Below are 57,671 nucleotides of genomic sequence, written 5' to 3'. Positions count from 1 at the left end.
GCAGCTTGGTATTATGGCTGAAAACATTGGTATGACCGTAGAATATTACGATATTGAAGATAAGCTATCTTTAGGTAATGCCACGCAAATTCATAACCTAACACAGCTTTTACAGCGCGCTGATATTATTAGTTTACACGTACCAGAAACACCGCAAACTAAAAACCTGATTGGCACTGCTGAGCTTGCCGTAATGAAGCAAGGTTCTATTTTAATCAACGCTTCACGCGGTACTGTGGTAGATATTGATGCACTAGCAGAAGCGCTTAGCGAGAAAAAACTAAGCGGCGCTGCTATTGATGTATTCCCTGTTGAGCCAAAATCTAACGAAGAAGAATTTGTATCGCCACTGCGCGAATTCGACAACGTTATATTAACGCCGCACATTGGTGGTTCAACCCAAGAAGCGCAAGAAAACATTGGTATTGAAGTAGCCGGTAAATTAGCTAAATACTCAGATAATGGCTCAACTATTACGGCTGTTAACTTCCCTGAGGTTTCGCTGCCAGAGCTTGCTAACCGTAGCCGCTTATTGCATGTACACCACAACCGCCCAGGTGTACTTACGCAAATTAACCAAGCATTTGCCCAGCACGGTATTAACATTGCCGCTCAGTACTTACAAACTGATGAATCAATTGGTTATGTAGTTATTGACGTAGATACCGATCAATCAGAAGTTGCGCTTAAAGAGCTAAGTGCAGTAGAAGGTACAATTAGAGCGCGTATTCTTCACTAATTAGCTATCAGCTAAAATAAAAAAGCCGTACTTGATTAATCAAGTACGGCTTTTTTGCATTAAACTGGCAGCTGATAGCTATTCGCTATTATTCGCCTTTAACTTCTAAATTAACGAATTTAACTAGCTCTTCTGGCTGGCCTGCTAACATCATTATTTGCTGGTTTACTTCCATCATGGTTTTACCTTCAGGCAATTTTGCCGATATGCTTAAAGAGTTTAAGCCTTTGGCAAAATCAGTCAGCGCCTGTGCTATTTCTTCAGTTACGGGAGCTTGCTGCAATTGTTGCTGTAGCGTCATTTGCATTTGCTCAAGCGTCATACCTTGTTTTTCAAGCTCACTCACAAACAGCTCTTTTAATTTACCTTGGTTATTAAGTACTAAATTAATATTACGAGGCTCAAGCTTGCTCATAGCTTGCATCACTAAGGTTTGCTGTTGTAACTCTTGCTCGTAAGTAAGTGGCGTGTCCCCTGCTTCTTGCTGCGCTTTGCTTATAGCAAGGGACGCGTCCATTAATGCTTTAGCATTGGCAAGGCCTACATCCATATTAAAACTAGCAATATCTTTTGCATCGAGCTTTAAAACTACGTCGCTGTCGCCAGATTGCTCATCGTAATCAAGCGATGAGCTTAAGTCGTAACTTGCTGAAGCAAGCATTTCGTTTGTATCAGCAGGTAGTTTTGCTACAAAGTCTTTATCGAACTGGAAGCTTTTTACTGTAAACGATGTATGTGGCGATATTTTATCGGTTTCGTAACCGGTTACTTCAATACTTTGAATATGCGCTACGTTTTCACCTTCAGGGCTTATTACTTCCATGTTAGTAATTTCAACACTTTTAGAAATAACACTTGCCGATAAACCCGCATATTTAAATGTTGCACCGGTTTGATCGCTCACTAAAGCTAGCTGCTTATCTACTTCAGTACGTACTTCTTGAGTTGCTACATAGTTTGCGTAGCTAATACCACCAACACCTGCTGCAACAATGGCTATGGCTATTACGAGTTTTTTCATGTTATTTCCTTATTCTGTTCTTTGTATAAGTTATATTAGCTCAAGAGTAACATTGCATGGCAATCCCTGTAAGCGTTAATTAATTAAACTAAGTAGCTCATGCACTGTTTTTACAGGCGTAATTTTAGCGCCTAAGCCTTCCATAGATTTATGGTAATTACGAAATGGAATAAATATTTCGGTAAAACCATGCTGCGCCGCCTCTTTGACTCGCGGCACACCACTGTCGATTGGGCGTACGTCGCCGTTTAAGCTAAGTTCACCCATAATGCAGGTTGTACGCGGTACTACAAATTCGTTTAAGCTACTTAAAAGCGCAGTCACTAACGCTAAATCAATACAGGTTTCGGTTTCATCAATTCGTAAGCCGCCCACAATATTAAAAAACGTATCGTGGAATATTTTGGTTTTGGTGTGTTTACGTAAAATACCAGTAAGCATTTTTATTCGGTTCATGTTTAAACCTACACATACTCGCTGTGGGAATTCAGCTTCGGTTTCGGTAGTTAAACATTGTATTTCGAGCAATAAGTTACGGTTACCTTTTCGAATACACGTAATGGTAGAGCCTGGTGATTCAGTACTTGAACCCGATAAAAAAATCTCGCTTGGGTTATCTACACTCAACATGCCTCGCTCGCACATTTTAAAAATACCTACGGTATCAATATCACCAAAACGGTTTTTATTAGCTCTAAGCGTACGTACCTGTCCATCATTCGTGTCAATATGCAATAAAGCATCCACTATATGTACTAATGTTTGCGGCCCTGCAATTTCGTTGTTTTTATTTACATGGGCAATAATAAACATGGTGACATCGTTTTGCTTACAATACTGGGTAAGCGCTTGCGCAGCACTTTTTACTTGCGAAGGCGAACCGGGGCTACCATTCGCTGTATCGGTTACAACCGCTTGAATAGAGTCGATAACAGCAAACTTAATTTTATTTTTATCAAGCTCTTCAATAATGGTTTCTACGCTGGTTTCGGAAAGTAAATAGAGTTCCTCGGCGTTGTAATTAAGCTTTAGTCTGTTTACACGGTTTCTAAACTGCGACAGCGACTCCTCAGCTGTACAATAAAGCGATGGCATACGCTGCGACATTCTGGCTACTAAGTCAGATAATAGCGTTGTTTTACCCGCCCCAGGGTCGCCCGAAATAATATTAACCGAGCCTGTGGTTACCCCGCCGCTTAGTACACGGTCAAGTTCACCTATTTCGGTTAGTTGCTTTTCGGCTTCTGTGGTGGCTACATCGTCAATTTTTTTAGAGCCGCCGCCAATACCACCTGCATAGCCACCTACCGTTGCTCGCGCAGCCGCTTTTTTACTTTGTCCTGCTGAGGGTTTAAATTCTGCCAACGTGTTCCATGCACCACAGCGACACTGACCTTGCCAACGTTGATAGTTCATACCACATTCTGTACAAACAAATTCTACTTTTGCCGCTTTAGCCATTTATAACCTTACCTACTATTGTTTAATTTGAGCGTTTACTATTAAGAATAGATATTACCATTGAAGCAATGTGCTTACAGTGTAACATTCGTTACACGTAGTTTGTTTCTACTTTAAATACAAACACATACTACTTTTTATTTTGCCCTAATTTAGGGCATACTTATTGCTTTTATATGCTTTGAAGTAACTTGCCAACAATTTGGCATTTGACACATAATAACAAGAGTTAAACTGTACTTATACGAAAAACCGTACCTATATCAACACTGTGGTGCGATGTTACGTTTATTGAATTTTCAAATAAATGGACTTTACAGTATACCTACTTTTCAATTAGACGGTGACGATTTATAAATGGCTGAAGACATACTGCTCAAACACGAAAGTCTCGTAAATGAGTTAAAAACCTATTTAGGTAACGCGAAGTTCGACCAAATTTTCAAATCTAAAACGGCCGGTTTAACAAAGCCTGAGCAATTTTTGATGAAAATGGAAATGTCGCGCCTATCTCAGCCAGTAGCCCGCTTTGTAGACCTACGGGGCTTAGTTACCGGGCAAGTGCGCCCATATGAGCATAATGGCAAACAACATTTTATGGATGATACTGCCATAGAGGTTTTTGAAGCAGCCCTTAAGCAACACGGCGGCTATACGTTAGCAGTATACGAAGCAGTAATGAATACCGAAAACAACCATCGCGTACTGCAAAAGCAAGCGCAAGAGCAAAGTGATGCGCAAGCCGAAAACGATACCCTAACTACCAGCGTAATAAAATTTGCCTCATACGAAAGTCGCTCTGAAGAGCGGATGAACTACTCAATTAAAGTTAAAATTGAGTACAATGATCATAAAAATATTGCCGCTAGCACGTCAGACATTTCTTTAAGTGGCTGTAAAATTAAACTTTCTACTCGGCAAGTTATTAAAAAAGGGCAACTCATTGCCATGCGCCTGGTTGGGCTTGAACAAGATTTTGAGTTAGGCCTTAAAAACGGCATTCAATATGAAGTCGTGGCAGTTGAAAACATATCTCGTGAATATAACCACATTCGTTTAAAGCGCACTTATATAGAAAAAAATGAAAAGTTTGATGAGTTTTTAGATAGCTTTATAAACGGCAATAAACGCCGCTATAAAGTGAATTTAGATAACACCCTTGATGCAGTTGTTTCTAAAGGTTATGAGCAATATTATATCCCCCGTGTTACCTCTTTATACGTATTTTTAAGTAAAAAAGGCGACCATATAGTCCCAAGTTTGAGCCTGACAACTGAAAATAACATTTTTATTCAGCGCTATTTTACTGATGAAAGAAAAGTGCCCTGCTTATATAGCGTTTTGAATAACCAACGCATTAGTCAAATGCTTAGCCAAGTAACCGCCGTAAAAGAAGAGTATCTATATACGTTTACACATGTGTCTGCGGGAAAAATCTATTACTACTCAGCCACGCGTACAGAGCTTAATAACAACCCTAAATTAAAAAATCTATTTTTAGGATTCGGCAGTCAAAAAGATAGTTGGCAATGTTTTAAGCTACAAGTTATGCCAAGCCACCCTGATGATTCGTTTATTCCGTTATCGCTACCAAACTCGGCGGGTAAAAACATAGAAAAGCTAAATAAACCGCCGTCGCCACGTGTGTCAGGCCTTATAAAAGATGTGAAATACATTGCGGTTTTAACTGCCATTGGCAATAGCGAAGAACAAGCAAATTATAAAAAATTACCGTTTGATAAGGCGATAGTGAACCAACTTAAGCATTTTGGCCATGCTAAGCATAACAAACCACCTTATTTAGATATTGTTGCGTTAGAGTATGTAAATTTGCGCTCTCATAAACGCTACTTATATAAAACCCCCGCATTACTTACGTTTGAGGGTAAGCAATATCAGGCTCATTCTCGAGATTTTTCGGTGATGGGTTTGCAATTAGAGTCATCCGTACCGGTTAGCTTTAAAAAGGGTGATATTGTTTTACTATCTTTCCCCGATTTACAAAAAATAACTAAAAAACATAACTTAAGTGAGCTTAAATACGAAGTAATGGCAATTAGTAAGTCATTAACAACCATTAATTTAAAAGCGAACAGAGTGGCTGACTTACCACATGCAGGTGTTAACTTTTTTACCCAATTAATTGAAAGTAATAAAGATAAACTAAAAGTATCTGAAGAAGCCCCGAAAATAGAAGGCCTTTCTACTGCACTGAGAAATATGGTGACCAAAAGTGTGTGCCAACTCCCGCTTTATTTACATAAAGAAGCAAGCCACTTTATTCCAGGTGCCATAGGTTTTGGTTTATATGCCAGCCCTATCCACGTTATTTTACAAAATTTTGGCTTATTAAATAACAAAACTGATCTGAGCCATATTTTAACGCAACAACAAATTATTGATGTGATCACCCCAAGCATCAAAGACCGTAGCCGACAAGACCCGCCTTTACCGTTTACTCTTGTGATTAATTTTGACCCTAAGCAGGAGACTATTGAAAAGGCTGTCACAAGCCAATGCGTACTAGGTGAAAACTATTCAAGCTTTAGCGAGCAAATTAGTGCAGGCGTTAAATCTGAACTGGTATTTGTAATGCGCTTATATTTATCGCGTACTGGGCGCCCAGATACAGACTATCTATCAAATGAGCTAAAGTATGTAAGCCAATATGCAATGCACAAAGCAAAGGATATAGAAGAAGCGCTATGGGCAGTATCTGGCGTGGGTGATATTGTAGATATAACCGACGAAGCCCTTAGCCATTTACAATTAGATCAAAAGCAAGTAGCCCAAATGGGCCGAAGAAAACTGTTGTGGTTAAACCGCTTGCGCTAAGCGGTTTAACTTATGCTGTGGTTATTTATTTAAAGGAATTGCCAGCATGTACAGTAACTGTAATAACGACCCCTTACATATAGCTGCTTGAGCTTGCTCCACCACTTTTGGTTTACCATGTACGGCAACGCCTAACCCTGCTTTTTCCATCATTAACAAATCGTTTGCACCATCGCCAATGGCTACCGTTTGCGTATTTGCTAAGCCCAACTTTTGTTGCAGTGTTTCTAAAACAACCGCTTTTTGCTGCGCATCAACTATAGTACCAGAGACCTTACCTGTGAGCTTGTCGTTTGCAAACTCAAGCACATTAGCATGTACTTCATCTAAATTAATAAGCTGTTGCACACGCTCTGCAAAGGGTACAAACCCGCCTGATGCGATAGCAAGATACCAATTATGCTGCTTTAATATTTGGCATAAGGCTTTAATACCTGGCATTAATGGTAAAGTATTTTTTAACTCATCTATTAAGCTTTGCTCTATGCCAGCTAGCTTTGCTACACGTTGATTTAAACTTTCGCTAAAATCTAACTTTCCAGCCATTGCAAGCGCGGTCACAGAAGCCACATCGTCATATACATCTGCTAAACGCGCAATTTCATCAATGCATTCTATGGTGATGGCGGTGGAGTCCATATCCATAATCAATAAGCCTGGTTCATATAAGTTTGGCGGTGTGGCAACTTGCACTATCTGACAATCAAGCGAATTTGCAAACTCCCCTAGCACAAGCGGATTAATTTTTTGCTCTGCCTCTGGGCTATAAAAACACAAAGCCGGGGCTAACCCTAAGTCGGGTTGATAGTGACATACAGCCGTTACATTGAATTCGTGCTTTTTTAAAAATTCGATAATGCTAGTTACGTGCTTTAGTTCAAAATCGCCGGCAAACGCAATACTAAATAACCCAACGGTTTTATCTGGTTGTGTTTGAGCAGTAGTAAACTGCCCATCATTATAATTAAACCATTTGTTTAGCGTTAAAGTGTGTAATGCTTGCTCAGCAGCTGGCTGTGCCATGTTCGTTTGCGACATGGGGTCTCCGTGTTGGTTATTTGTTTTTTTAATTTTGCGTATCTTTTAGAGGATTCATAACGCTAAATTCGCCATTGAGGTAGATTTAAGGTTATAGTTACTGTAGTTGTAACATCAAATCAAAATGCTGTCAGTAGCATATACGGTGACTATGAAAAATAACCATATAAAAAGCCCTTTATCTGCATCACAAAGAAAGCGAATTATTCGTTTATTATTGGCTGCGGGCTGTTTTGTATTACTGAGTTTTGTAGGTGTTAACAGCAGCTTTGAAAGCCACCAACTGCTTTATAATAGTGCCGATAACACTGCCAAAAGCTTAGCCCGATTTATGGCACTGAATGCTAAAGAGCCATTACTTGCTAAAAATAAGCCACAGCTTACTGCGCTATGCAACGATATAAGTAAAGACGAGTTTGTACTTTCAGCCACAATATACGATCAGCAAGGCGTGCTTATAGCAAGCAGCGATCATTGGCAGTCACATCATGTATTTGGCCAATTACCAGAGTCGACCCCTGGAATAAGTAAACTAAAAACCCCGTTTGTCGAGCCTGTTGTAAGCGACATAGATAAGCCTCTTGGCTTTGTCTCTATTACCTATTTAACACGTGCTGCGATATCAGACAGTCACAATCATTTTCATGATTTAGGCAGGCAAGTTTTGTTAATGCTAGTTATTGCGTGTATTTTTACGTGGCAGTTAGGGCGGGGACTAAAACGTTGGCAGGTAAACCGCTATATGCAAAAAACCTCAGAGCAAGAGTCATAAAGCTGCTTCGCAAGCGTCTCTTTATCGCTACTTTGCTTTAAACTACATAATACATTGAACACATTTGGAATGTGTAATGGCGTATTAATTTCACCTTGATGACCGCTAAGTGGCATTGAAGGCGAGTCGGTTTCGAGCACTAAATGTTGTGGCTCAATTTGAGCAATAACATTACGGGTTTTAGCAGCCCGTTCATAGGTAATAACCCCACCTACCCCTAATTTAAAGCCCTGTTTGATATAATACTGGGCTTGCTGAAGTGATCCCGAAAACGCATGTATCACCCCACCACATTTTGGCTTACAACGTTTAAACGATTGCGCAATTAAGTCATGGCTTTGCCTGTGGTGCACAATAAGCGGTAGGTTCAGTTCGTTAGCAATCGTTATTTGCTGCTCAAACAATCTTGTTTGCTTTTCAAGGTCTTCAATACTTCTATCAAGTCCACACTCACCTATTGCTACCAGTTGTTTATTGTTCACCTTTGCAAAGTCGAATAGCTGCACTAAGTGAGCATCTTTATGATCATCTAAAAAATAAGGGTGAAGCCCTGCGGCAATATGTACTTGTGGGTATTTAGCTTTAAATTCGATTAGCTGCTTTGATTGCACCAAGCTTATACCTGGCACAACAAAGCGCTCAACACCTTTAGCAATACACTCTTTTATGAGTGATTCGCGATTTGCATCAAATTCGCTAAAATCAAGATGGCAATGCGAGTCTATAAACTTCACAGCGTAAACCGATTAAGGGTTTAAACGTGTTATTTGCCAGCTATTATCGGCTTGACGCTGATATATAAAACGGTCGTGCAATCGATGCGCGCCACCTTGCCAAAACTCAATTTTAGAAGGCACTACGCAATATCCGCCCCAAAAATCTGGCAGTGGAATTTCGCCGTTAGCAAATTTACTCTTCATATTGGCAAAAGTTTCCATTAGCGCTTTTCGCGAGGACACCGGACGGCTTTGCGCTGATGCCCATGCGGCTAATTGACTTTCTTTAGGGCGCGATAAAAAATATTTTGCCACCGCTGATGTTGGTAATGGTTTTGCCTCGCCGTATACAATCACTTGGCGCTCCATATGGTGCCATGGAAAATGCAGCGATATTTTATTATTACCTTTTAGCTCTTGTGCTTTACGAGAGCCGGTATTAGTAAAAAATACAAACCCGTTATCATCTAAATGCTTTAACAGCACAATACGCTGTGAAGGTTGCCCGGTTTCATCAACCGTTGCTACAACCATCGCCGTTGGGTCTGGAATATTACTGCCCACAGCATGCTCAAGCCACGTTTCAAATTGTTTGAATGGATCATCTTGCAAGTTATCTTCGCTTAGCGCGTCTTGCAGGTATTCACGGCGGATATCTTCGAGTTTCATAAACAAATCCTTCTCTGTTTATTAAAGCGTATGTGGGTAAGTTAGGTCAGGCTGTTAATCGTTATAAGAGCAAAAAATAAAAATGTTTTGTTTAATGTTAGTTTAGTGTTGGGTTTCGTTTCACTCAACCCAACCTACGGTGCTATCAGCTATCAGCTATCAGCTATCAGCTATCAGCTATCAGCTATCAGCTATCAGCTATCAGCTACAAAATTGATTAACTTACAAAAGTTCGTCAAGTAAAGCCTAAAATCATCTGCAAGTGTAGGAGTGCTAGCAAGGCGGTAAAACTATTTATGCCAAGGAGCATACGGTTTGTATGTGACTTAGGCTAAATAGTTTTACCAACGCAGCTAAAGCGAACTACACGAAGCAGAAGGTGATTACATTTGCTCCATGACTTCAATGCCTAACAGATCCAATCCTGTTTTTAGCGTATCTGCCACTAAATTACACAGCACTAAACGGCTGTCACGTACGCTTGGCTCTACGCCTTCTTTTAGTACTGGGCAGGCTTCGTAGAATGTCATGTATAAGCTAGCTAGCCCGTATAAGTAGCTACATAATACGTGCGGAGTAGCCTCAGAGATCATTAAATCAAGGACTTCTTCAAGCTGTAGCAGTTTAAGCGCTAGCGCTTTTTCTTGCGGCTCAGCTATAGCTACATCAGCATTTAACGAGGCAGCATCTACACCTGATTTACGGAAAATACTGCGCACTCGCGTATAAGCATATTGTAAGTAAGGTGCTGTGGCGCCTTCAAAGCTTAACATGGTGTCCCAGTTGAATATGTAATCGCTGGTACGGTGCTTAGAAAGGTCAGCGTACTTAACCGCGCCAATACCGACTTTACGCGCAATTTCGCTGCGCTCATGTTCTGATAAATCAGACTCACGCTCAGCAAGTTTTGTTGCTGCACGGCTAATTGACTCTTCAAGTAAGTCGGCAAGTTTAACAGTGCCACCGGTACGAGTTTTAAATGGTTTACCATCGGCGCCCATCATGGTGCCAAACGGGCAAAACTCATAGCTTGTCTCATCACGTAAAAGGCCTGCTTTTCGTGCTGTAAGCTCTACTTGATTAAAGTGAAGGCTTTGACGCGCATCAACAAATATTAAAATACGTTCAGCGCCTAAAGTGTTTGAGCGGTAATTACATGCGGCTAAATCGGTGGTTGCATATAAAAAGCCACCGCCAGATTTCTGCACGATAAACGCTGATGGCTCACCATCTTTGTTGGCAAGCTCATCTAAAAACACCACTTGTGCGCCTTGCGACTCTACAGCAATATTTTTATCTTTTAAAAGGCTAATAATATCGTTAAGTTCGCTGTTGTATGCACTTTCAGCCATAATATCGTCTTGAGTAAGCGTTACATTTAGACGTTTATATACTTCTTCAGAGTGCTTAACTGAGGTTGCTATAAATAACTTCCATAGCTTTTCACAGTGCGCATCGCCGCCTTGTAGTTTAACCACGTAATCACGGGCTTTATCGGCAAAGCCTTCTTCATCGTCAAAACGTTTTTTAGCGTCGCGGTAAAACGTTTCTAAATCTGCAAGCGCTACCGACTCTAAGTCTACGCCTTGGCTAATTTGATCTTCTAAATGCGCAATTAGCATACCAAACTGAGTGCCCCAATCGCCCATGTGGTTTTGGCGAATAACTTTATCGCCTCTAAACTCAAGGGCACGTACAATCGCATCACCAATAATGGTTGAACGTAAATGGCCTACGTGCATTTCTTTTGCAAGGTTTGGTGATGAGTAATCTACTACCACAGTTTGTGGGTTAGAGTGCTCATTCACAGCAAGTTTTGCATCGCTGTTTGCTGCTTTTACACTGTTTGCTAAAAACTCAGGCTTTAAGTGGATGTTAATAAAACCTGGGCCGGCAATTTCTGTTTTTTCAGCAATATCGCTTACATCTAAATTATCAATAATTTTTTGCGCAAGCTCACGTGGGTTGCTTTTCATTTTTTTAGCGGCACCCATTGCACCATTAATTTGGTAATCACCAAATTGCGGGCGTGTGCTTTGTGTAACTGCTGGATTAGTGTCTTCTGGTAGGCCTGCAGCGGTCATGGCGGCAATGGCTTTTTCTACTAAAATAGTACGAATGTTCATTATATTATTTACCTATGTAAGCCCACCATAGCAGGCTTTCAGTTAACTTTAGTCAGTCAGTTCTAATTTTCGCGCGTGTGGCTAAAGGTTACGTCTGGGTAACGCTCTACCGATAAATTTAGGTTTACGCGACTTGGTGCTATGTAAGTTAAGTTATCGCCACCATCAAGCGCTAAGTTGCTTTCGCACTTACGCTTAAACTCTTCAAACTTTTTAACGTCGTCACAATGTACCCAGCGCGCAGTATTTACGTTAACACCTTCGTAAATAGCATCTACGTTGTATTCTGCTTTTAAACGCGCAACAACAACATCAAACTGCAGCACACCTACTGCGCCTACAATCAAATCGTTATTAATAAGCGGTCTAAATACTTGTACTGCACCTTCTTCAGATAGCTGTACTAAGCCCTTTAGTAGCTGCTTTTGCTTAAGCGGATCTTTTAATCGAATACGGCGGAACAATTCAGGGGCAAAGTTAGGAATGCCACTAAATTTAAGCTTTTCGCCTTGCGTAAAGGTATCACCAATCTGAATAGTGCCGTGGTTATGCAAACCAATAATGTCGCCTGCGAATGCATCTGCTGCGCGCTCACGATCGCCCGCCATAAAGGTTACCGCATCAGAAATACTTATTTGTTTACCAATACGCACATGGTTCATTTTCATGCCTTGGCTGTATTTACCCGATACAATACGCATAAAGGCTATACGGTCACGGTGTTTAGGGTCCATGTTAGCCTGAATTTTAAACACAAAGCCGGTAAAGTTTTCTTCAGTTGCAACAACTTGGCGGTCTTCTGTTTCACGCGGCAATGGTGTTGGTGCCCACTGTGTTAAACCATCAAGTACATGGTCTACACCAAAGTTACCAAGAGCTGTACCAAAGTAAACAGGCGAAAGCTCACCCGCTAAAAACAGCTCAAGGTCAAACTCGTTAGAGGCGCCAATTACCAGTTCTAGTTCTTCACGTAATTGCTCGGCAAGCTCTTCACCAATGGCGGTATCAAGCTCTGGGTTATCAAGGCCTTTTACAGTGCGTACTTCTTGAATCGTATGACCTTGGCCTGTTTTGTATAAAACTGCCTCGTCGTTATGAATGTGATAGACACCTTTAAACTCTTTACCACAACCAATTGGCCACGTAATAGGCGCACAGGCAATGTTTAGCTCTGTTTCTACTTCATCAAGTAGCTCCATTGGGTCACGAATATCACGGTCACACTTATTCATAAAGGTAACGATTGGGGTGGTACGCAAGCGCGTAACTTCCATAAGTTTACGGGTACGTTCTTCTACACCTTTTGCGGCATCAATAACCATTAAACACGAATCTACCGCAGTTAAAGTACGGTAAGTATCTTCTGAGAAGTCTTCGTGTCCAGGAGTATCAAGTAAATTAACTAGCGCATTGTTATATGGAAACTGCATGACAGAGGTAGTAACTGATATACCACGCTCCTTTTCCATTTCCATCCAGTCAGACTTTGCATGCTGATTAGAGCCACGGCCTTTTACAGTACCGGCTTTTTGAATCGCTTGTCCGAACAAAAGTACTTTTTCGGTGATGGTGGTTTTACCAGCATCCGGGTGCGATATAATTGCAAAAGTCCTTCGCTTGCTAATTTCGTTGATAATATTCTGGTCTGCCATTAATAAGTTCTTTTAGTTTGATGCCAAGTTACATGCATAACATTAAGTGTATGCAAGGCAACCCGTTAAGTTGATCGTTATTAACTGGGCTTTGAGCAATTTAGTGTGAATAAATTGACAACAATTAACGCCATATAGCTAATTTTTTAATAGTGGCAATTGTAACAGGAGTCGGTATAAAAGTGTGCTATCTAACTTAAAAATATCTTGGCTTTGTCTAATCACTATTTTAGGGGGCCATCTAACTGTAATTTAATCGGTAGATACAATAAATTTTAACAATGATGTTTTCACTTAAAGCACAATAAATAGGGTAATTTTTTTAAAACTTAGCAGATAAACTTAAAGTGCCAAGAATATAAAAGTCTCCTTAGCAATAACTTATTAACGACCCATGTATTAAAACATTATATTTTTACTCTAAATTAACGCTAATCGACCTTAGCTTCTTGAGAATTAAACCTGTAACGCATATCATTGATAGATTGCACGGAGGATAAGTAGTTTGGTCATGAAAACCAGTAAGTTAAGCATTCGATTATTATGGTATATAACCCCTTTGGTGATATTACCTTTGCTATTTTTAGGTGGCTTTACCCTAACTAATGTAACCAATTCGACCCAAAAACAAGCCGACCTTATAATGAGCCGCTTTGTTGAGCAACAGCAACAAAAGGTTTTTAACTACATAGACTCGTTTCATTCCACAGCAAAACTACTATCGACCTCACCGGTTTTAAGTGACTTTTTATCAAACGACATTCACGCTGATGGCAGCTATACTCGCCGTTTAGGGGCACTAATGGATGTTTTTGCCAGTTATAGCGAAGCCTACCCAGATATAATTAGTATTAATTTAGTGTCGGCCAGTGGTAAAAGTGACGCGTATTACTCTAACAACCTAACAACCGCACCGCAGTCATACCCATTTTTTAAGCAAGTACTGCAGAGTAATTTGCGCCAGCAACAATTTATGGTGCAAAACAGCGACGGCACCACAAATTTATTTTTTGTACAACGCGTTCAAAGTGTAGATTACTATTTAAAGCGGCCACAACAACTTGGCTTTATAGTATTACAAGTCGAACCTTCTATATTAAACACCAGTATTTTAGAAGCGCCTTACAACAATACTTTAAATTTATTGCTTACAAACGATGGGCAAATTTTATTTAGCTCAGACTACAGTTTACGCGGGCAATACATTACCGAGCACGAGCTTGAACAAGTGCATAATTTAGCTGATGTAGGCACTCTTTCGACTATTGAGCTTTCTAGCATAGACAAAATAGAAAGAATGATTTTTGCCGTACAAATGAGTGGCGGTTATTATTTTGTATCAACCATTCCAAAGGGCGTGCTTTATCAATCGGGTAAGGCTATTAGCTTAATTACAGGCTTAATTGTGATTATTTCGGTGATCACTCTGCCTATTCTTATTTTTGTGGTTGTTCGCAACTTACTACTTAACCCCATTGAGCTTTTAGGGGCGGCTAGCCATCGTGTTGGTGATGGTGATTTATCGGTAAATTTACCGGCTCATACCAATGATGAAGTTGGGGTATTGTTTAACGATTTTAACCACATGATCAACCAAATTAGACACTACCAAGAACAGCTTGAAGAATATAAACACCACCTGGAAGATAAAGTAGAAAGCCGCACTAAAGCGCTTGAAGCGATGAACAGCCAACTTGAACTTGCGATAGCTCAAGCTGAGCAAGCCAACCAGCTTAAAAGTCGTTTTTTAGCAAATATGAGCCATGAGATACGCACTCCACTTACTGCCATTATGGGCTTTACCGAGCAGTTACTAATTAACGATAAAGTGGTTAACGATAAGCAGCATTTAAATACTATTTTAAGAAACTCTAAACACTTATTAGAGCTAATAAACAACATACTCGATTTATCTAAAATAGAAGCAGAAAAGCTTGCAGTAGAGCAGGCGCCACTCAATGTAGTCCAACTAGTTCACGATATTGAATCAATTATTGAACCGCTAGCACGAGAAAAGCAGCTCGCGTTTAGCATTCATTACGAGCTGCCATTACCACGCACTATTTATAGTGATATGACGCGTTTAAAACAAATCTTAATAAATATTGCCAGTAACGCCGTTAAATTTACCGAACAAGGTAAAGTGTCTATTTGTGTGCATTACTTACAAAGTAAGCAACAGCTTGAGTTTGTGGTTAAAGACACAGGTATTGGTATGTCTGAGCACCAAATAGAGCGTATATTTAAGCCTTTTGAACAAGCTGATGCCACCACAACGCGACGTTTTGGAGGCACAGGCTTAGGTTTGTGTATATCTAAAAACTTAGCACAGTTATTGGGTGGCGATGTCACTTTAAAAAGCGAAATTGGTATAGGCAGTCGCTTTGCTATTACCGTTGATTGCCATATTAACGAGCCTAAACAATCATTAGAGCTTTTAACTGAGAAAGCACAGCTTATTCCAGAAAAAGACCCTTTCTTGTCGTTTGCTACTTCTAGTTTTGATGCCAATATATTGGTGGCCGAAGATAATCCAGATAACCAGCTTCTTATAAAGCTTTTATTACAAACCTGGGGGCTTGAGCCTGATATGGCTAATAACGGTGCTCAAGCGGTAGAAATGGCACTAGTAAATGACTACCAGCTTATTATTATGGATATGCAAATGCCTGTAATGGGCGGCCTTGAAGCAACTAAAATGCTACGCCATGCCGCCTACGATGGGCCTATAATTGCGCTTACCGCCAATGTAATGAACCATGATATAGACACCTATATAGAAGCGGGTTGCGATAAAGCACTCGCAAAACCAATCGATAAGGACGCGCTTGAAAACGTACTGGTAAGCTACTTAAATCTTGAAAAAGATAATCAAAATAAGTGGGATAGCTTACTAAAAAGTGAAAAGTTTCAGCAAATTAACGATAACTATGTGGCTAACCTGCCAAGTTACCTGCAAAAGGTAAACAGCTTAAAGGCGAGTAACGATGCAGAAGCACTTAGAAGCGTAGCCCATAGCCTAAAAGGCAGTGCGGGATGCTTCAATTTTGATGATATTTACCACAGTGCAGCTTTATTAGAAGAGAACTTACTAAGTAACGATCAAACACAGCGCCCTACTTTGATCATTAATTTAATCAATGCAATAGAGCAAACTATCGCTAAAAGTAAAGAAACAGCTTAAAGCTTACAAAAAGCCTAAGTTAAGCGCCATACCCATTAGTATGGCGTCCTCATAACCATTTTTAGTCACATCATTGCTCGGGTAATAATTTTTACGTACCGACATTTGCGTAAAGCCAGCATGTTCGTAAAGCTTTATTGCACGCGCGTTTGATTCGCGCACTTCTAAAAACAAATTTTCAGCATTTTGCTGCTCGCCATATTCAATAAACTGGCTAAGTAACTGCCTTGCAATGCCTTTACCTTGCTTACTGGGCGCTACACATATATCCATAAGGGTAAAGTCAGGCCCTGCCTTTTCACCAATATAAAAACCTACTAGGGTGTTTTCATCGAACGCCGCTAAATTAAAGTAACGACCGCCCATGCAAGAGCTCATTGTTTTAAGAGACCAAGGATGAGAGTGACAAGCGGTTTCAATAGCCATTAATTGAGCTATGGCATTTTCGTTTACAGGCTTAAAGTTTATCAAGGTGTGTACTCATTAAAGCCCATAGAGCGCGCTTATCAGAAGCACTGAGCTGTGAAGATGGTAGTGTAAGCTTATCGTCGGTTAACTCTATACCAGCGCCTTTAAAAACATGATTAATTGTTAAAGGAGGTACGCTTAACCGTATATCACTTAATAACGGCTCACTCAGCGTTAAAGGTTCAGCGGCTGTGCTTTGCGAAACGTCTGAAGAAGAGTCATTATTTTTTGGGCGATAGTGCCGATTTAGTTCAAGGTTTTCTATACCAAAAATAGCTGCGTAACGTGGATGCATAACAACTCAGTAAATTAAACACGGGAACAATATATGAAGTAATAAAAACGATGTAAAGAAGAAATGGCAGGGGCGGAGAGATTCGAACTCCCAACCGTCGGTTTTGGAGACCGCTGTTCTACCAATTGGAACTACGCCCCTGCAATGTCGACGAATTATAGAGACCTTTTAGAAAAGGTAAAGTAAAAAATTAACTTTTTAGTTCAACTGCCTTTAAATTATACAAAACGCTGAATTAGCAAGCTAAATAGCGTTATAAAAACACTTTGCCAGCCCAGCAGAGCCTAGATGTTATGCTGTAAATACTCTCACCGGTAATAATTTGGTGCCGAGCATCACGTATTTCATCCGCCCTCATTATTTATGGCGCCTCCTCCCGCCCTAATGCAGCATTTAAGTGCATAAACAAATCAATAACATTAGCAGCATTTATGATACAGTTTAGCGCCTAGGGGATCCGCGCCTTACCACCTAATTGCATATTTCATCATGTATCTTACATACGCGGATCATTAACAATGCAAATATGGAGGAGCTTTACTATTAGCCGTTGCTAGTAGTCCACGCCGTGTTATATGAAGTTTAAATCAAAAAAATACAGTATCGATTCAACCGATTACCAAGTAGGGCAAGACAACGTTAGCAAATGGGGCATGGATATTCATACTAATGTATTTTCTGTTTCTATTGGTCTATCTCTACTTTTTATAATTACCCTGCTTGCCCTATCACCTAACGAAGCCAAAGAGGCAATTAACTCAATAAAAAATGCCGCACTAACTAATTTTGACTACGTATTTATGTGGGGTGCCAATATATTACTGCTGTTTGCAGTAGGTATTGCCGCTTCACCATTGGGTAAAATTCGCCTTGGCGGCGATAAAGCAACGACAGACTATTCAACCTTATCGTGGGTATCTATGCTCTTTGCTGCGGGTATGGGTATTGGCCTTATTTTTTGGGGCGTGGCAGAACCGACTGCGTTTTACACCGACTGGTTTGGCACCCCACTCAATGCAGAACCCTTTAGCACACAAGGCCGCGAAATGGCTTTAGGGGCTACAGTATTCCATTGGGGCCTGCACGCTTGGGCAATTTACGGTATGACCGCTTTATGTTTAGCCTATTATGTTTATAACAAAGGCTTACCGCTTTCTATGCGCTCTGTATTTTATCCACTTTTAGGAGACCGAGTTTGGGGCAGATTAGGTGATGTTATCGATGTAATGGCGGTATTAGTAACCCTTTTTGGTCTTGCGACCTCGTTAGGTTTAGGCGGAGCACAAGCTGCCAGTGGTATTAGCCACGTACTGGGCTTTGAAAGCTCCTTATTATTACAACAAGGCATTATTTTATTAATTATGAGCTTGGCTATCCTCTCTATTGTGCGTGGTATGAATGGTGGCGTAAAACTCCTAAGTAATATAAATATGGGCATCGCTTTCGTGTTTTTGGGGTTAGTGTTTATTTTAAACTTTACCACCGTACTTGATTCTGCCTACACGGCCGTACTCGGCTATATTAAAAATATCATTCCACTAAGCTACAGCACAGGCCGAGAAGATACGCAGTGGCTACATGGCTGGACCGTATTTTATTGGGCGTGGTGGGTTGCATACGCACCTTGCTTTGGTATGTTTGTAGCGCGTATTTCAAAAGGGCGTACCATACGTGAGTTTTTAGTGTACGTATTACTTATTCCTACTCTCGTAACTACCGCGTGGATGTCGGTTTTTGGTGGTGTAGCAATTGAGCAAATTATAAATAAAGTTGGGGTACTAGGGGCGAATCAAGGCATTACAGATGTAACGCTTAGTTTGTTTTATATGCTAGATGCTTATTCGTTTGGTACGCTGCTTTCGCTTTTAGCTGTGGCGTTAATAATTATCTTTTTTGTCACCACTCTCGACTCTGGCTCTATTGTAATAGATAGCCTTACATCAGGCGGCAAACTAGAAGTGCCTATAAAGCAAAAATTAGTATGGGCCGTTATTGCCAGTATTATTGCTATGTTAATGCTGTGGATTGGCGGTACCGACTCAATTCAAGCGTTGCAATACATTACTATTATCGCCGCCTTACCTTTTACGTTTATTTTACTGCTTGGCAGCCTGAGTTTAGTAAAAGGCATGCTGACTGAGTTACCCCCTAAAACTTAAAAGCTTAGCCTTAAAGTTAGTGCGTAAAAAAGCCCGTTTATTAAACGGGCTTTTTAATGTGCAATAATCAGCTCAGTAAATTAAGCTTACTTATTTGGTATTATTCCCACTCTATGGTGGCAGGTGGTTTACCAGAAATATCGTAAACAACGCGTGAAATACCATCAATTTCGTTAATGATACGGTTAGAAACCACACCTAAAAACTCATACGGTAAATGTGACCAACGTGCCGTCATAAAGTCAATAGTTTCAACACAACGTAGTGATACCACCCAGTCATATTTACGCGCATCACCCATAACCCCTACCGACTTAACAGGTAAGAATACAGTAAACGCTTGGCTTACTTTATGATAAAGCTCGGCTTTGTGTAGCTCTTCAATGAAAATAGCATCAGCACGGCGTAGTAAATCACAGTACTCTTTTTTAATTTCACCTAGTACACGTACACCTAAACCTGGTCCAGGGAATGGGTGGCGATAAAGCATGTCGTACGGTAAACCAAGTTCTAAGCCTATTTTACGTACTTCATCTTTAAATAATTCACGCAATGGTTCAACTAAGCCCATTTTCATGTCATCAGGTAAGCCGCCCACATTGTGGTGAGATTTAATTACGTGTGCTTTACCTGTAGCAGATGCTGCAGATTCAATGACGTCTGGGTAAATAGTACCCTGACCTAACCATTTTGCATTTTTAAGCTTTTTAGCTTGCTCATCAAATACATTGATAAACGTATGGCCTATGGCTTTGCGTTTTTCTTCTGGGTCTGACTTACCAGCTAGGTCAGCTAAAAATTGATCTTCAGCGTCTACTTTAACAATATTTAAGCCAAACTTATTGCCAAACATATCCATTACTTGCTGACCTTCGTTTAAACGAAGTAAACCATTATCAACAAATACACATGTTAGCTTATCGCCAATGGCACGGTGAATAAGCATAGCCACAACAGATGAATCGACACCGCCTGATAAGCCTAATATCACTTCGTCATCGCCAACGGTTTCTTTGATACGCTCAATGGCATCATCAATAATTTTGGCAGGTGTCCATAGTTTTTCACAGCCACAAATATCAATTGCAAAACGCTCTAATAAACGTTGTCCTTGATGTGTGTGCGTTACTTCTGGGTGAAATTGTACACCGTAAAAACGCTTTTCTTCATTAGACATAGCAGCATGCGGACACGTTGGTGTTTTAGCTGTGGTGCTAAAACTTGCCGGCACTTCCATTACTTTGTCGCCGTGGCTCATCCACACGTCTAAAACGCCGTTGCCGCCATCAGTAATATGATCTTCAATTGCATCAAATAATGCACAGTTACCCACTTTTTCTACCTGTGCATAACCAAACTCTTTTTTATCAGAGCTATGTACACTACCGCCAAGTTGAGCTGCCATGGTTTGCATGCCGTAACAAATGCCCAGTATTGGCACGCCAGCGTTAAACACATATTCAGGTGCACGCGGGCTGTTCTCTAGTGTGGTTGACTCAGGGCCACCAGATAAAATAATACCTTGTGGATTAAACTCGCGAATTTGCTCTTCGGTCACATCCCATGCCCACAGTTCACAATAAACACCAATTTCGCGGATACGACGCGCGATTAATTGAGTGTACTGCGAACCAAAATCTAAAATTAGAATTCGTGAATCGTGAATATCTTTGCTCATGAAGGATCTCGTAAAGTAGATGCTAGATTCCACTAATTTACTTAGTGGCTATAAAAGAGGGCTGGTAATTCCAGCCCCGTAATTTAAACGTGTTGTTTAACCTAAGCGGTAGTTAGGCGCTTCTTTAGTGATTTGCACATCGTGAACGTGCGACTCACCCATACCTGCAGATGTAACACGTACAAACTGAGGTTTTGTATTTAGCTCTTCAATGGTGGCACAACCCGTTAATCCCATTGCGCTACGAAGGCCACCCACTTGCTGATGAATAATCGTTGCAATTGGGCCTTTATAAGCGACGCGACCTTCAATACCTTCAGGTACTAATTTGTCAGCTTGGTTAGATTTTTGGAAGTAACGATCCGACGAACCTTCTTTTTGATCCATCGCACCTAACGAGCCCATACCACGGTACGATTTGTAGTAACGGCCTTGGTAAAGTTCAACTTCGCCTGGCGCTTCTTCAGTACCCGCAAGCATTGAGCCCACCATTACACACGATGCACCCGCAACCAATGCTTTAACAATATCGCCAGAAAAACGAATACCGCCATCAGCAATGACAGGAATGTCACGCCCTTGTAAGCCATCTACCGCATCAGAAATAGCCGTAATTTGTGGCACACCACAGCCTGTAACAATACGCGTAGTACAAATTGAACCTGGGCCAATACCTACTTTAACCGCATCAACACCGGCATCAGCAAGAGCAATAGCGCCTTCGGCAGTGGCAACGTTACCGGCAATAATTTGTAAATCTGGGTACGTTTCGCGAGTTTGAGAAACACGGTCAATAACCCCTTGCGAGTGGCCGTGTGACGTATCGATGAGTAAAACATCAACACCCGCCTCTACTAATGCAGCAATTCGCTCATCAGTACCTGCACCAACACCAACAGCAGCGCCCACACGTAAACGCCCTAGCTCGTCTTTACACGCATTGGGTTTGTCTTGCGCCTTTTGGTAATCTTTTACGGTGATCATGCCTTTTAGTTTAAACGCATCATCAACCACTAAGATTTTTTCAATGCGGTGTTCGTGCATTAAACCCAAAATTTCTTCGCGCGACGCGCCTTCTTTAACTGTTACTAGTTTGTCTTTTTTAGTCATAACGCTAGAAACAGGCTGTTCAAGCTTAGTTTCAAAACGCATGTCACGACCGGTAACAATGCCTAGTAGGTTATTTTCGCTATCAGTCACCGGGAAACCCGAGAACCCTTTTTCTTGCGAAAGAAGCGTCGCATCTGCGATGGTTAAATCGGCAGACACAGTAACAGGAAATGACACAATACCTGCTTCGTAGGTTTTAACTTTACGTACGTTTCTCGCTTGTTCTTCAATAGTCATGTTTTTATGGATAAAACCAAGACCACCTTCCTGCGCGAGGGCAATAGCTAAACGAGCTTCTGTAACAGTATCCATAGATGCTGAAATAAGCGGCAAGTTAAGTTTGATACCACGCGTTAAGCGAGTTGAAATATTTGCCGTGTGTGGCAAAACAGTAGAATGACCAGGTACTAAAAGTACGTCATCAAAGGTAAGAGCTTCTTTAGCGATTCTAAGCATTTTGGCAACTTCTCACATGTGGATCTAAGATAAGGAATTGCGGCCAAATTTTAACAGCGTTGCGCGCATTCGTAAATAATATTTCGCAAATATTTATGATAAACTTATCTCATAACTTACCTCATAATAGTTTTAGGTTGTTTTATATGTTTTCGAAGCCTTCGCAAACGGTATACACCGTGTCGCGCCTTAACAAAGAGATTCGTGCAGTTCTTGAGCAGGGCTTTGCATCGCTTGTTCTAACCGGCGAAATTTCCAACTTTATTACCCCTGCTTCTGGGCACTGGTACTTTTCGTTAAAAGATGAAAAAGCACAAATTAAAGCAGCTATGTGGCGCGGCAACAACCGCAGTCAAAGTTATCGCCCCGAAAACGGCGCTCAAGTAACGGTTAGAGCCCGAGTTTCACTTTACGAACCACGCGGCGATTATCAGCTTATTGTTGAACATATGGAACCTGCAGGTGAGGGCCAGCTTAAGCAAGAATTTGATGCATTAAAAATGCGCTTAGCCGCAGAGGGCTTGTTTAGTTCGGCCTATAAAAAACCACTGCCGCAGAATATAAACCGTGTAGGCGTTATAACCTCAGCAACGGGCGCTGCTATAAAAGATATATTAACCGTACTTAAACGCCGCGCTCCACAATTAGACGTCATTATTTACCCAGCCATGGTGCAAGGCAAAGAAGCCCATGTGCATTTAGTTAACCAAATACAGTTAGCCAATGCACGCAATGAGGTAGACGTACTTATTTTAGGGCGAGGCGGTGGCTCACTAGAAGATTTATGGTGCTTTAACCATGAACTGCTTGCCCGCGCTATTTACCAAAGTGAATTACCTATAGTGAGCGCAGTAGGCCACGAAATAGACACAACTATAAGCGACTACGTCGCTGATGTTCGTGCAGCAACGCCTTCTGCAGCGGCTGAACTTGTTAGCCCTAACACGCAAGAGCTACATAATAAGGTGGTTGAGCTCATTAACCGGTTAAATAATGCCTTTAAACACAATATGGCCGATAAACGCGCACTAGCAACACAGTTAGAGCATCGGCTTAATTTGTGTCATCCGCGCAATCAACTAAACCAAAAAGCGCAGCGATTAGATGAGCTAACTATAGCCTTACAACAAGGCATGCGTAATCGCCTATACCAACAAGAGCGCACGCTTAATAATTTGATCCCGCGTTTAATGCGTCAATCACCTGATAAAAAGTTATCGCAGGCCAGTCATCAGCTTATGCAGATACAAACCCGACTTGAGCAAGCAATGCAGCACAAGTTGCAACACGCGCAAAATAGCTTAGCGCTGCAAGCGAGTAGGCTCGACTCGGTAAGCCCACTTAATGTTTTAGCGCGCGGTTACAGCATCACCAAATCTCAACAAGGCAAAGTGGTTAAATCGGTTGCACACATTAAAAAAGGTGACGTGCTAATCACAGAGCTGGTCGATGGCGCTATAAAATCGACCGCGTTGTAAAGCCCTCTTGATTAAAGCTCTGTGGCCATAAATAAAGTGAGTTCGGTGTCGCTTGACGTTGAGGTTGTTCTTTTAAATTGCAACCAAAACTCTTGCTTCATTAACTTATCGTTTAGCTCTCGCCATTGGGTGTGATCAAACGAATCGTTATCAGTTGGTGCGGCAAGTTCAAATTTACATACTGTGGTTTTACACGCTGCGCTGACAATCTCAGGGATAGCACTTAAATCAGAGGTAAGTAAAAAATCTTGCAGTGCTGTTTCTGTTTGATAGGCCCACTCTTCGTTGCGTGTTTGCTCATCAAATTGCGTTTGCAAAACGGCTTGTGCATCAGAGGGGTCGCGCAATTGTTGCACCGCGTTTTTCATCAAGGTTTTTTGCGCTGCTAATTGCTGCTTAAGCTGAGCAACTTGCTCTTCTAGAGAAAGCTCATCAAGCGGTTGTGGGTCTGGGTTAGGCGGATTATCTTTTTGCACTAAAGCAGCGCTTTGCTCAGGGGCAGCTGGTACAACAGGTTTTGTTGTTGCATCACTACCTTTAGGCGGCTGAACAACAGGGGCTTGCTGCTTTGTATTTGCATGTTGTAACTTTGCGGGGCTTGCGTCACTTGAAACCAAATTAAAGTAGCTCCACGTTAAACCTACACCCGCAATAAATCCTATCCCTAGTGTTAATAAGCTATTTTTGTTCATTTTAATTCCTTTTAAAATTTTTTATTTGTACAGGTTAATATTACAGCATAGCGCTGGTGTGTGATTCGTTTTCAGGTTCTTGAGTGGATAAAAAGTTTTGATTCATACTTTGCGCCGGACAGGGGCAATCCGGTCTGCCAATAATTTTAGCTGGTACGCCTACCGCAGTGGTATGTGGCGGTACCGCGGTAAGTACCACAGAACCTGCGCCAATACGTGCGCCCTCGCCTACTTCAATATTACCCAGCACTTTAGCACCTGCGCCAATAAGCACACCGGCTCTAATTTTAGGATGGCGGTCGCCCTGCTCGTTACCCGTACCGCCAAGCGTGACCGATTGCAGTATTGATACGTTATCTTCAATCACTGCGGTTTCACCAATAACAATACCGGTGGCGTGGTCAAACATTATCCCTTTACCAACCTGACACGCAGGGTGAATATCAACCCCAAACACTTCTGAGGTACGGCTTTGAATAAAACGAGCAAGCTCTTTACGGTTTTGCTGCCACAAACAGTTAGCCAAGCGATGCGCCTGAATAGCATGAAACCCTTTTAAGTTTAAAATAACCGTAAGGTAGGTTTCAGCTGCTGGGTCTCTGTCTTTAACGGCTTTAATGTCTTCGGCAACATAGGTAAGCATGCGGTCGCATTTTACAAACGCTTGGTCGAACAACTCACGTATTGTAAAAGCCGAGACCACAGCATCTGCCAATTTATTAGCAACAATAAAGCTTAACGCTGAACCCAAACACTCATGATTTAAGATGCATGAATACACATGACTTGCTAAAAGTGGTTCGCGAGTTACGACTTCATTTGCTTCACTGCGAAGCTGTTGCCAAATTTCATGACGCATAATACTACACTGCCTTAAATTGATATAAAAAGAGCTTTTTCCCAAGTTTAACGGATTTAAAGCCTAAGGTGTTAACGCCTTAGTTATTTGTTCTGGTTATTAGGTATAACTAAGGGTAAAAAATTATACGAGTGCTAAATCACTCACACATAAAGCATCTTTTCCTTTATCTTTTGCTTTATAAAGTAAATCGTCTGCTTCTTTGATTAAATACGCCGCTGTAAAATCACTACTTGGTGTAATAGTAGTCAACCCTACACTAACAGTGAGGGTTCTGCTGGGCAATGAATGTTTATTTTCAATGTTTAACTGTTTTAGGTTTTCTAAAATATCGTTCAATACTAACAAAGCCTGATCTGAGTTTGTATTGCCATAAACTAATACAAATTCTTCACCACCAAAACGCGCGCATAAATCACTGGGCCGTTTAGTGTGTTCATTAAGTACTTTAGCCACCATTTTTAAACATGTATCGCCTTGTTGATGGCCATAGGTATCATTAAGTAATTTAAAATCATCAATATCAATTATAGCCAGTGAAAACGGCATACTTAAACGCTGACAACGATTCCACTCTTGCTCTAAAAAGGCATCAAAAAAGCCTCGGTTAGCAATATCTGTTAAGCCATCAATAGCGGCAAGTTTTTGTACTTGCTCTTCTGCTAGTTTTCGCTCGGTAATATTTTGATGACTAATAGCGTAATACGCATTATCTATATGGTTAAACGAGACCACACGCATCATAAACCAACGTTTTTCATCTTCGCTATGACACGGATATTCTAAATAGAAGTCGCCATTAGCACCTGAAATAACTGATTTAATACCGTTAAATGCTTTTAAACCGAAGCTGTCTCCTTTTTGCGCCGCTTTCTCACACTCAGTTAAGTAATTTTGTTGCTCCCACATATCACAGCAGGCACAGTCGTTTTGTTCGCCAAAGTTTTGCCAGCTTCGGTTAATATAAACTATGTCGCCGTTAGAATTAATAACCACGACTTGGTCGGGCGTGGTATCGAGTACCAACTTAAAAAACGCTTTATCGTCAATCACGAGCTTTCCATTTTAGCTTTGTTGTTAACTAGTATAATCAATAACAATTTTTTAACACAACATTGTTACTTTGCATCACGCTAATTGCTTAATTTATTAATGTGAAGTAATACACCGTATGACAGTTAAGTGATCTATAAAAATTCATAAAATTTACTTTTACATTAATAATCAAGTACTAATGAAGCATGACAGGGCTGCTGTCATGTGCCAAACTAGCTACTGACATACTACTGACGGCGTAAAAAATAAAAACAAACGCTAAATTAGCATCATCAACTCAACAAGGATAACGATGATGAAAAACGATATATTAAATACAAAACGACTTGGTTATAAATTCTACTTTCAAGATGGCGACAACCAAATTGCCTGTTTTGGTAGTTACTTTACTGGTAAAGAAGAAGTGTACATAAACGATGATTTATTCAGTAAAAAGCGCACTATTAATTGTGCGAGCACACATTCTTTTGATTTTGAGGGCTCACAGTATCAAGTAAAGTTTGACATGCTTAATATACTCACAGGGCGCCTAGAATGCACACTTTATAAAGATGCAAAAATCGTTGCAAAACAAGTTCAATCTAGTCTTTCGGACGACCCTAAAAAGGCGGCATTTTTTCTTGCTGGCTGCACATTAGGCGGAGCGGTGTTTGGCTATACAACGGCAACCATTGTTGAACTATTTGTAGGGAAGCTTTAACGTGCAATTAAATCCTACAACAATTAAATCGCTTAGAAGTAAGTTGAATTGGACACAGCAGCAGCTTGCAGATGCCTGCGACGTAAGCTTGCGGACCATTCAACGAGTAGAAAAACAAGGCGCCGCTTCTAAAGAAACCACTATGGCACTATGCGCGGTACTTGAAGTACGCCAAGGCGAGCTAATTAAACTTGATGAACCTATAAATGACAACGTTAAAAGTACACCAACTAAAAGCTTTTTAGCGGGCGTTGTTATTAGCTCCTTAATAAGCTTTGCTCTAGGCGCAGGTTCAGTGCTTTTAGCGACTAACTAATACCCTACGCTAATTAAATAAAAATGCCCCAGGCTATAAGCACTGGGGCATTTTTTATATATTGAATAAAGCGCTTAAATTACTGAAACACTTTTTCAACGGCCATTACTTCAATATTTTTAGCTGGGATTGCTAATTTGTAATCGGCAATGACTTTATCCTCAGCAACAAGTTCTGCTGGTTTTTCTGTGTTGTAAACCATTGGCGATGTTTGCTCTGACACTAAACGTTTTTTCATGTCTTCGCCGTCACCGGTAATAAACACATACTGCACGTTGTCTGTTTGCAGGTTATCTTTAATCACGCGATTAACATCAGCAAGTGTTAGCTTTTCAAGTTTATTTGTCACGTACTTTACAAACGACTCCGTATTATAAAATTCGCTATCAAGTGCATAGCCTAACTGGCGGTTTTGACTTGCGACAAGCTGCGGTACGTAGTTAATTAAAAAGTTACGTGTTGCTTCAAAGTCTTTTTCGGTTAAACCATTTTTAATGAGCTTATCCAGCTCAAACAATGCAGTACGCGTTGCAAAGTGTGCATCGTTATTAGAGCGCAGCGGGCGTAACCAGATTTGGAATATTTGCTCAGAGCGTCCTAAGTTTGCATCAGGTTTAGTTTGAAACATACCACGCGGGAAGTACTCAATGTAGGCGTAATCACCGTAGTTCATACCCCGTGTTTGACGAATTCGCTCATACAGGTATGAGTTAGAACTACGATGCTCACCAAAGTACGAACGCACAAGCCAAAGGGCGGTCCAATCTTCGCTGCTACGAATAGTATCAATTGGGAAACCAAACGATACCGCGGTAGATTGCGCTGACTTTTCTACAATTGTTGCATGATGTCCTTTAAGTTCTGGTGCATCAGGAATACTTAATCGGCTTTGCTCGCCTTTAGGTAGGGTTGCTAAATCACTCATAATATTTGCTTTAAGTGCTTTTGGCACAGCGCCAATTAAACCCAGTGTTAGTTTAGATTGGGTAAGCTCTGTGTTGTAAAATGCTTTTACATCATCAAGCGTTAGTGCTTCTAAATCCGAAATATCGCCGTAGTTGTAGCTTTCGTATGGGTGGCCTTTATAAAGCGTGCTGTAGAGTACTTCTTTACCAAGCTCTTCGTCGTTAGAGGCTTTTAAGCCCGATTTAATACCGTCGATCATTTCTTTTTTAAGGCGTTTAAAGTCATCGTCTCTAAAACCTGGGTTAAGCAGTTGCTCGCTTATAATTGCATACCATGTTTCAGCATTGTCTTTATGTATACGCCCTTGGAACGACAGCATTTCTTTATCTATTTGATAACCGAAACTACCCGCAAGCGGGTAAAGCGCTTTTTGTATCTCTTTGTAACTCGTACTTTGCGAGCCACCTTGAGCAAGCATAGCGGCTGTAAGCGCAGCAACCCCTTTTTTACCTTTAGGGTCTGCGGCAGCCCCTGTATTGAATAAAAAGTTTACATCAATCAGTGGCGAGCTATTGGTTTTATCAAGTACTTTAAATACTGGTGCTTCAGGGGCTTTATCAAGTTTTGCGACTAACGCGTTTAAGCTTGTTTCTTGCTCAAACCCAGGGGCTTTATCAAGTGCCGACATAGTTACGGTTGTACGCGTGTCATCTACAAAGTATTTATTAGCCACGGCTTTAATATCTTGTGCTGTGATGTTGTCGGCCGATTTATAAAGCTGGTTAATTACCTCTGGATCGCGCTCAAAATGCATGTATCTTGCAAGGGTTGACGCAATTGCTTGTGATGAATCTAAGCCGTTAATAAAGCTGTATTTAAGGTTTGATTTTAAATCATTTAGTTTTTGCTCATCAACAAGCACGGTACGTGCTTTTGCGTAAGTGCGATTAATAGCATCGCGTGCTTTTGCTAAATCATCTTCATTTTCTACTTTTACAAATACATGCAATAAACCAGGATCTTTTGTCTCTGGATTGTAGGTAAACATTTGACTCGCTATTTGTTTTTCAACAACCAATTCTTGGTATAAATCTGAGTTATTTGAAAAATAAAGTTGTGAGATTAAATCAAGCGCGGCTCTATCTTTTTTTGCAGGCTCCCAGGCCGCACCTTTGTAAGATACAAGCAACCAATGACCAGGCAGACCTTCGTTTTTCTCATGTACATATTTAGGCGCTTGTTGTGCAGGCTCGGCTTTTATATCAGCAACGTAATTGCCTTTTTTCCAGCCACCCCAATGTTTTTTCACCATAGCCATGGTGGCTTTAGGGTCTACATCGCCGACAATTACTAGCGATACATATTCTGGCTTATAAAACTTATCAAAAAATTCTTTACCGTACGCCATTTGATCTGGCATGGCTTCAATATCTTCAAAAAAGCCCATGGTGGTATGTTTATAGGTGTGTGTATCAAACGCTTCTTCGCGAACTGCGCTCAATAACTTACGAATTGGGCTGGCGTTATTTTTTAAATACTCCCCTTTAACCGTTAGCGCTTCGGTTCTAAATTGCTCTTCGGTGTAGGTTAAGTTTTGAAAAATATCGGCTTCAATTTCAAGTACTTTATCAAGGTGCTGCTTTGAAAAGTTTAAATGGTAGTTTGTGTAATCATTAGTGGTGTAAGCACGGTTATCTACCCCTGCATTTTTAAAAATGGCAGTGTATTCGTCTTGCGGGAATTTTTTAGAGCCTTTAAACATCATGTGCTCAAAAAAGTGAGCAAACCCGGTTTTACCTTCTTTTACTTCATTTCGTGAACCAACCGATACCGGAATTTGCAGCGACACGACATCGGGGTAATCGGTTTTAACAACCATTACACGTAAGCCGTTATCAAGCTCTTCGATTAAGTACTCTTGCGAAAATACACGCTCATCAGCGGCTGTTGTTTGCTGTTGCTGTGCTGCTTGGGTGTTTTCGCTTTGCTGTGTTGCGCAGCCTGTTAGTGCCAGCGATACCGCTAAGCTTGTTGCTAGTAATTTAAATTTCATTGTTGTCCCTTTTTAAATTGAGCAAATTTGTTATTAGATTTAATGCTAATTCATAGTTGATTATGCCCTAAAGGAAATGATTGTAAGAGCTTTGCGACGGTTTTAATGTAAACAACTGTGTCAATTCCCTATTTTAAAAACACTTAAGCATGAAAAATACTCAAGTTAATTGAAAAACTTTCACCAAATAAATCTATCTAGACGTCTAAATGGCTGCTATATTAAATTACATACATTGGACTAAGCTGGAATGAGGATTATGGCTTTATCACTACAAGAAAAAATAGAAGACACCAATCAAGGTGTTTATCTTATTGGTACTACCCCGCCTAAAATTGGTACTGATAAAGTGCAACTAAAAATCATTGCAGAAAAACTACTTGCTCGCTTACACGAAATTGAATACGACGGCGTAATAATTTACGACATTCAAGATGAAAGTAGCCGTACAGATAAAGCACGCCCATTCCCGTTTAAACAAACGGTTGATCCGCGTGAATACAGCCACTTACTACGTAATTTATCTGCTCCTGATGTTATTACTTACAAAAGTGTGGCACAGCGTGGTGTAGAAGAGTTTAAAGGCTGGTTGGATGAAACCAAAAGCGACTACGATTTAAAAAATGTGGTTTTAGTGGGTAGCCCTTCATCGGTGGGTGATATAAAACTAAGCTTGCCCAATGCCTATAAAACGCTTGCAGAGCAAAGTGATGACTTCTTTTTAGGGGGCGTTACCATAGCAGAGCGCCATGCAAGTAAGCGAAATGAGCACGAGCGCCTTATAGAAAAAACAGCACAAGGGTGTCAGTTTTTTATATCGCAAGCGGTTTACGACGCACAAGCAACGATAGAGCTAATCACTAGTTATGCGCGTACCTGTAAAGCGCAAGGTATTACACCAAAACGAATTATTTTAACGTTTACCCCGTGCGGTGGCGATAAAACCTTAGAGTTTATGAAATGGTTGGGTATCTCAGTGCCAGAGGCCACTAAATGGCGCATGCTTGATGCAGAGAACACCTTAAGTGAATCGGTACGTATTTGCCGAGAAAACCTCGACCTAATACTTAAAAGCTGTGCGCATCTTGATGTGCCACTGGGCTTAAATATTGAAAGCTTAACAAACCGTAAAGAAGAAATTGACGCATCAATAAACTTATACCGTTTATTAAAAGCCACGATGGAATTAAACTTAGCCGAAAAACAAATCGCTTAGAGCCTCATTCTCCCCGTTTATAGCAAGCCTAATGGCTTGCTTTTTGTTGCTATGTTTAAGTGTATTGCTTTTATTATTATGCTTTTTTAGCCAATTTATACGCTTGTTTATTTTTATACATTTGGTGATCGGCCAAATTTAATAACGTATCAAAAGGTTGCTTTTGTTTATTAGTAAAACTTTCGCCTATGCTAAGTGTCAACGCGCATACGTTGTTTTCTAATAGTGCGTTTGTATACTCAATTTTTATTTTATCAATAATATGGCTAAGCTTACTTCTATCACTGATTTGCATTACAGCTACAAATTCATCGCCCCCTAAACGCCCTACTATATCAGCCTCTCTTAAATGTGTTTTTAAGGTATTTGCTAAGAGGATTAACGCTTGGTCGCCTATTTCATGGCCATAAGTGTCGTTTAGTTTTTTAAAGTCATTTATATCAATAAACAAGCAACACACATCAAAACCTAAACGCAGCGCTAAATTAAGTTTGTGTTGGGCAAGTAAGCTAAGTGCACGGCGATTATAAATATTGGTAAGCGGGTCAAGCATGGCTATTTCGCGCATTTGCTCAAAGCTATAAATAAGGGCTAAATCGTCTTCAATTAAATCACGAAGCTGCTCTATTAGCTCAAAATATTCATCGGTGTAACTGGTTTTTTTTGAATCTTTTAAACACAAGGTGCCAAATACTTCACCTTCAGGCCAGTGAATTGGCAAGCCTAGGTAGGATTCAACGCCCTCTTCAATCACCTCGGGCATGGTATTCCACTGCGTATCGTTGCGGGTATCGCTAACATACAAAGTGTTGTTGTTTTCGGCTACATATTTACAAAATAAGGGCGTTTCTGGAGGGAGTATAGGGTTGGTTTCAAAGTGTGAGCCGCCTTCATTTGCTCTAATAACTACGCGATAGCCTTTACTAGTAGCCTGAACTATATAGCCGGAAGGAGCCGAAAAAAGCCCCGTAATCAGATCAATGGTTTTTTGCCATTTATGTAATGATATTTGGCCATCGATACCAGAAAATGCCCATTTATCTGTTTCAAACATAACTATACCTCAGCTATTTAGTGGCCTTAGTATAGCCAAATAACTATGTTTAAGGCTACTTTCTGCGGCGTTTACTTGGTGCTCTTTGCCCGGTAATGCGCTTTTTATCGCGATCTTTACGCGCTTTGTTGGTGTTTTTACGGTTATCTTTAGGGGGCTTGTTTAAATCAGGCTCGTAACCTTCTAGCCATTGTGGTGTTAAACGGGTATCAAGTAGTACTTCAATTTCTTCCAGTAGCCATTGCTCGTCAATACTTACCAGCGACATGGCAAGGCCTTGCTCACCGGCGCGCCCTGTACGGCCAATTCGGTGTACGTAATCTTCTGCTATGTAAGGTAGCTCAAAGTTTATTACGTATTTAAGCGCTGGAATATCTAAACCGCGGGCAGCTACATCAGTGGCAACTAGTACCCGCGTTGTGCCTTCTTTAAAGTTTTGTAATGCACGGTCGCGTGCACCTTGCGATTTATCGCCATGGATAGACTCAGTTTTTAAACCGTCTTTACACATTTCTTTGGCAAGTTTATCGGCCATTTGCTTTGTACGCGTAAATATAAGTACTTGGCGCCAATTTTTCATGCCAATCATGTGTGATACAAGCTCGCGCTTTCTATCTTCATCAACTGCGTAAATAACTTGCTCTACTTCAACGGCGGCTGAGTTACGTTTATCAACTTCAATCAGCTCGGGGTTTTTAAGTAGCTTTTTACTCAGCTCAAACACGCTGTCATCGAATGTGGCTGAGAACAATAAGGTTTGGCGATCGCCTGGAATGTGGCGCAAAATACGTTTTATTTCATCAATAAAGCCCATATCCAGCATACGGTCGGCTTCATCAAATACTAACGAATCAACACTTGAAAGCACCACACTGCCTTTAACGATATGATCAAGTAAACGCCCAGGCGTTGCGACTATCACTTGCGCCGTTTTAAGTGCTTTAATTTGTGGGCCAATACTTGCGCCGCCATACGCTAAAGCGCCTTGGATATTGCTGCCTTGAGCGTATTTTTCAAAGCTTGCAAATACTTGCTGAGCAAGCTCACGTGTGGGGGTTAAAATAACCACTCGGGCTATACCTGGCTCATCTTTTTTTGGTGTATTTAAAAGCTTATGTAGTAGTGGTAATACAAAGGCGGCTGTTTTACCTGTGCCTGTTTGCGCACTGCCCATTACATCGCTGCCCGCTAATATGTGCGGAATAGTTTTAACCTGAATGGCGGTAGGCGTGGTGTAATTATTTTGCTCAATTGCTGTTAGTAATAACGAATCGAGTTTTAGAGATGAGAACGATGTGGCAGACATAGGCTTAGCTTTAAAATAACAAAGAGCGCCATTATACCTGAGCTTTAGTAATAAAAAAGGCGCTATAAATAGCGCCTTTATTTAAAATAAACTTTAAGCCGGTTTTAAGGTGGCTTTTCGCTCATTATAAAACGCGATTAAGTCATCAACCGTTGCTTGGCAGTATTCACGAATACCCGACACTACCATGTGTTTTTCACCAAAACCGACTTTTTCGCCGTTTTCTAATAGGTCAAAGCGCAAGGTAATTTTGCCGCGCTTACCTGTGTACTCAAAACTTGGCTCAGCAAACTCAAGCGTTGGCGCTTGAATATCAATGTTATCAAGATTAATGATCATCGACTCGTAAATAACCATAGGGCGCGCTGGGTTAATCATTACATCTTGCTTGCCCATTAGCGGAATAATTACATGCGGAAATGCAGCACCAGAAAATTCAACATAGTTTTTTATTAAGCTATTTGTAAGTGTTGGGCACTTGCTGGTTTGGCCTTCGCGTTTTACCTTTAAAATTACTTTGTCGCCATTGGTTACATCAAACTCATCAGCCCCTTGTGGGAAATTAAGTTTAGTGTTTTCGTCAACCATACCGGCAAAGGTAAATTCCATTCGCTCACTTATACCGTAGCGGTCTAATACTAAAGAAAAAAGTAAGTCTCCTGGCGCGCAAAACTTTTTGGCATCTTTATCATGAAGTGGGTTGTAATCATCGGCAACGCACTTTGCGAAACGACACCCTTGCTCACGAGAGATAGAAACATAGTCAGCATGCTGCTGAAAGTAAGGACTTAACATAGATTGTTCACTGCTTAAACTGCTTATAACCTGCCCATACTACCAGAAAAAATTTAAAGAGAGGTCGAATCACTTACAAATTCATACAATTAACTTAAGGGTAAATATTGCACATACCTGTTTTAGTTAGTAATTTAGGTACCAAACTTAAATAAGGGACTAATTATTATGTTACGTGTTTTTGCAGCAATAAGCGTATTCACTGCTTTAACTGGATGCTCAAACGTGACTTTTCATACCGATATAGATAACGATGTTTTATCTGAGGAAATTGGTACGTACGTTAAAAAACGAGATTTACAACAGTTTTATAGCGACCAAGAAGCACACGAAAGTGGCGCCACACTTTTAGGCCGAATTGAAGGCAAAAGCTGCAGTGGAGATGGTAGAGGCAACAGTAGTATAAGCTATAATCGCTCTAAATCAGAGTCTATAGATTTACTTAAAGCTGATGCAATGCGCAGAGGTGCTAACGCCTTTACTATAAATTCTTGTCGCGAAATATCTGTATCGTATTGTGACCTGTCTGTTTTATGCAGCGGACAGGCCTACGACTATTAATAAATTATATATTAAGCGCAAAACTAAGTAGTACGCGCTTTCCTGACTCAATTTTAGAAACGCTGTGCTCGTACTTGTCGGGCCTAAATAGATACACGCGGTTAAACCAATTAATAATGCATTTTGAGCATTTAAAAACCCCACCCGCTTTGGGTTTTACGAGTACAAAATTAAGTTTGTAGTAACGCCCTTGCTGCACGGGGTCTATATGGTTCATTACGCTGTGGTTTGTAGGGTAAGTAACTAGGTTTATTGAAAAGGCATTACTGCTAAATAAAGCTTTGTTTTTTACAGGTGCAATCATGCTGCCTCCTTTTAATTTACATGCAGCATTGTAGCATTTGCTAAAGCGCCACTGCTTGCGCTAAACAATATCAAAACGCGATGACATATAGCCAAACAGCCTGAAACAAAAAAGCCGAGCTTAATTAATAAGCTCGGCTTTTTATAAAGTATAACTAAAGATTATGCATTTGGGTATGTGCGGTACGCACGCTCAATATTTTTAGCCTGCTTTTTAGAAATACCTAAATGAGCAAGTGCAACACGTAAACGCGCACGTGATAAGTCTGAGCCTAAAATTTCCATTGCATCAAGCACTGAGGTAGACGATGTTTTACCCGTGATTGCTACAAATATTGGCTCTAAAAAGTCTTTAATTTTAAGCTCGTGGAATGTAGCAACTTCTTTTGCAATGGCAAATATAGCTGGCTTATCAAAACTACGTAAACCTTCAAGCTGCCATACAAAAAACTGTAGCGCTTGGCGTATTACGTTTTCGTCAGCTTTGCCCGCTGTTAACAGTGCTGGGTCGTAAGTTGGAATGCCGCCTACAAAGTGGCCTGCTAAGTCAACCATATCCGAAAGCGTATTAATGCGCGTTTTAGCCTCTGGTAATACTTTAGCTAGCATTTCGCCATTAAACTTCCAATCAACAAAGCGCTGTACAAGTTCTTCATCTGTTAGGTTTTCGCGGATCCACATGCCGTTTAACCAGCTTAATTTTTCCACATCAAATACTGGGCCGCCAAGTGATACACGCTTCATGTCGAAGTGTTCAATCATCTCATTTAGAGTGAATTTTTCACGCTCATCTGGCATTGACCAACCCATACGGCCTAAATAGTTAAGCACGGCTTCTGGTAGGTAACCCATTTCTTTATAGTAATTAATAGACGTTGGGTTTTTACGCTTAGAAAGCTTTGATTTATCTGGATTACGTAATAATGGTAAGTGGCCTAATACGGGGGCTTCCCAACCTAAATCTTGGTAAAGTTTTAATAGTTTAGGTGCTGAGTTAATCCACTCTTCGCCACGGAAAATATGGCTTATTTGCATGTGGTGGTCATCCACTACGTTTGCTAAAAAGTACGTAGGGAAACCATCGGCTTTTAATAGCACTTGCATGTCTACGTTTTCCCACGGGATTTCAATTTCATCGCGTAGGTAGTCGTTAAACTTAAAGGTGCCTTCGCTAGGTATTTTCATGCGTATAACATAAGGCTTACCAGCAGCTAAGTTTGCTTTAATTTCATCTTCTGTGAGGTTTAAACCACGACCGTCGTATTTAGGGCGCAGACCTTGTGCCATTTGCTCTTCGCGCATTTGGTCAAGCTCTTCGCTGGTTGCAAAACAATAAAACGCTTTACCTTGCTCAACTAATTGGTGCGCGTATTTTTTGTATAAATCGCTACGCTCAGATTGACGGTAAGGGCCAAATTCGCCGCCTACATCAGGGCCATGATCCCACTCAAGACCTAACCAACGCAGGCTATCCATAATCGCTTGTTCTGACTCTGGCGTGCTACGAACCTGGTCTGTATCTTCAATACGAAGTACAAACTCGCCGCCTTGTTGTTTAGCAAAACAGTAGTTAAATAACGCAATATAAGCGGTGCCAAGATGCGGGTCACCTGTTGGAGATGGGGCAACACGAGTACGGATTGTCATGATAATGTCTCTTTTAATAAGTGAGATAAAAATTAAGGGGGTCGTTTAAGCCGCTACTTTGTTTAAGTAAGCAATAATATCGTTAGATTCGTACAGCCACTCTACTTGGCCATTTTTTTCTATACGTAGGCATGGCACTTTAATTTTGCCGCCTTGCTCTAACAGCTCTTGACGAAATTGTTGATTGTTTTTTGCATCACGCGTTTCTATTTTTAAGCCTTCGCGCTTAATTGCACGGCGTACTTTTACGCAAAACGGGCATGCTTTAAATTGATAAAGTTTAAATTGTGAGGTTTGCTGATCAAGCTGTGCTTGCACATCGCTTGCACGCTTTTTACTGCGAGGAGTAAATACAAAATTAAAGAATAAAATTATACAACCTAAAAACCAACGAACGAATTTCATGTTTGTGCCTGCCTACAACAATTTAAGGAGCCAGATTTTAGCACAAATTTACAATCAAAAAAGCTCAATACTATTATCGGTGGTCACTTCTTCATTTACCTCAAGCTCGCTATAAGCAGTCACTTTATTACGGCCGCTATTTTTAGAATGATACAGCGCCATGTCGGCTTGGTGCACTATGCTAGATACAGTATCAATACTTGCCAGCTCTAAAAAGCCAATGCTAATTGTAAGCTGCCCAACTTGCGGAAAGGGGTACTCAGCAATATTTGAGCGCAAACGGTTAAGTGCTATATGCGCTTGTGCCTCAGTTTTGGTTTGAAATAGTACCGCAAACTCCTCGCCACCATACCTAAATACGTAGTCTTCTAACCTAAAGTTATTTTTCAGCAGGCGCGCCACAAGTAAAATAACCTCATCCCCTATGACATGGCCGTAATTGTCGTTTACGCGTTTAAAGTGATCGATATCTGCAATGGCTAAATACCATCGTCGCTTTTCGTTTGTATCATCACGGGGTAATAAAAAGCCTTTGCCTGAGACAATTTCGATCACTTTTTTATCAAAGGTTTGTCTATTTAAAAGCTCGGTTAAGGGGTCTAAACGCGATTTATGCAGTAGCCCTAGCTGATTGGCATAAATATTTAAAATATGCACGGCGAGCATTGTGGTGGTTTGCGCTAACTCTGTTGTGGTTTCTATTAGTAATATGCCAATTACTTTTCCAAAGTAATACATTGGCACATACGTTGTTACTACACCTAAGGCACGGCTTACTCTTATTTTGTTTTGGGTCACTTTATTAAGCAGCGCTAACGCTTCGTTAGACTCTAATACTTCAAGGCGAGTGTCGGTGTTTATAAGCGTAGGCGGTAATTGCGCACTAAAGTGTTTATTAATATAAATAGCAAAATTTTCAACTTCGAGCAGGTCGCCAATAATCTGTACTAATGATGCATCTAAATCACTTTCTTCTTCTTGCTGAGTTAGATTGATTATCCATTCGTGCCCGCAATTGTTTGCCTTCATTAGTTTACCTAAACTGTTTTAACTTCAATCAGTTTAGACAAAACTATCAACTTTGCTAAATAATTAACCAATACTTTTGAATTAGGGCGCATTCACCTATGTGGATTAAAGTTTGTTTTACTAAGCACTATAAAAAACTAAAGTAAAACTAAGTCGTCTCTGTGTAGCACCACAGCACCACTATCAAAGTCGAGTAGCTCGCCTATTTGCTCTGAGTGAGCACCTTTAATTTTATTTACTTCAACTTGGTTAAAGCGCGTTAACCCTCGTGCAATAACATGGTTATTGGCGTCTATTAAATCGATTAAGTCGCCACGCTCAAAACGGCCAAACGCATTGGTTATGCCTTTGGCTAATAGGCTTGCCCCTTTGTTTTGTAGTGCAACAATAGCGCCTGCATCAATCATAATTTGGCCGGTACTTTTAGGCCCAGCCATTAGCCACTTTTTACGGCCATCTTTTGGTGCAGTAAGCTTTAAAAACCGCGTACCGGGTAATTGCTCGCTCATACATTTTAAAATAACATTATTGCCAGCGCCTTTTGCAATAATAACTTCAACCCCTGCGCGCCTTGCTACGTCGGCGGCTTGTAGTTTTGTGGCCATACCGCCGGTGCCTAAATTTGTACCGCTACCACCAGCCAGTTGGCGTAATTCATCGTTTATATGGGTTACTTCATCAATTAGTTTTGCATCCGTATTGGTTCGCGGATCGCTGGTAAATAAACCTTCTTGGTCGGTAAGTAGTAATAGCTTGTTGGCATTAGCTAAAATAGCCACAAGCGCCGATAAATTATCATTATCACCTACTTTTATCTCGCTAGTTGCTACTGCATCGTTCTCATTAATAATAGGCACCACATCGTGGCTTAATAACGCATTTAAAGTGTCGCGCGCATTTAAATAGCGTTCGCGGTCATCTACGTCGGCACGGGTAAGTAACATTTGCCCTACGTTAATACCATACAAGGTAAATAAGCTTTGCCAAATATGTATAAGCTGGCCTTGCCCAACGGCTGCCAACATTTGCTTATCTATTAGGCCGCGGCCACAGGGTTTAATTAGTTGTTCGCGCCCCGCAGCAACCGCGCCACTTGATACTAATATAACTTGGTGGCCTTGCTTTTTTAGTTCGCTACATTGGCGAACCAGCTCAACCATATGGGCTTTGTCTAATTTATCGGTGCCGCCTGTTAGTACACTTGTGCCAAGCTTAACAACAATTACCTGTTCCCTACGCATTATTATTTACTATTAAAATTAAAGATAAATAAACTTATACCAGCTCGGTATTTTTGAACAAGTTAAAATTATTCATGCTAGGATCAGCGTTAATTTAATTTGATAAAATTTCATTTATGCCAGCTAGTTTATGCCTAATTATTGCTACCTTTTTATGGGGCAGCTCCTTTATTGCGCTTAAGTATGCTATTGCCGTTTACGACCCTGCATTAGTTATATTCTTACGCATGTTAACCACCTTAGTTTTATCGCTTTGTTTATGGCGCTATGTAATTCGGTTTGAGTATTTAAAAGGCGATTGGAAGTACTTATTAGGTATGTCGCTGGCTGAGCCTTGCTTGTACTTTTTGTTTGAAGGCCACGCAATGGAATACACCTCGGCCTCTCAGGCGGGAGTTATTGTTTCGTGCTTGCCTATTATTGTGGCATTGATGGCGTTTTTTATGCTTAAAGAGTATATCAGTAAAGCCATTGTGATTGGGTTTACCTTATGTATTGGCGGCAGTATTTTACTTACTTTGCTTTCACCCAATACTGATCAAGCCCCTAATCCATTATTGGGTAACTTTTTAGAACTTATGGCCATGGTATGCGCGGCGTTTTACACCATTAGCATTAAGCACTTGGCCAATCGTTACTCGCCGTTAACGCTCATTGCTTTACAAGGCATAAGTGGTAGTGTGTTTTTTGCACCGTTTTTGTTTTTTATCGACTTACCAAGCGAAAACCAGCATGACCTAGCCGCCCTTATGAGCATTTTGTATTTAGGCTCGTGCGTCACCCTCGGTGGCTATGGCATGTATAACTATGCAATTGGCAAAGTATCAGTGTTAACTGCTGCGGCTTACTCAAATTTAATTCCTATTTTCACGCTTATTTTATCAGCCATCATTTTGGGTGAAGTGCTCGATTTTTGGCAATGGGTGAGTATATTTATCGTGTTTGTTGGTGTAATGATAAGCCAGCGTCATCAAGAGCTGGTGGTCGACATACCGCTTAACGAAGCTGGTGATGACCCCATCAACTCAGCCGATACAAGCCATCTTAAATCAGTGCCCGATGCCAACGAGTCAAAAGGGTAACAGGTTAATAAGTAAAGCCCAGGCGTTTGTAAAAACGCCTGTTGGGATTGATGAATAACCTCAACCCCCTTCACTTTATAATGCTGAATTACGCCATTTTGCAACTGCAGCGTAAACGTTTCACCCACTTTGGTGTGTTGTAAAAATGCAAAGTGAGTGTCGTTGTGACCCGCTATTAACGCACCGCCTTGTGCATCGCCAAGCTTTGCCCCCGGCAAAAAGTGGCTTGGTGCAAATGCTAAATTACGACCACTTGCCCCAGCTAAAACGCTAAGCGTTTTACTGTACTTAGGCCAGCTAAGCTGCGCTGTAACAAAGGTATCGGCGTAAAACCACGGTTTAACGCGAGCGTTTGGCGTAATAAGGGCCTCTTGCCAGGCCTGCTCTATTAATACTTGTGCAAGCCATGCCTTAGCTTGCATATAAGCACCATGAGAAAACAACCCCAGCCCGGCGATTAATAAGCCTGCACTTAGCCACTTATTCATTTAAATGCCCGAGTTAATTTTACCGCGCCGAACCCGGCTAACAAAATACAGCCCAGCAGGATGTAAAGTCGGCTCTGTCCATCGGTTTGCGGTAATCGCATAGCTAGCCCTTGTGGCACTGCGTTTTTAGCTAGTGCAGTTTGCTTTGCAGGCTCGTTAATTTGAGTGTGTTCAATAGCTATAAAGGCCGTAAATGGGCTAAGTAATTGATGCGTGAGCGCAAGCCCTTGCACCTCATTTTTAACTGTCTGCCGGTCATTATACAAAAGCAACGATTTAATTTTTTGGCGCGCCCACAGCTTATCAATCCCTTTTGCGTTTGCGCTATTTTGTGCGCTTAGTTTTATATTCAAGGGGCCTTGAGCGGTTTGCCCATTAAGCGTAATTCGACTCGTATCGTTTAGCTTTATAGCCACCATTATTGGCTCGCCAAAATATAAATCGGGCAAGGGGGAAGGCCAAAAATCTAAACTAATACCACTTTCATCGCTTAGTGCTAAATTAGTGATAGCTGGGTGAGCAAGCTTATCAAATAACTGCTGCATTTTAGGCTGCACTTCATGTGTGCTACCGATAAACGTAAACGATCCTTTGCCTATATCTGCAGCGCGGCGCATAAAAAAGCTATTAGGTGCACTACCAATACCGACAGTAAATAAACGGCTGTCGCCCAATTTACGCTGAATATTATTAAATAAGGCGTCTTCATTACTTACACTGCCATCCGTTAAAAATACCACTTGGCGTACAAAGCCTTCAAAACTGCTACCATCAAGGACAGCATCAAGGGCACCTTGTATTTCGGTGCCGCCATCCGCCTCTAAGTTATAAATAAAGCGCTCAGCGCGGCGCAAATTAAAATCGCTGGCAATGAGGGGTTTATCGCTCATGGGGGTAACCACGTTATCAAAGCCAATAATGTTAAAGCTGTCGTCGCTATCGAGTAAAGAAAGCGCATAAAACAGCGCCTTTTTAGCTTGCTCCATAGATTGCCCGTGCATAGAGCCTGAGGTATCTACAACAAACACCATTTCACGTGGTAGGCGCTGCGTTTGCGTAAAGTGATCAGCTGGTGGCATTAGCATAGCAAGTCCGTATCGGTCGCCATTTTCAAACTGCTGAGTAAAAAATGCCGCCTGAGCGCTTTCTTTTTGTAGCGGTTTAAACTCCAGCACAAAATCGCGATTTATGGCTTTTTGCTCATTTAAAGCAACCGTATATTGACCAAATGCTGGGTTATGAATGTCTACGTTATGAAATTTAGAATTTATTTCTACCAGCTCCAGCCCTACGTCTATGTCTATATTTAAGCTAAATTTGCTATCGGGTACATCCTCTTGGCTTTGCTCTGAGCTTTGTATGTTGTAAACAGGGTTTAACCAGCCGCTTGGTGCCTGATTTAATACGGTTTTGTCGGTGTTACTTTGTCCAACTTCACCGCTAATTGCATGATAGCGCGGCGTAATAGTTGTAGGAAAACGAACCGCAAATGTACCACTGCTGTAATTAATAATTTCTTGATACTCAAGCTCAACAATAACCTGCTCGCCAGGGCCTATATTTGCCACATTAGTAATAAACATATTCGCGCGCTGCTGGCGTACAAGCGCGGCTTGCTTGCCAGCCTTTTTTGCCGCTTGGTATTTTTTTTCGGCCTCCACTTTTTTATCTATTTGACCTTTAATGACCCGCTCACCTATGCGCATCGTCATTGCATGAACGGCGCTTTCATCAGGCAGCGGAAACACATAACGCGCATTTACCGCAAATGGATTATCGTTTTGATAAGTTTGCTTAACGACCACATGGTTTATTAGGCCGGTTAAAGTCATGTTTGCGTCACTTTTTAAAATAATGGCTGGCGCTACAGGCGCACCGCCACTGTCAAAAAGTTCAAGCTTGGGCGACTGTGCCTGACTATTAAAACTAACCAGAAGCACACTCACTAAGAAAATAAAAATGCTTACTTTAGTAAGCATTTTGGTTGGGTTACTCAACATAAAATCACTCCATCGAACGCTTAACTTTACTCAAATAAAAATGGCTTTAGTTACTTGCCGTTTGGCCATTTACCGGGTTTATTGAGCGAGTAGTCAGTGTTACGCGTCTATCAAAAAAGTTATCTTCAACTGTGTTGCTATTTGCTAATGTATGCTGCTCACCAAAGGCCTGCGCACTTAAACGTGTATGGCTAATACCGTGCTTTATAAGGTAACTTTGCACTGCGTTTACACGTTTTTTAGACAATAAAAGATTCGCTTGCTCATCACCGCGCTGATCGGCAAAACCACTTAAATCTAACGCTAGTTGCGGCTGGTTTTTTAACAGCACCACAAGCTGGTCTAACTGGGCAGCAAAGTGCGGGGCAATAACACTTGAGCCTGTTTTAAATTGTACTGTCATGGCAAGTAAGTTATTTATTTGCGATTGTGTTAGCTGCTCATTTTGATTAGTGAGTACATCTAACTGTTGCTCAAGCTTATTGTTGTGATTAAGCACGTGCATGTAGTCGCTGGTTTTTTCCTGCATCAGCGTAATCGCGCGCTGTTGCTGGGCTATTTTGTCATCGGCCACTTTTGAATCACCAATTAAGCCTCCGGCAAATGCGCCAATAAAGGCACCAATTGGCCCACCAACGACACCACCAATAATGGCGCCTGTACCTAAGCCAATGGCGGTTTCTTTGTGTGCTTCTTTAGAAGGGGTGTTAGCGGCTGACGCAAATGCAGGTGTACACACACTGGCTACTAGCGTTAATGCGATTAATGTCTTCTTCATGATGTAATCCTTAAACTTGTTTTAATTTGTGATGTTTTGTTTTGATGGTTGTATTAAAACAACTGCAAGTGGCAACAAAGGGGAGCAAAAATGGCAAAGTACTGAGCAATTGTGGCAAAAAAATGGCAATTGCCTTTTTAACCGTACATAGCTGAAAAACTTCGATATAGTGCGTTTTAAAATAAATAAGGGTGAGTAGAATGAAAAAAATAGCCATCATTGAAGATGAAACCGCCATCCGCGAAAACTATATTGAAATGCTTAGCGCTCAAGGTTATCAAGTAAGTGGTTTTGCTGATCGCGTCAGCGCAGAGAGCGCATTTAAAGACGCCCTACCTGATTTAGCCATTGTTGATATTGGTTTAGGCCACGAAATTGACGGCGGTTTTTTACTTTGCCAAACTTTGCGTACGCTTTCTAAAACACTGCCTATTATTTTTTTAACTGCACGCGATAGCGAAATAGATACCGTGTGTGGCCTGCGTATGGGCGCCGATGACTACCTAACAAAAGATATTAGCTTAGCCCACTTGGCTGCGAGAATAGGCGCGCTATTTAGACGCATGGAAGCGCTTGAACAACCCGCCGATGCCAATGCATTAATTACACGCGGCCCGCTTAAACTCGACACCCAGCGCATGCAGGTATTTTGGCAGCAGCAATTGGTTGATTTAACGGTGACCGAATTTTGGATGCTGCACTCCCTTGCGCAGCGCCCAGGCCATGTTAAAAGCCGCAACGATTTAATGAGCGATGCAAAAATTTACGTAGACGACAGTACTATCACCTCACATGTAAAACGCATTCGTAAAAAGTTTATGGCACTTGATAGCCACTTTGACTGCATAGATACCGTGTACGGTATGGGCTACAGGTGGGAGCAACGCTAATGTTACGTTTTGGCCTACGCAGTAAATTTATACTTCTGTCGTGCTTTTTGTTTTTACTGCCGTGGCTTGGTTACGAGTACGTGTGGGAAATGGAAAAATTTTTACGCCAAGGCCAAGAAAAAACCCTCGTAGGCACCACACGGGCGCTCGCCACCGCCCTGCATGAGCGCCCAGCACTGTTTGATGAGCAAACCAATTTTTTAGACCAGGTAGTAAAAGGGCGCGACTTATATGCGTACAATCTTAAAAACGCCATTCAACTTGATGGCAAGCTGAGCGACTGGCAAAGCTATCAACCACTCTTTTGGCATTACGATAAACGTTATTTACAAAAAGCAGGCAAGAAGCATAAAGCTGAGGATTTATCGTTTGATCATATGGTTGGCAAGTTTGATAGCTATTTATATGCTGTGTTTAAAGTAACTGACGATCATCTTGTATACCGTGCTAAAAATAGTTTAAGCATTACGAATAACGACCATTTAATAATTGGCCTAAAAAACCCAAGCGGCGATTTTAATACGTACATTATTGCCCCACGCCAAGATGGCTGGGTAAATGCATTTAATGCGACTACCAAAACACCGTTTACAAAAATTCAGGGCTATTTTATGCGCACTGAATCGGGATATAACGTAGAGCTGCGCTTCCCCATTAATATGCTGGGTAACAAGCTAGGCTTTGCCGTGGTCGATATCGACACAAAAAAAGCGCCGTTTGATTCTAAAACAATGTCGACTTCTAATTTAAATAACCCCAGCGATTTAGGCTCGGTATTGGTGCCCTCACCCGAAATTAATCGAATTTTAAAAGGTATGGGCCACAGCGGCAGCCGTATTTGGGTGGTTGATAACCATCATCGCGTATTAGCGCAGTCGGGCACAATTCAAAATGCCGATGGCGTATGGGCCGACGGGCTCAAAAACCAGCCGCCTAAAAATGCTTGGCAGCGCTTTGAGCAAACGTATTTACACCCACTTTATTATAAAATTTTAACTCGCCCCGAAAACGAGTTTTTAGATACCCTACACGATGTCGCTTCAATGCAAGGTACGCATTTAGCTAAAGCTCTCAAAGGGCAACCAGCGTCGTCTTGGCGGTTAACCCCCGACAGGAAAGCCGTTATTTTATCGGCGGCTTACCCTATTTGGATTGACGACAAAGTCATTGGCGCAGTCATCGCTGAGGAAACCACTAACGGTGTACGCACACTGCGTAATAAATCGCTCGAAAAGCTCTTTAACGTTATTTTAGCGGTGATGCTAATTGGCACCGTGACGCTGTTCTTTTTTGCCTCGCGTATTTCGAGCCGTATTAGACGACTGCGTGATACCGCAGAGCAAGCCATTGACGCCCAAGGGCGCATTACCGGCAGTATTAATTACAGCGACTCAAACGATGAAATTGGCGACCTTTCACGAAGCTTTGCCAATATTGTTGGCCGATTAGGTGGGTACACTAACTATTTAGAAAATATGTCATCGCGGTTATCGCACGAACTGCGCACGCCAGTGGCTGTGGTGCGCTCATCACTTGAAAACTTACAAAGCCTGCCACAAAACGAGCTAAGCCAAAAATACTTAGAGCGCGCCAGTGAAGGGGTTGAGCGCTTAGGTAAAATAATAACCACCATGAGCGAAGCCACACGCCTTGAGCAAAGTATTCAAAGCAACGAGAGCGAGCCGTTTGATTTACAAAAAGTCATTAATGGCTGCATGCAAGGCTATCAGCTTACTTACCCTGAACAATTATTTGAGCTTGATGTATGCCAAAACCCTTTACCTATGCAAGGAGCTCCCGAATTTATAGCTCAGCTACTTGATAAGCTTATTAATAATGCGCTGGAATTTAGTGAAGCCAATACAGCTATTAATGTAGGCCTTAAGCAGAGCGAAAATAAAGCAATATTAACAGTGAGTAATACAGGCCCCGTACTGCCTGAAGGGCTAACTGAGCATATTTTTGATTCTATGGTGTCGGTGCGTAGTCAGCAAATGCAGCAACAACCACATTTAGGGTTAGGGCTTTATATTGTAAGGCTAGTATGTGATTACCATAAAGGCAGTGTCACTGCGCAAAATAACGAGTGCGGTAATGGCGTGGTATTTAAAGTAACCCTGCCTTTACAAAACTAGGCTGTGCATAAAGTAGCGCCCTGCTGAGTCGCCCTTATTTTTTGCACAGTGATTACAATTTACTACAACTTAAAATGTAACTATTCACTTTTAATTCAGTCGAACAGCCATACCCTGAGCGCTAATTAAGGAGAATAGATCATGAACAACCCACTTGAGCGTGAAGAGATCGAATTTATTTTTGATTTATACAGGCCCCAAGAGCAAGCACCTAGCTTACCTTCAGAGCCTGTCACCTCTACATATAAAAACTTACGACAGCCAGAACAAGTTAAAAACGAAGGCGTGTCTGAATACCTCAGCTAGGGTATTGCCTATTGCGTTGCTTGCTCGTGTTGTAAAAACGCTTTGATGCAGTTTATTTCTGCCAGCTTTACCTCTTCGCCTATTTCTGGGCCTTTTTTGCCATTTTTTAGTGCAGTTTGCACTACCTGCTTTTTATCCAATTTTTGTAATTCATTAAAAATTGCACGCAGCTTAGCTCCTTGCGGATAGGGCTTATCTACGAGCGCTTCTCCGCGCCCTTGCGCATCACACTGGCATGCCTGGGTAAACGAAATAAACCGCTCAGGGTGCACTAAAGCATTAAAATTAGTGACAATTAATTTATGAATCGTTTGTGGCCTTAATTGCTCAAGCGTATGGCATAAGGTGTGATTATCGCTGGTGAGTACGCCAATATCGCGAAAGCGGTTAGGCACTTTTAAACGCTCACAAAACTTTTCTACTACGGCTACCCCTTCGCGCTCATGGCCGCGTAAATTACCGCGTTTTTTATAGCTCAGTGCCTTGCCAAAATCATGAGTGAGTGCCGCAAACCGTGTTTCTAAATTAAAGTTTAAATCGGCAGCGCGCCTAAGCACCAACATAGTATGAACAAGCACATCGCCTTCGGGGTGGTGATTGGCAGGTTGCGGTACACCGTCCATTTGCTCTATTTCAGGGAAAATACCTAAACCATGCAGTGCTTGAAAATACAGTTCTGGGTGTTTTTCACCCAGTGCTTTTTCGGTTTCAAGCCATACGCGTTCGGGCACTAAATGATTAAGCTCACCTTTGTTTTTAAGCTCGCGCATTAGTGCATACGTACTTGGGTGAATACGCCACTCACTTCCGTAACGCGCCAAAAAACGCGCTATGCGTAATACCCTTACAGGGTCTTCTACAAAGGCCTCTGTGGTATGGCGCAATATTTTATTGTGTAAATCGCTTTGGCCATTAAAAGGGTCAATAACGGTGCCGTTTTCATCGAGCGCCATTGAGTTTATAGTTAAATCGCGCCTTGCAAGGTCTTCCTCGAGCGTAACATGAGGACTGGCGTCTACCACAAAGCCGGTATAGCCTTTACCACTTTTTCGCTCAGTGCGGCCCAAGGCGTATTCTTCTTTTGTTTTTGGGTGTAAATAAACCGGAAAATCACTTCCTATAGGCACAAAACCAAGCGACTCCATAGTTTGGGGTGTTTCGCCTATAACAACATAATCGTTATCTTTTGATGCTATATTAAGGAGCTGGTCGCGTACCGCGCCACCAACAAGGTAAACTTGCTTAAGGTTGTGTTTCACTGTTTATCCTAATCACACTGGGTGGTTATTTGATATCGATCATACCATTAAAATAGCCATTGTTTGCCAAGCTTAAGTAAGCTCATTACAATAGCGCTTTATTTAAAGCCGCAGCCTTATACTCAATGAAAAATCATTCATCAAAAAAAGAACTTATGCTACTGCCTATATTACTTGTGGTTATTGTAATGTGCGTGGCGGGACACTTTTTACTACAGGCTAACTTTCAAGATAGCAACATGGTTGAATACATGTTGGCAGCGCTGCCCTTTGCGATGTTTACCCTAGTTATTGTGGCATTTAAAATGGCAGCTAAAAGCGAAGCCAATGAGCAAAGCGAGCAAGACTCTTAATTTTACTGTTAAAGAATATAATACCCAAACCAATCAGGCTTTATTGGCTGAGCATGCCCACTTGGCGTAAGCTTGATATTTAATTGGCTGTCGAGTAAATCTATAGCAAAGCAGTCATCTACATCATGTAAATCATCTTTATGAATATGGCTAAGGCCTGCAAGCAAATCGCTTTTAGCGCGCTGCTTGGCCTCTGCTGGGCTACCGGCAACATACAAGGCAAAGTCGTGTTGCTCTGCCATAGAGTCGCTTCTGTAAGCGCCTAAATTAACAAAATACAACTGCTTATTTTGCTCAACGTAAGTATCAACGACTTCTACTTTATAACCGTCGATATGGTTAACTGCCATGTAGCTGTCCATATGCACATTGTTTTTATCGCCCACCCATTGGCTTTTTAGTTTTGAGTAGGTTTGCTCAATGCTTTGACCTACAACAAAGCGAATATCGTGCATTTCTATGTGGCAGCCTTGAATTCGCCCGCCTAAATACACCATAAATAACTGCATTTAATTACCTTACTTTTAAATTACACTAAATTATCGACATCAATATTGTGTTTTTTTATTAATTTATAAAAATCCGAACGATTACGTTTGGCAAGTTTTGCGCCTTCGGCTACGTTACCACCGGCCATTTTAAGGGTGTTTATTACATAATCGCGCTCAAACTCTTTTTTGGCATCGTTTAAAGAAAGCGGCTCTGCACTGGCTTCGTTTGAATTAAGTGCGTTTAACACTAAGTGCGCAGAAATTACCTCGCTGGCGCTTAATGCGACCACTTGCTCTACAACATTTTGTAACTGGCGAATATTCCCAGGCCAGTCGTAACGTACCAGTGCATGCATGGCATCGTTTGCAAAGCGCTTTTCTTTTTGGTTCATACGTTTAGCAATACTTGCGCTAAAGTGTTGGGCAAGCAAGCTTATATCTTCGCGGCGCTCACACAGCGGCGGCAATTTTAAATTAACAACATTTAGTCGGTAGTATAAATCTTCCCTAAATTGTTGATTGCTAATCGCATCGGGTAAATTTTTATGCGTGGCCGATACAATACGCACATCAATAGGAATTTCTTCTTGAAAGCCCACCGGGCGTATGGTTTTTTCTTGTAGTACACGCAGTAACTTAACCTGTAAGTTAAGCGGCATATCGCCAATTTCATCTAAAAATAAGGTGCCGCCTTGCGCTTGCTGAAACAAACCTTGGTGATCTTTCACCGCCCCTGTAAATGCGCCTTTTTTATGGCCAAATAATTCTGACTCTAAAAGCTCCCCAGGCACTGCGCCACAGTTAATAGCCACAAAAGGCCCTTCGCTTACATGGCTGTGTTGATGAATCGCCTGAGCCAGCAGCTCCTTACCTGTGCCGCTGGCGCCAGAAATAAGCACATTTACTTGGGTTGGCCCCAGTAACTTTACTTGTTCAAGGAGGTGCAACATAGCGCCACTGCGCGTGACTATATTACTTTTTTGGGGCGATTCTTCTGCGTTTACGCCATGTATTTCAATGGCTTTGGCTAGGCTGTCAAAAAGCTCGTCTTTATCTACCGGTTTTGTAATAAACGCAAAAATACCTTGTTTTGTCGCCTCCACCGCATCGGGTATAGAGCCATGCGCTGTCATCATTATAACTGGCAGCGCTGGGTAGCGGCTTTGTAATTGGCGATGTAAGGCCATGCCGTCCATTTCGTCCATACGCAGGTCAGTTATAACTGCATCAAACACGTGGCTTTTAAGAACTTGCAATGCAAGTATGCCGCTTTCACAGGTAGTTACTTCATACCCTTTAGACTCTATTCTTAGTGCGAGTAATTTAAGTAAACTTGCATCATCATCAACTAGTAATACTTTTGCACCTTGTGGTGTGTGTGTTGTCATGATTACTGCTCCTTCGTGTCTTCGCGTAGTAATAACTGTTGCTCTATGGTGGCTAAAGACGATAACGTTTGCTGCATTTTGTCATTTAACGCCTGCTGCTCTTTTAGCGCATTTATTTGCCGCGTAACATGCTGCTTTTGAAGCCATAAATATTGTTTAATAGGCTCTGGCCAAAAGTAGGCTAAATCGAGTTTTTGCAAGCGTGCCATTACCTCTTTGGGTGCGCTTGAAGTGTTAATACACATGTATTTAAAAAAGCGTTTTAGCTCTTTCTCACCTAAATAAGTGTGCAGGCTTGGTTTTACTTTAAAACCACCACATTGATTAGCATGCCATGCAATAACACGTGCTGCGCTGGGGTAAACGGGGTCACTTTTAGGACGCTTTTTAGGATTTGGCACCGCATTTTTTGCAGGCGCAACCTCCTGTGACACAGCTGCTGTTTGTGTGTTATTTGTTGCACACCCAGCTAAAATAACCGCACTACTGAGCACACATAAAATAGCTATTAAACGCGTACGCATGCTATTAAACTCCTTGATTAATTAAAGGTATTTTTATTGTAAATAAGCAGCCTTTGGGTTGGTTATGCTCAACACTGAGCTGACCTTGTAACTGCTCAACCGACTCTTTTACTATGGTTAAACCTAGGCCACTGCCTTGCAGCGTAACATCTTTATTATGCTTACCTTGGTAAAATGCGCTGAATATTTGGGTTTTTTCTTGCTCTTTAATACCACAACCTTCATCGCGCACTTGTATTGTTAGTCGCTTTTGCTCAAGCGCTAAGGTTACATCAACGCTTTGCCCTGTATTTGAAAACTTTAACGCATTAGAAATGAGCTGAATAAGGGTCATTTCTATTAGCTCTGCGGGTAATGCAAGGGGCTGTTTTATTATGCTGTTGTGCCAATTTAGACGTTGCTGCTTAGCCGTTAAACGGTGCTCAAAATGGCTGTTTATTTTATTTATTAAATTACCAAATTCGACCTCGCTAACACTGTCTTTACTGGTTCTGATAGCGTTATAACTAAGTAAGCTGTCAATCATAGTGCGCAGGCGCACCATAGATTGGCTAATAAGCTCAAGCACAGCTTGCTGCTCTTTTGTAATGGGCCCCACTATTTCATCACGAAGTAAATCAGTGCCCTCGACCATTGAAGCCAACGGCGTTTTAAGCTCATGGGTTACATGACGTAAAAAGGTATCTTTTTGTTGCTCGAGCATATGTAGCTGCTCTTGCACCCATTGTAGTTTTTCGCCCAACTCCACCAGCTCACTGGAACCTTGCACCGCTATTTTTTGCTGCCAGTGGCCTTGCCCTAGTTTACCTATTACCGAGGTAAGCCCTTTTAAACGTTTGCTTATGCGCCACAAAAAGCCCCCGCCCACCAGTAAAGTAAGCGGAATAAGCGCCACTAACCAGTTAATAAACGAGCTTTGCAAAGTGCTTAGCTCATTTTGATTATTTTGAATTTGCGCCGCATTTGTATCACGCAACCACACTGTAAGCTCAGCTACCAAATCGCTAATAGGCACAAACAATGCTGCATCTTGTTGGTTGTTTTCAATTAGCGCTTGATGAGTACTTCGTAAGGTTGCTGCTAAGCGGCGCCATTGCATAGTGTATTGCCCAGAGGTACTTTTTTGGCTGAGCGTGTCGATTGTTTGTAAGGAGGATTGCCATTTTTCGTTTATTAGCGTGTCGAGCGACTCGCTTTTTAAAACCCAATTTTGGCGAGTAGCTCGCTCTAGGCTATTTAACTCTTGCTTTAAAAAATTGAACGACTTAGTAACTTGGTAATTATTACTGACAATAAGCTGGGTAACAGCGAGCTGTTTGTTTAACGCATTTAAAAAAACAATCACCACTAAACTAAGTGGCAGTAACGACAGCAGCATGCTAATAATAAACTGACCTATTAAGTTAGGCCGCCAATTGAGCATTGCACGATACTTTTTAGCCAACGTTACAGGCATTATCATTTCCTTTTATTATTTTAAGCGCCCTATTTTAGTCACTTACCTTATACTCTCGCTGAATCAACTTCTATATTTAACCCAATATATCCACCTGTTGCCATTTAGCAACATGCTAACCCATTGATAACTATGTTAAGTACAAAGAGTACGCACCGTCTGTTGCAAAAATAACACACATTTAAGTAAAAAATTCCGACAAGCGCTTCATAGAAACCATAAGCCATTGATTTTAAACACTTATTTAAATTGGCACTATTTTTGTAATAGTGTGTGCAACTTTAATCAATAAGGAAATTAAATGAACAACCGCTTTTTAGTAATTTTACCCATGCTGGCTTTTGGGTTTATGGGCACAGATGCAATAGCTATGGACGTTCAAGCTACATTTAATGAGCTAGATAAAGACAGTAACGGCACACTTAGCGAATCAGAAGCGGGTGAAGATGCCGTACTACACGAAAACTTTTCACAAATAGACACTAACCAAGATGGTCAGTTGTCATTAAGTGAATTCAAAAAGTTTATTCAGTAAATTCATTTAATAAGGAACATGATTATGAAACAACTTATCGCAGCATTTGCATTAATGTTTTTAGCCATTAGCGCCACGGCTTTAGCCTCTTCTGTCAACATTCGCTTTGCTCATTTAGACAAAGATATGGATGGAGCAGTATCACTTGCAGAAGCAAAGCAAGATAAAGAAGTAATGAGGCAATTTGCTGATTTGGATGAAAATGAAGACAAGAAAATTTCTAAAGAAGAGTTTCAAAACTTTAAACCATAATTAAGTTTTACTTAAGCTTTTACCTAGTAAAGTAGGTTTCAAAAGCATTTGCCATAATCCCTGAGGGAATGTGTAAACGGATTTATTGTTGGGAAGTTAAATTATGGCAAGTGCTTTTTTTATTAATCTACAAACACTGTATGTTGGAAGGAAAACCATGAAGTGTGTTTTTTTTAGCGTTATCGCTATTACCATGATCAGTTTTAATGCTGTTGCATTAGATGTTAAACAGCGTTTTGATCACCTTGATGCCAATAAAAGCGGCTTTTTAACTGAAGACGAGTTAGAGCCTCAGCCTCAGCTACTCAGCACCTTTACCCGCTGGGATAAAAACCAAGACAAACAAATCTCGCTTCTTGAGTTTAAAGACTATTTAACCAATAACCTTTACTGAGTAGTATAAATATGAAGACCGTAAGCTATTTAGCGCTTGTTGCGCTGGGCCTTTTTAGCGATGCAACCCTTGCCCAAAGTACAGAAATTGCCGATAAATTTGAAAAGTTTGACCGTAACCACGATGGCTTTTTAACCCGCTCTGAAACCGCCATTGACCCCGCTCTATGGTCGCGTTTTTCAAGTTATGATAAAGATAAAGACGGCAGACTTACCCTTTCTGAATATGGCCTATACGCCAGTAAGTAACTCTTTTTATATGCGTAAGCGCTAAGTTTTTAACAGCCCTTACGCTTTTAAGCTATCTACCTCAACATATTGGTATTCTAAAAGTGAGTTTGCTAGTGTTATTTTACTAACAATAAAAAATAACTAACTTATGCAACTTAAAAAACTTTTCAACCCACTATTGCTTGCTGGTTTATTTGCAAGCTGCACTAGCATCGCTCAAACGCAGGTTATTTATAACGCTAACGGCTATACGCCTTTGTATCAAGGCGGTATACACACATTTTCCACTTTAGTAATTAAAAACGGCAAAGTCGTAAAAACTGGCGATGATACGCTTAAAAACACCTTTCCAGATGCCACACTCATTGATGCCAAAGGCAATACGTTGCTGCCAGGGCTAATTGACGCCCACGGCCATGTGATCGGCCTTGGCGACAATCTATCGCAACTTGATGTGCGTGGTGCTAAGTCGGTTGAGGAAATAACCGCAAAGTTAGAACAATTTGCGAAAAATAAACAAGGTTGGCTATTAGGCCGAGGCTGGAACCAAGAGCTGTGGAGCAACACGCGCTTTCCTACCGCTAAAGACTTAGATAAGGTCGTTAATGACCGCCCAGTGGTGCTTTCGCGCGTTGACAGCCATGCAATTTGGGTTAATAGCAAAGCCTTAGAGCTGGCCGGTATTACCGCAACCACTCAAGCGCCTGATGGCGGCGAAATAATTAAAGATGAATTTGGTAATCCAACCGGTATTTTTATAGATAAAGCAGAATCGTTAATTACCCAGCATATGAGCGCCCCTTCAAAACAAGCTATAAGCGACTCGTTAGATGCCGCAGGCGCCCATTTACTTAGCTTAGGTATTACCTCTACTCACGATGCCGGTATTGATAAAACAACCTGGGAAGTTTATAAAGCGCGCAGCGAGCAAGGTGATTTACCACTAAGAATTGTCGCTATGCTCAGTGCTGCCAGCCCCGATTTAGAGTACATGCTTAAAGCGGGGCGCTACCAAGACGCTGAGTCGTTTATGTCTATTCGCAGTGTAAAAGTGTATGCCGATGGCGCATTAGGCTCTCGCGGGGCCGCGCTCATAGATGACTACGCAGATAGAAAAAACCACCACGGCCTGATGCTAGAAACCCAAGCCAAGTTGGAAGAATTATTTACTTTAAGTTTTAAAAATGGTTTTAGCGCGAATACCCATGCAATTGGTGATAAAGCCAATAAAGTGGTGCTGGATGCCTATCAAAATGTGTTTAAGCAAACGGGCGGTATGTTACTGCGAAACCGTATTGAACACGCACAAATTGTCACCCCTGATGACATACCACGTTTTAAAGCACTAAAAATAATTCCATCTATGCAACCTGTGCATGCTACCTCCGATATGCATATGGCTGAGCAGCGCTTAACCGATGAACAGCTACAAGGTGCGTATGCATGGCAAACATTTTTAAAGCAAGACTCTGTGATTGCTGCAGGCTCTGACTACCCTGTGGAACTAGCAAACCCCTTTGATGGTTTGTATTCTGCTATTACCCGTATGGATCATAATAAGTTGCCTGAAAACGGTTGGCGCGCCGCTGAAGTGCTTAGCCGCGAACAAGCCCTAAGAGCATTTACACTTGGGGGCGCGTATGCAGCGCACCAAGAGTTTAAAATAGGCAGCTTAGAAAACTCAAAGTGGGCAGACTTTATTTTAGTAGACAAAGATTACTTTAAAGTCCCTGTGGATGAGATTTATAAAACACAGGTTTTACAGACTTGGATTGCTGGAGAATTACGTTTTAAAAAAGAATAGCTTACAAAGTAGGCGCTTTTTTAAATAAATGAATTTATTATGAATATTTACTAAAGTAATTAAAAAGTATGTCGATAACTGGGGGAATTTAAAAACCTCTTATGTTTCAGGAAGAAAACATGTTATCTAAAAAAATATCTCTTACTTTATCGACTCTTTTTACTTTATCACTTTGTGCATGCTCTACTCACCCAGTTTACAATGGCCACGCACCTCATAATAATATTGGCCACCATAACGCACACAGCCGCTATTCAGACGTTCATCAACCACGTGTAAATAACTGGCAGTTCCCTGAAAACAACTACCGCCCTATTAACAGCAGCAAATTACTAAGTAACTACACAGAACAATTGGCAATGAAGCTAATTGAAAATATGAACTACATCAACAGTGGTACCCCTGTTGCAATTACATCTTTTGTGAATTTAGATGACAATTTACAAACCACTAATATATTTGGTAATCATCTAGCTGAAAGCTTTATTACTGAAATGCAGGAGTTTGGTTTGTCTGTGGTTGATTACAAGCACACCGGCGCGGTGCATGTAACCCCATTAGGTGACTTCTCGTTTAGTCGCAACGGTAAAGAAATTAAAGGCTACCCACATATCGAATACACTTTAACAGGCACTTTAACTTACACTAATCGCGGTGTAATTGTTAATGCTCGTATTATTGGCGCTAAATCTAAAGTGGTGGTTTCATCTGCGAAAGGCTTTATTCCAAGTTTTATCGTTGAGTCACTCTACCCAACACGCAGAACTGATGGTCTTTTATTAGACGCAGTGCTTTAAAATAAAAAAGGGTTAACTTAAACGTTAACCCTTTTTTGAATTTTTAACTTCTGGCTTCTTTTACTTTCGGCTCTCGGTACAACTTTATTAGGTGATACACATTGACCACTGCTAATAAACCATTGGTAAGCGCTACAGGCACCGCGCCAATAGCCACACCATATACCGTAAATACGATACAGCCAAACATATTATACCAACGCAACTTAACTACATCGGTCATGGTTAACGATGCAACCAATAAAGCTGATGCAATATAACCTAAATATTCCCAACTCAATTGTTCTCTCCTACCCTTTAGGTTAGCATTACACTAATGCTAACTTGTGGCACTTCTCAGTGTTGCAACGTTTAATACCAATGCGCAATAATACTCAATCATTTTGCGGGGCTAAACGTGTCGCTACCTGCGTTAAAAAATTCTCATTTAGAGCAACTAAATAGCGAATTTTTTGCCTAGCTAGACTACGTTTTCCCAACCTCAAAATAGATCACATAATTAAGCGCATTGGT

53 protein-coding genes and 1 tRNA gene (1 of these 54 running past the window's edge) are annotated in these 57,671 nt (G+C 41.2%); 21 read left to right on the top strand and 33 right to left on the bottom strand.

The features are described 5' to 3' along the window. Window positions 1-739, top strand: the 3' portion of a protein-coding gene (gene serA / locus CWC16_RS14465) for a phosphoglycerate dehydrogenase (protein WP_055016904.1). The gene continues 491 nt to the left of window position 1, outside the view; the window shows 739 of its 1,230 coding nt (coding positions 492-1,230); its start codon lies beyond the left edge, outside the window; it ends in the stop codon at window positions 737-739. Window positions 740-827: 88 nt separating this feature from the next. On the opposite strand, the gene CWC16_RS14460 is transcribed toward serA, so the two are convergent. Together CWC16_RS14460 and radA are read right to left on the bottom strand one after the other, a co-directional pair. Next, on the bottom strand, window positions 828-1,760 hold the full coding sequence (locus CWC16_RS14460; RefSeq protein WP_138542026.1) for an aq_1923 C-terminal domain: 933 nt from the start codon (window positions 1,758-1,760) through the stop codon (window positions 828-830). 75 nt (window positions 1,761-1,835) lie between these two features. Continuing rightward, window positions 1,836-3,221: a DNA repair protein RadA gene (radA, locus tag CWC16_RS14455; protein WP_138542025.1), complete on the bottom strand. Its 1,386-nt coding sequence runs from the start codon at window positions 3,219-3,221 to the stop codon at window positions 1,836-1,838. A gap of 357 nt (window positions 3,222-3,578) precedes the next feature. Between radA and CWC16_RS14450 the strand changes: the two genes are divergently transcribed. Continuing rightward, window positions 3,579-6,056 carry a PilZ domain-containing protein gene (locus CWC16_RS14450; RefSeq protein ID WP_138542024.1) on the top strand — a complete coding sequence of 826 codons (2,478 nt, stop codon included), beginning with the start codon at window positions 3,579-3,581 and terminating at the stop codon, window positions 6,054-6,056. Between the two features lie 21 nt (window positions 6,057-6,077). Here CWC16_RS14450 and serB read toward each other — a convergent pair whose 3' ends face one another. Beyond that, window positions 6,078-7,094 carry a phosphoserine phosphatase SerB gene (serB, locus tag CWC16_RS14445; RefSeq protein WP_138542023.1) on the bottom strand — a complete coding sequence of 339 codons (1,017 nt, stop codon included), beginning with the start codon at window positions 7,092-7,094 and terminating at the stop codon, window positions 6,078-6,080. A 151-nt stretch (window positions 7,095-7,245) separates the two neighbouring features. Between serB and CWC16_RS14440 the strand changes: the two genes are divergently transcribed. Further along, a complete protein-coding gene (locus CWC16_RS14440; protein WP_055015149.1) occupies window positions 7,246-7,866 on the top strand; it encodes an AhpA/YtjB family protein in 621 nt (206 codons plus the stop codon). Here the strand turns inward: CWC16_RS14440 and CWC16_RS14435 are convergent. The 4 genes from CWC16_RS14435 to prfC all read right to left on the bottom strand — a co-directional run bounded on the left by CWC16_RS14435 (window position 7,833) and on the right by prfC (window position 13,029). After that, window positions 7,833-8,600, bottom strand: coding sequence for a TatD family hydrolase (locus CWC16_RS14435; protein ID WP_138542022.1), 768 nt, complete (start codon window positions 8,598-8,600; stop codon window positions 7,833-7,835). The genes CWC16_RS14440 and CWC16_RS14435 overlap by 34 nt on opposite strands. A 12-nt stretch (window positions 8,601-8,612) precedes the next feature. Continuing rightward, complete coding sequence (gene pdxH / locus CWC16_RS14430; protein ID WP_055015147.1) at window positions 8,613-9,251, bottom strand: pyridoxamine 5'-phosphate oxidase; 639 nt, start codon at window positions 9,249-9,251, stop codon at window positions 8,613-8,615. A 383-nt stretch (window positions 9,252-9,634) separates the two neighbouring features. Further along, entirely contained in the window at window positions 9,635-11,377 is a 1,743-nt protein-coding gene (gene argS, locus CWC16_RS14425) for an arginine--tRNA ligase (RefSeq protein WP_138542021.1), read from the bottom strand. A gap of 62 nt (window positions 11,378-11,439) precedes the next feature. Continuing rightward, a complete protein-coding gene (gene prfC / locus CWC16_RS14420) occupies window positions 11,440-13,029 on the bottom strand; it encodes a peptide chain release factor 3 (protein WP_055015145.1) in 1,590 nt (529 codons plus the stop codon). A 511-nt stretch (window positions 13,030-13,540) separates the two neighbouring features. On the opposite strand from prfC, the gene CWC16_RS14415 reads away from it, so the two are divergent. Next, window positions 13,541-16,213, top strand: coding sequence for an ATP-binding protein (locus CWC16_RS14415; RefSeq protein ID WP_055015144.1), 2,673 nt, complete (start codon window positions 13,541-13,543; stop codon window positions 16,211-16,213). Window positions 16,214-16,216: 3 nt separating this feature from the next. Here the strand turns inward: CWC16_RS14415 and rimI are convergent, their stop codons facing one another. The 3 genes from rimI to CWC16_RS14400 form a co-directional block, all read right to left on the bottom strand. Then, window positions 16,217-16,684, bottom strand: a complete 468-nt coding sequence (rimI, locus tag CWC16_RS14410) for a ribosomal protein S18-alanine N-acetyltransferase (RefSeq protein ID WP_138542020.1) — start codon at window positions 16,682-16,684, stop codon at window positions 16,217-16,219. Then, window positions 16,671-16,976, bottom strand: coding sequence for a BRCT domain-containing protein (locus CWC16_RS14405; protein ID WP_138542019.1), 306 nt, complete (start codon window positions 16,974-16,976; stop codon window positions 16,671-16,673). Before CWC16_RS14405 ends, rimI begins: the two co-directional genes overlap by 14 nt. Before the next feature lie 64 nt (window positions 16,977-17,040). Then, a tRNA-Trp gene (locus CWC16_RS14400) sits at window positions 17,041-17,117 on the bottom strand. A 434-nt stretch (window positions 17,118-17,551) separates the two neighbouring features. Between CWC16_RS14400 and CWC16_RS14395 the strand changes: the two genes are divergently transcribed. After that, window positions 17,552-19,135, top strand: coding sequence for a BCCT family transporter (locus CWC16_RS14395; RefSeq protein ID WP_138542018.1), 1,584 nt, complete (start codon window positions 17,552-17,554; stop codon window positions 19,133-19,135). A 100-nt stretch (window positions 19,136-19,235) separates the two neighbouring features. Here CWC16_RS14395 and guaA read toward each other — a convergent pair whose 3' ends face one another. Together guaA and guaB are read right to left on the bottom strand one after the other, a co-directional pair. Next, window positions 19,236-20,813: a glutamine-hydrolyzing GMP synthase gene (guaA, locus tag CWC16_RS14390; protein ID WP_138542017.1), complete on the bottom strand. Its 1,578-nt coding sequence runs from the start codon at window positions 20,811-20,813 to the stop codon at window positions 19,236-19,238. A 96-nt stretch (window positions 20,814-20,909) separates the two neighbouring features. Then, on the bottom strand, window positions 20,910-22,379 hold the full coding sequence (gene guaB / locus CWC16_RS14385; RefSeq protein WP_055015139.1) for an IMP dehydrogenase: 1,470 nt from the start codon (window positions 22,377-22,379) through the stop codon (window positions 20,910-20,912). Between the two features lie 146 nt (window positions 22,380-22,525). Between guaB and xseA the strand changes: the two genes are divergently transcribed. Continuing rightward, window positions 22,526-23,857, top strand: coding sequence for an exodeoxyribonuclease VII large subunit (xseA, locus tag CWC16_RS14380; RefSeq protein WP_138542016.1), 1,332 nt, complete (start codon window positions 22,526-22,528; stop codon window positions 23,855-23,857). A gap of 11 nt (window positions 23,858-23,868) precedes the next feature. Here the strand turns inward: xseA and CWC16_RS14375 are convergent, their stop codons facing one another. The 3 genes from CWC16_RS14375 to CWC16_RS14365 form a co-directional block, all read right to left on the bottom strand. Continuing rightward, entirely contained in the window at window positions 23,869-24,549 is a 681-nt protein-coding gene (locus CWC16_RS14375) for a hypothetical protein (protein ID WP_138542015.1), read from the bottom strand. A 40-nt stretch (window positions 24,550-24,589) separates the two neighbouring features. Further along, entirely contained in the window at window positions 24,590-25,408 is an 819-nt protein-coding gene (gene cysE, locus CWC16_RS14370; RefSeq protein ID WP_055015136.1) for a serine O-acetyltransferase, read from the bottom strand. A 123-nt stretch (window positions 25,409-25,531) separates the two neighbouring features. Then, entirely contained in the window at window positions 25,532-26,461 is a 930-nt protein-coding gene (locus CWC16_RS14365) for a sensor domain-containing diguanylate cyclase (RefSeq protein ID WP_138542014.1), read from the bottom strand. Window positions 26,462-26,756: 295 nt separating this feature from the next. Between CWC16_RS14365 and CWC16_RS14360 the strand changes: the two genes are divergently transcribed. Both CWC16_RS14360 and CWC16_RS14355 read left to right on the top strand, forming a co-directional pair. Then, on the top strand, window positions 26,757-27,164 hold the full coding sequence (locus tag CWC16_RS14360) for a hypothetical protein (RefSeq protein ID WP_138542013.1): 408 nt from the start codon (window positions 26,757-26,759) through the stop codon (window positions 27,162-27,164). A gap of 1 nt (window position 27,165) precedes the next feature. Beyond that, window positions 27,166-27,480, top strand: a complete 315-nt coding sequence (locus CWC16_RS14355; RefSeq protein ID WP_138542012.1) for a helix-turn-helix transcriptional regulator — start codon at window positions 27,166-27,168, stop codon at window positions 27,478-27,480. A gap of 79 nt (window positions 27,481-27,559) precedes the next feature. Here the strand turns inward: CWC16_RS14355 and CWC16_RS14350 are convergent, their stop codons facing one another. Next, the gene (locus CWC16_RS14350) at window positions 27,560-30,439 is read right to left on the bottom strand and encodes a M16 family metallopeptidase (protein ID WP_138542011.1); all 2,880 of its coding nucleotides are present in this window, start codon (window positions 30,437-30,439) and stop codon (window positions 27,560-27,562) included. Between the two features lie 259 nt (window positions 30,440-30,698). Here CWC16_RS14350 and CWC16_RS14345 point away from each other — a divergent pair, with 259 nt between their 5' ends. Next, window positions 30,699-31,655, top strand: a complete 957-nt coding sequence (locus CWC16_RS14345) for a methylenetetrahydrofolate reductase (protein WP_138542010.1) — start codon at window positions 30,699-30,701, stop codon at window positions 31,653-31,655. Window positions 31,656-31,731: 76 nt separating this feature from the next. On the opposite strand, the gene CWC16_RS14340 is transcribed toward CWC16_RS14345, so the two are convergent. From CWC16_RS14340 to CWC16_RS14330, 3 genes are all read right to left on the bottom strand, one after another. Continuing rightward, window positions 31,732-32,709: a sensor domain-containing diguanylate cyclase gene (locus CWC16_RS14340; RefSeq protein ID WP_138542009.1), complete on the bottom strand. Its 978-nt coding sequence runs from the start codon at window positions 32,707-32,709 to the stop codon at window positions 31,732-31,734. 55 nt (window positions 32,710-32,764) lie between these two features. Beyond that, window positions 32,765-34,015 carry a DEAD/DEAH box helicase gene (locus CWC16_RS14335; protein WP_138542008.1) on the bottom strand — a complete coding sequence of 417 codons (1,251 nt, stop codon included), beginning with the start codon at window positions 34,013-34,015 and terminating at the stop codon, window positions 32,765-32,767. Between the two features lie 93 nt (window positions 34,016-34,108). Then, entirely contained in the window at window positions 34,109-34,810 is a 702-nt protein-coding gene (locus CWC16_RS14330) for a DUF3581 domain-containing protein (RefSeq protein WP_138542007.1), read from the bottom strand. A 168-nt stretch (window positions 34,811-34,978) separates the two neighbouring features. Here CWC16_RS14330 and CWC16_RS14325 point away from each other — a divergent pair, with 168 nt between their 5' ends. Beyond that, entirely contained in the window at window positions 34,979-35,371 is a 393-nt protein-coding gene (locus CWC16_RS14325; protein ID WP_138542006.1) for a hypothetical protein, read from the top strand. A gap of 4 nt (window positions 35,372-35,375) precedes the next feature. Here the strand turns inward: CWC16_RS14325 and CWC16_RS14320 are convergent, their stop codons facing one another. The 5 genes from CWC16_RS14320 to proB form a co-directional block, all read right to left on the bottom strand. Next, the gene (locus CWC16_RS14320) at window positions 35,376-35,675 is read right to left on the bottom strand and encodes a 2OG-Fe(II) oxygenase (RefSeq protein ID WP_138542005.1); all 300 of its coding nucleotides are present in this window, start codon (window positions 35,673-35,675) and stop codon (window positions 35,376-35,378) included. A gap of 161 nt (window positions 35,676-35,836) precedes the next feature. Further along, window positions 35,837-37,321: a glutamate--tRNA ligase gene (gene gltX, locus CWC16_RS14315; RefSeq protein WP_138542004.1), complete on the bottom strand. Its 1,485-nt coding sequence runs from the start codon at window positions 37,319-37,321 to the stop codon at window positions 35,837-35,839. Window positions 37,322-37,366: 45 nt separating this feature from the next. After that, window positions 37,367-37,726 carry a glutathione S-transferase N-terminal domain-containing protein gene (locus CWC16_RS14310; protein ID WP_004586118.1) on the bottom strand — a complete coding sequence of 120 codons (360 nt, stop codon included), beginning with the start codon at window positions 37,724-37,726 and terminating at the stop codon, window positions 37,367-37,369. 54 nt (window positions 37,727-37,780) lie between these two features. Continuing rightward, window positions 37,781-38,755 carry a GGDEF domain-containing protein gene (locus tag CWC16_RS14305; protein WP_138542003.1) on the bottom strand — a complete coding sequence of 325 codons (975 nt, stop codon included), beginning with the start codon at window positions 38,753-38,755 and terminating at the stop codon, window positions 37,781-37,783. A 137-nt stretch (window positions 38,756-38,892) separates the two neighbouring features. After that, entirely contained in the window at window positions 38,893-39,996 is a 1,104-nt protein-coding gene (gene proB, locus CWC16_RS14300) for a glutamate 5-kinase (protein WP_138542002.1), read from the bottom strand. Window positions 39,997-40,112: 116 nt separating this feature from the next. On the opposite strand from proB, the gene CWC16_RS14295 reads away from it, so the two are divergent. Further along, the gene (locus tag CWC16_RS14295; protein ID WP_138542001.1) at window positions 40,113-41,078 is read left to right on the top strand and encodes a DMT family transporter; all 966 of its coding nucleotides are present in this window, start codon (window positions 40,113-40,115) and stop codon (window positions 41,076-41,078) included. Here CWC16_RS14295 and CWC16_RS14290 read toward each other — a convergent pair. The 3 genes from CWC16_RS14290 to pdsO are packed head-to-tail and all read right to left on the bottom strand — an operon-like array spanning window position 40,967 to window position 44,344. Then, window positions 40,967-41,566, bottom strand: a complete 600-nt coding sequence (locus tag CWC16_RS14290; protein ID WP_138542000.1) for a class GN sortase — start codon at window positions 41,564-41,566, stop codon at window positions 40,967-40,969. The two genes, CWC16_RS14295 and CWC16_RS14290, sit on opposite strands and share 112 nt — an antisense overlap. Beyond that, window positions 41,563-43,566: a marine proteobacterial sortase target protein gene (locus CWC16_RS14285; protein ID WP_138541999.1), complete on the bottom strand. Its 2,004-nt coding sequence runs from the start codon at window positions 43,564-43,566 to the stop codon at window positions 41,563-41,565. The genes CWC16_RS14290 and CWC16_RS14285 overlap by 4 nt, the downstream gene beginning before the upstream one ends. A 46-nt stretch (window positions 43,567-43,612) precedes the next feature. After that, window positions 43,613-44,344, bottom strand: coding sequence for a sortase-associated OmpA-like protein PdsO (pdsO, locus tag CWC16_RS14280; protein ID WP_138541998.1), 732 nt, complete (start codon window positions 44,342-44,344; stop codon window positions 43,613-43,615). A gap of 200 nt (window positions 44,345-44,544) precedes the next feature. Between pdsO and pdsR the strand changes: the two genes are divergently transcribed. The 3 genes from pdsR (at window position 44,545) to CWC16_RS19895 (ending at window position 47,675) form a co-directional block, all read left to right on the top strand. Further along, complete coding sequence (gene pdsR / locus CWC16_RS14275; RefSeq protein WP_138541997.1) at window positions 44,545-45,234, top strand: proteobacterial dedicated sortase system response regulator; 690 nt, start codon at window positions 44,545-44,547, stop codon at window positions 45,232-45,234. Further along, the gene (pdsS, locus tag CWC16_RS14270) at window positions 45,234-47,369 is read left to right on the top strand and encodes a proteobacterial dedicated sortase system histidine kinase (RefSeq protein WP_138541996.1); all 2,136 of its coding nucleotides are present in this window, start codon (window positions 45,234-45,236) and stop codon (window positions 47,367-47,369) included. The genes pdsR and pdsS overlap by 1 nt, the downstream gene beginning before the upstream one ends. 141 nt (window positions 47,370-47,510) lie before the next feature. Further along, a complete protein-coding gene (locus CWC16_RS19895) occupies window positions 47,511-47,675 on the top strand; it encodes a hypothetical protein (RefSeq protein ID WP_171037665.1) in 165 nt (54 codons plus the stop codon). 8 nt (window positions 47,676-47,683) lie between these two features. On the opposite strand, the gene CWC16_RS14265 is transcribed toward CWC16_RS19895, so the two are convergent. After that, the gene (locus tag CWC16_RS14265; RefSeq protein ID WP_138541995.1) at window positions 47,684-48,934 is read right to left on the bottom strand and encodes a multifunctional CCA addition/repair protein; all 1,251 of its coding nucleotides are present in this window, start codon (window positions 48,932-48,934) and stop codon (window positions 47,684-47,686) included. Between the two features lie 125 nt (window positions 48,935-49,059). Here CWC16_RS14265 and CWC16_RS14260 point away from each other — a divergent pair, with 125 nt between their 5' ends. After that, on the top strand, window positions 49,060-49,287 hold the full coding sequence (locus tag CWC16_RS14260) for a hypothetical protein (protein WP_055017322.1): 228 nt from the start codon (window positions 49,060-49,062) through the stop codon (window positions 49,285-49,287). Window positions 49,288-49,295: 8 nt separating this feature from the next. On the opposite strand, the gene CWC16_RS14255 is transcribed toward CWC16_RS14260, so the two are convergent. The 4 genes from CWC16_RS14255 to CWC16_RS14240 are packed head-to-tail and all read right to left on the bottom strand — an operon-like array spanning window position 49,296 to window position 53,146. Continuing rightward, on the bottom strand, window positions 49,296-49,796 hold the full coding sequence (locus CWC16_RS14255) for a DUF1543 domain-containing protein (RefSeq protein ID WP_138541994.1): 501 nt from the start codon (window positions 49,794-49,796) through the stop codon (window positions 49,296-49,298). Between the two features lie 20 nt (window positions 49,797-49,816). Beyond that, entirely contained in the window at window positions 49,817-51,166 is a 1,350-nt protein-coding gene (locus tag CWC16_RS14250; protein WP_138541993.1) for a sigma 54-interacting transcriptional regulator, read from the bottom strand. Window positions 51,167-51,168: 2 nt separating this feature from the next. After that, window positions 51,169-51,690: a hypothetical protein gene (locus tag CWC16_RS14245; protein ID WP_138541992.1), complete on the bottom strand. Its 522-nt coding sequence runs from the start codon at window positions 51,688-51,690 to the stop codon at window positions 51,169-51,171. A 4-nt stretch (window positions 51,691-51,694) separates the two neighbouring features. Continuing rightward, window positions 51,695-53,146 (bottom strand): sensor histidine kinase, encoded by a 1,452-nt coding sequence (locus CWC16_RS14240; RefSeq protein WP_138541991.1) that lies wholly within the window; start codon window positions 53,144-53,146, stop codon window positions 51,695-51,697. A 301-nt stretch (window positions 53,147-53,447) separates the two neighbouring features. Here CWC16_RS14240 and CWC16_RS14235 point away from each other — a divergent pair, with 301 nt between their 5' ends. From CWC16_RS14235 to CWC16_RS14210, 6 genes are all read left to right on the top strand, one after another. Beyond that, on the top strand, window positions 53,448-53,681 hold the full coding sequence (locus tag CWC16_RS14235) for an EF-hand domain-containing protein (RefSeq protein ID WP_004586103.1): 234 nt from the start codon (window positions 53,448-53,450) through the stop codon (window positions 53,679-53,681). Window positions 53,682-53,705: 24 nt separating this feature from the next. After that, complete coding sequence (locus CWC16_RS14230; protein ID WP_055017316.1) at window positions 53,706-53,933, top strand: hypothetical protein; 228 nt, start codon at window positions 53,706-53,708, stop codon at window positions 53,931-53,933. 157 nt (window positions 53,934-54,090) lie between these two features. Further along, a complete protein-coding gene (locus tag CWC16_RS14225) occupies window positions 54,091-54,327 on the top strand; it encodes an EF-hand domain-containing protein (protein WP_024033183.1) in 237 nt (78 codons plus the stop codon). A gap of 11 nt (window positions 54,328-54,338) precedes the next feature. Further along, window positions 54,339-54,575, top strand: coding sequence for an EF-hand domain-containing protein (locus tag CWC16_RS14220; protein WP_138541990.1), 237 nt, complete (start codon window positions 54,339-54,341; stop codon window positions 54,573-54,575). 130 nt (window positions 54,576-54,705) lie between these two features. After that, a complete protein-coding gene (locus tag CWC16_RS14215; RefSeq protein ID WP_138541989.1) occupies window positions 54,706-56,361 on the top strand; it encodes an amidohydrolase in 1,656 nt (551 codons plus the stop codon). Between the two features lie 119 nt (window positions 56,362-56,480). Continuing rightward, entirely contained in the window at window positions 56,481-57,158 is a 678-nt protein-coding gene (locus CWC16_RS14210; RefSeq protein WP_138541988.1) for a FlgO family outer membrane protein, read from the top strand. 43 nt (window positions 57,159-57,201) lie between these two features. Here the strand turns inward: CWC16_RS14210 and CWC16_RS14205 are convergent, their stop codons facing one another. After that, window positions 57,202-57,438 carry a YgjV family protein gene (locus tag CWC16_RS14205; protein WP_138541987.1) on the bottom strand — a complete coding sequence of 79 codons (237 nt, stop codon included), beginning with the start codon at window positions 57,436-57,438 and terminating at the stop codon, window positions 57,202-57,204. Between the last annotated feature and the right edge of the window lie 233 nt (window positions 57,439-57,671).

It is taken from the genome of Pseudoalteromonas sp. S3776, from assembly GCF_005886915.1.
Classification (GTDB): Bacteria; Pseudomonadota; Gammaproteobacteria; order Enterobacterales; family Alteromonadaceae; genus Pseudoalteromonas.
Note: the sequence above shows the minus strand (reverse complement) of the source record. Positions and strands in the feature narration are given on the sequence as shown.

What these genes read in the sequence shown, in the direction of transcription:
- CWC16_RS14310 (WP_004586118.1), bottom strand. Translation starts at nt 37,726, where the DNA reads ATGAAATTCGTTCGTTGGTTTTTAGGTTGTATAATTTTATTCTTTAAT.
- CWC16_RS14225 (WP_024033183.1), top strand. Translation starts at nt 54,091, where the DNA reads ATGAAGTGTGTTTTTTTTAGCGTTATCGCTATTACCATGATCAGTTTT.
- CWC16_RS14250 (WP_138541993.1), bottom strand. Translation starts at nt 51,166, where the DNA reads ATGACAACACACACACCACAAGGTGCAAAAGTATTACTAGTTGATGAT.
- CWC16_RS14350 (WP_138542011.1), bottom strand. Translation starts at nt 30,439, where the DNA reads ATGAAATTTAAATTACTAGCAACAAGCTTAGCGGTATCGCTGGCACTA.
- CWC16_RS14235 (WP_004586103.1), top strand. Translation starts at nt 53,448, where the DNA reads ATGAACAACCGCTTTTTAGTAATTTTACCCATGCTGGCTTTTGGGTTT.
- CWC16_RS14240 (WP_138541991.1), bottom strand. Translation starts at nt 53,146, where the DNA reads ATGCCTGTAACGTTGGCTAAAAAGTATCGTGCAATGCTCAATTGGCGG.
- cysE (WP_055015136.1), bottom strand. Translation starts at nt 25,408, where the DNA reads ATGCGTCATGAAATTTGGCAACAGCTTCGCAGTGAAGCAAATGAAGTC.
- CWC16_RS14345 (WP_138542010.1), top strand. Translation starts at nt 30,699, where the DNA reads ATGGCTTTATCACTACAAGAAAAAATAGAAGACACCAATCAAGGTGTT.
- CWC16_RS14215 (WP_138541989.1), top strand. Translation starts at nt 54,706, where the DNA reads ATGCAACTTAAAAAACTTTTCAACCCACTATTGCTTGCTGGTTTATTT.
- CWC16_RS14230 (WP_055017316.1), top strand. Translation starts at nt 53,706, where the DNA reads ATGAAACAACTTATCGCAGCATTTGCATTAATGTTTTTAGCCATTAGC.
- CWC16_RS14415 (WP_055015144.1), top strand. Translation starts at nt 13,541, where the DNA reads ATGAAAACCAGTAAGTTAAGCATTCGATTATTATGGTATATAACCCCT.
- radA (WP_138542025.1), bottom strand. Translation starts at nt 3,221, where the DNA reads ATGGCTAAAGCGGCAAAAGTAGAATTTGTTTGTACAGAATGTGGTATG.
- CWC16_RS14335 (WP_138542008.1), bottom strand. Translation starts at nt 34,015, where the DNA reads ATGTCTGCCACATCGTTCTCATCTCTAAAACTCGATTCGTTATTACTA.
- xseA (WP_138542016.1), top strand. Translation starts at nt 22,526, where the DNA reads ATGTTTTCGAAGCCTTCGCAAACGGTATACACCGTGTCGCGCCTTAAC.
- CWC16_RS14295 (WP_138542001.1), top strand. Translation starts at nt 40,113, where the DNA reads ATGCCAGCTAGTTTATGCCTAATTATTGCTACCTTTTTATGGGGCAGC.
- CWC16_RS14460 (WP_138542026.1), bottom strand. Translation starts at nt 1,760, where the DNA reads ATGAAAAAACTCGTAATAGCCATAGCCATTGTTGCAGCAGGTGTTGGT.
- CWC16_RS14375 (WP_138542015.1), bottom strand. Translation starts at nt 24,549, where the DNA reads ATGAACAAAAATAGCTTATTAACACTAGGGATAGGATTTATTGCGGGT.
- CWC16_RS14210 (WP_138541988.1), top strand. Translation starts at nt 56,481, where the DNA reads ATGTTATCTAAAAAAATATCTCTTACTTTATCGACTCTTTTTACTTTA.
- argS (WP_138542021.1), bottom strand. Translation starts at nt 11,377, where the DNA reads ATGAACATTCGTACTATTTTAGTAGAAAAAGCCATTGCCGCCATGACC.
- CWC16_RS14220 (WP_138541990.1), top strand. Translation starts at nt 54,339, where the DNA reads ATGAAGACCGTAAGCTATTTAGCGCTTGTTGCGCTGGGCCTTTTTAGC.
- CWC16_RS14290 (WP_138542000.1), bottom strand. Translation starts at nt 41,566, where the DNA reads ATGAATAAGTGGCTAAGTGCAGGCTTATTAATCGCCGGGCTGGGGTTG.
- guaA (WP_138542017.1), bottom strand. Translation starts at nt 20,813, where the DNA reads ATGAGCAAAGATATTCACGATTCACGAATTCTAATTTTAGATTTTGGT.
- CWC16_RS14405 (WP_138542019.1), bottom strand. Translation starts at nt 16,976, where the DNA reads ATGCATCCACGTTACGCAGCTATTTTTGGTATAGAAAACCTTGAACTA.
- pdsO (WP_138541998.1), bottom strand. Translation starts at nt 44,344, where the DNA reads ATGAAGAAGACATTAATCGCATTAACGCTAGTAGCCAGTGTGTGTACA.
- pdxH (WP_055015147.1), bottom strand. Translation starts at nt 9,251, where the DNA reads ATGAAACTCGAAGATATCCGCCGTGAATACCTGCAAGACGCGCTAAGC.
- CWC16_RS14320 (WP_138542005.1), bottom strand. Translation starts at nt 35,675, where the DNA reads ATGATTGCACCTGTAAAAAACAAAGCTTTATTTAGCAGTAATGCCTTT.
- CWC16_RS14360 (WP_138542013.1), top strand. Translation starts at nt 26,757, where the DNA reads ATGATGAAAAACGATATATTAAATACAAAACGACTTGGTTATAAATTC.
- guaB (WP_055015139.1), bottom strand. Translation starts at nt 22,379, where the DNA reads ATGCTTAGAATCGCTAAAGAAGCTCTTACCTTTGATGACGTACTTTTA.
- prfC (WP_055015145.1), bottom strand. Translation starts at nt 13,029, where the DNA reads ATGGCAGACCAGAATATTATCAACGAAATTAGCAAGCGAAGGACTTTT.
- proB (WP_138542002.1), bottom strand. Translation starts at nt 39,996, where the DNA reads ATGCGTAGGGAACAGGTAATTGTTGTTAAGCTTGGCACAAGTGTACTA.
- CWC16_RS14260 (WP_055017322.1), top strand. Translation starts at nt 49,060, where the DNA reads ATGAAAAATCATTCATCAAAAAAAGAACTTATGCTACTGCCTATATTA.
- CWC16_RS14245 (WP_138541992.1), bottom strand. Translation starts at nt 51,690, where the DNA reads ATGCGTACGCGTTTAATAGCTATTTTATGTGTGCTCAGTAGTGCGGTT.
- CWC16_RS14285 (WP_138541999.1), bottom strand. Translation starts at nt 43,566, where the DNA reads ATGTTGAGTAACCCAACCAAAATGCTTACTAAAGTAAGCATTTTTATT.
- CWC16_RS14325 (WP_138542006.1), top strand. Translation starts at nt 34,979, where the DNA reads ATGTTACGTGTTTTTGCAGCAATAAGCGTATTCACTGCTTTAACTGGA.
- CWC16_RS14395 (WP_138542018.1), top strand. Translation starts at nt 17,552, where the DNA reads ATGAAGTTTAAATCAAAAAAATACAGTATCGATTCAACCGATTACCAA.
- pdsS (WP_138541996.1), top strand. Translation starts at nt 45,234, where the DNA reads ATGTTACGTTTTGGCCTACGCAGTAAATTTATACTTCTGTCGTGCTTT.
- serB (WP_138542023.1), bottom strand. Translation starts at nt 7,094, where the DNA reads ATGTCGCAAACGAACATGGCACAGCCAGCTGCTGAGCAAGCATTACAC.
- CWC16_RS19895 (WP_171037665.1), top strand. Translation starts at nt 47,511, where the DNA reads ATGAACAACCCACTTGAGCGTGAAGAGATCGAATTTATTTTTGATTTA.
- CWC16_RS14450 (WP_138542024.1), top strand. Translation starts at nt 3,579, where the DNA reads ATGGCTGAAGACATACTGCTCAAACACGAAAGTCTCGTAAATGAGTTA.
- gltX (WP_138542004.1), bottom strand. Translation starts at nt 37,321, where the DNA reads ATGACAATCCGTACTCGTGTTGCCCCATCTCCAACAGGTGACCCGCAT.
- CWC16_RS14305 (WP_138542003.1), bottom strand. Translation starts at nt 38,755, where the DNA reads ATGAAGGCAAACAATTGCGGGCACGAATGGATAATCAATCTAACTCAG.
- CWC16_RS14330 (WP_138542007.1), bottom strand. Translation starts at nt 34,810, where the DNA reads ATGTTAAGTCCTTACTTTCAGCAGCATGCTGACTATGTTTCTATCTCT.
- CWC16_RS14255 (WP_138541994.1), bottom strand. Translation starts at nt 49,796, where the DNA reads ATGCAGTTATTTATGGTGTATTTAGGCGGGCGAATTCAAGGCTGCCAC.
- CWC16_RS14440 (WP_055015149.1), top strand. Translation starts at nt 7,246, where the DNA reads ATGAAAAATAACCATATAAAAAGCCCTTTATCTGCATCACAAAGAAAG.
- pdsR (WP_138541997.1), top strand. Translation starts at nt 44,545, where the DNA reads ATGAAAAAAATAGCCATCATTGAAGATGAAACCGCCATCCGCGAAAAC.
- CWC16_RS14340 (WP_138542009.1), bottom strand. Translation starts at nt 32,709, where the DNA reads ATGTTTGAAACAGATAAATGGGCATTTTCTGGTATCGATGGCCAAATA.